Source organism: Sphingobium abikonense NBRC 16140 (assembly GCF_001598335.1).
In the GTDB taxonomy this organism is placed as follows: domain Bacteria; phylum Pseudomonadota; class Alphaproteobacteria; order Sphingomonadales; family Sphingomonadaceae; genus Sphingobium; species Sphingobium abikonense.
Genome location: NZ_BCYT01000002.1, coordinates 225,321 through 280,986 on the forward strand (window position 1 = coordinate 225,321; position 55,666 = coordinate 280,986).

The following is a 55,666-nucleotide window of genomic DNA, read 5'->3' on the forward strand; positions in this document are numbered from 1 at the left end:
CGCCCAATAGACTTTCCGCGCCGTGCGGCTGGAAAAGGCCTTGGCGAAATGCGCGGCGGCGCGGCTCGTGCGCGCCAGCAGCAGCGCGCCCGACGTGTCCTTGTCCAGCCGATGCACCAGCTTCGGGCGGGATTCGGCGTCGAACAGAAGTGCGTCGAGCAATTTGTCGACATGCTCGTCGGTCTTGGTTCCGCCCTGTGTCGCAAGGCCCGGCGGCTTGTTGATAACGATCGCCTGGGCGTCGCGGTGGATCACCATGTCCTGCGCGTAGCTGATTTCATCCGGCGTCAGGTCAACGACCCGGACACGCCTGGGTCGGTCGGCTACATCGGGCCTCTGTTCGGCTGGCGGCACCCGGATCATCTGGCCTTCGCTGATGCGGTCGCCCGGCGCGGCGCGCGCGCCATCGACGCGCAATTGCCCCGTGCGCGACCAGCGTGAAACCAGGTTGAAGCCGACATCGGGCAAATGCCGCTGGAACCAGCGATCCAGCCGGATGCCGTCATCATCCGCCGCGACGCGATATTGCCGCACGTCGAGCGACACGCCTCTTGCAGGATTGGGCTTGGCCGCATTGGGTTTTGCCGCGACCGCCGGCTTGGCGGCCGCGCTGCGGGCAGCGCCCGATTTCGCCGCCGCCGGCGTGCGGGGTTTGAACGCTGGCTTGTCGCCATCGCGGGTGCGCGCGCCCGTCGGCTTGCCGCGCGCCGCGGGCTTGCGGCCGTCCTTGGGATTGCCACCGCGCGCGGGCGGGCCGCTTTTGCCGGGAGGACGCCCCTTCATGCCGCAGCGCTCCGCATCAGCATCAGGCCCAGCCCCAGAGCGCAGACCGCGCCGGCAACCGACGCCAGCGCATATAGCAGCGCCATGGTCGCCTGGCCGCGCTCGATCATCAGCATCGTTTCCAGGCTGAAGGCGGAAAATGTGGTGAAGCCACCCAGCAGGCCGACGCCCAGCAACAGGCGCAGCGATTCGCCGCTCATCGGCCCGGTCGCGCCGCTTTCGCGCGTCAGCCATCCGGCCAGCAGACCCATGGCGAAGCCGCCGATCAGATTGGCGGCGAACGTGCCCCAGGGCCAGGTCGCGCCCGGCGTCAGATGCCCGGCCAGGCGGCCAAGCTGATAGCGCAGCGCCGCGCCAACCGCGCCGCCCCCCATCACGAGAAAGATATTGGTCATGCAGTTCGCCCTATAGCGAATCAGCCACAGGGGAAAGGACGCAATCGGGCCGGGCTGTCCGCCATGGACCCGCAGCACGACACGCGCTCCCCGGTCCTAACCGCCCTGGCCCTGATCCTTCTATCGCCGCCCGCCAAATGCCGGGGTGAACAATTTTCGAAACTGGATGGAGACACTGCGTCCCAAGGGGTCGAGATAGTCCTGCTGATAGCGCAGCGGGGTCATTCCGGTCGCATCGCGCACCTCTCGCCGCTGATTGAACATATTATCTATCCGTAATGAAATGCGTGATCCTTTGAGGAAGGGCATGGACTTCACAAGATTGGGCATCTGCCCCAGATTGGCGAACAGGCGCAGGTTCGCCGTTGCCAGGCTGCCAAATTCCAGCCGCGACGTGCCATTGAGCGCGCCATCGACATGGGTGCCGCTCTCCCAATCCACGCCCAGTCGCGCGCCGATCCCGTTGTTGGAATAGCCGACCCGCGCCTTGATCTCGTGACGCGGCTGCCCGCCCGATGACCCGGTGGCGTCGCCGTTCAGCAGGTCAAGCTCCGGCACGCCGGGCGCGATCAGGATACTCTCCTCCAGATGCCAAGTGTGATAAAGGCTGACGCTCAGCCGTCCGCCGCCATTGCCGCCGCCACGCCCGCGCCCGCCGCCGCCAAAGCCGCGACCTGGCCCTCCGCGATCGCCGCGCGCCTGTCCGCGGTCACTGCTTCCGGCACTTTCGTTCGACCTGTCCCGTTCGCCGTCGCCGCTTTGGCGTTCGCCATTTTGCGACCCGCCGCCCCGAGCGCGGTTGCCGCCAAAGGCCGCGCGCATTTCTTCCAGTTCCTTGGGGCGATCCTCGGGCCGCGATCCGCTCGCGCGCCACGCCTCGATCACTTTCTGGATATGCGATTTGAGCGGCACCGACAGGTCGAAACCCCAGCGCAACTGCTCGCTGCGCGATCGCAAAAAATTGATCGGCCGCGCATCCACCTGGATCAGCGCGCCATCCGCGTCGCGCAGGAAACGTTGCGGGAATGCAGCCTCCAGATCGGGCGTGGGCGTGGGGAAGGCGGCGATGGGATTGCTGGTCCGGCTGTTGAGATAGGTCGCGGTCAGCGTCAGGTTCGGCTTGTCGAACGGCTTGATGCGCGCGTTCAGGCGAAATTGATCGCGCACGCTTTCTTTCAGCGCCGCGTTGCCGCCCGACAATTGCGTCACGAATACGCTCTGCCCGGTGGCATAATCAAACACGGATACATTGGGCGTGGAAATCAGCGGATCGGTGATCTGCGCGCCCGTCGGCGCGGCGCGATCCTGATTGGCGGAGGCGAGTATCTGGACCGCCCTTATCGGTTGCCAGCGCAGGCCATAGCCCAAAGTGGACAAGGTGCCGAAGTCCGAAAGCTGTTGCGCCGCGACGTTCAGGTTGACGCCGATATCGCCGATGCCGCCCATTATGCCCTTGGATCGACTGGTCAATGGCACGTCCACGCTGATCTGCCCGCTGCCGGTTTCCCGGCTGTAGCTGGTGCTGCGCGCGACGCCGGACCGGACCGATCGGCTGTCAAATCCGTTCGCCGACGCGCCGAGGCGTATGGAGGTCATGACATCGCCGGCGGGCATCGCGAACAACGCGCCGCTCACCAGCAGATCGCCGGTCACGGCCTGGCTCTTGGCGCGCGCGGTATCGATGGTGCGGGCGGCGATCAGCCCCGGCGCGAAATCGCCGTAGGGGTTCACCGACGGATCGCCCGCACCCAAGGCGGCCTGTATGGCGTCGGTGTCGATGCCGCGATCGGTCCGGGTGCGGGTGATGGACAGGTCGCCATTGCCGGTAAAGGACCATTGCCATTTCCGGCTGATCTGGCCGTTGAGCGTCACGCCGATATGGCCGGTCGTGCCCCGGATCTGCTGCCCCAGTGCCCCGCCTTGCGCCAAATAGCGATACAGGGTGACGTCCTGCGCGAAGGGGGAGAAGGGCGATCCGGCGGCCAGGCCCAGCGTGGCGGTCGACAGCCCCTGAAGCGAATCATTTTCCGACAGCGCCAATCGCCCGTTGATCGTCGCCGACACGCCCCCCAGCGCCCGCGCCAACGTCGCGTTGGCGGAAAAATTCTCCGTCGCCGGGCTCAGCGTGCGATAGGGGGTCAGGTCAGGGACAGACGCGTTGTTCGCGCCTGCGACGAAATCGGTCAGGGATGGCGCAGCATTGGCGGCATTGGCTGGAGCGGCGGCAATGGAAACGGTCTGACCGACCAGCGCTGATAAAGCAGGGTCGATCTCTTCTCCATCGAGGGCCCCCGTGACATTCCCACCCAGCGCATAGGGGCGACGGGCCGGCGTGGTGATGATATCCCGCTCGCTCTCCAGCAGCCGCGCGGTGCGGCTATATTGCAGGTCCAGCGAAAAGCGGTTGTCGCCCCGGATGCGCAGCAGCCCTGCTTCGACTTCGCCACTGTCCCGGCCGCCCTCGGTTGTCGTTCCCAATTGCACGTCTGCCTTTTCGGACCGGAAACGCTGGCGCAGGACGACGTTGACGACTTTCTGCGTCGGCGCATAGCCATAGGACAAGGCAACCTGCTCGGGCAGTATGTCCACCCGGGCTACGGCTTCTGAGGGGATGTCGCGGATTTCCGAGAAGCTCGAAATCCGCTTGCCGTTCAACAGGATGATCGGCGACCCGTTGGTCTGCGGCTCTAGTTCGGTGATGAGTTCGGCGATCGACGTGACGCCCAGCGCCCTTATATCGGCCGACGACAATTTCTGCTCCGCTTCGATGTCGCCGATCACCGCGCCCCGTTCCGGTTGCCCGGTGACGATGATCTCCTCGCCTTCGTCTGCTTCGTCCTGCGGCGGGGTAGTCTGTTGTTCGACCCCCTGCGCCATCAGGGCGCCGGGCGCGGCGCCGGTCAGCAAAGGCAAAAGGATCAGATATGCGGATCGACGCACGAATACCCCCGGACAAATCGTTGAAGCTTTCATGGCCGGTCTAGGCGACATTTGTCGCAAGATTCTGGCATATGTCGGACAAATTTGTCGCAAAATGTAATGGCTTGGCTGAACACAGGCTTGCGCGGCGCCAAATGAGGCAAGGGGCCGTGCGCGTGCCGCTTGACGAGCGGCCAGGCCCCATGGTGAAAGACCGGACGATCGCGGGAGGCGGCATGAGCGACACCTGGCTATATGACGAGCATCCCGCGATGTTCCGGGCGCATCCGGTGCTGTTCCTGCTGCTGCTCATTTCCGTGGTCGGCATCCTCGCCATCGCTATCTGGTGGCTGATGCACAAGGGCGAGCGATTGGCGCTGTCCGACCGCGACGTGCTGATGGAAAAGGGGCTTTTGTCCAAGCAGCGGACCGAAATCGCGCTGTCGAGCATCCGGTCGGTGCGCATCACCCAGACGCTGGGACAGCGCATCTTTCGCGTCGGCCATGTCGAATTGTTCAGCGCGGGCGACTATGCCGAAATCGCGATCAAGAATATGCCGAACCCCGACCGGATCAGGGCAATCGCTGCGTCGCGGAACGTGGACCTGTTGCCCCAGCGATAGACTATTTCGCGCAGCCCCTTGACTTGCGCGCATATATTTCAACGATAGCGGCATCATGAAGCCGTCAGAGCTTCGACCGTGAGGACGCCATGTCAGGGAACCCTGGCCGCATTTGGGCGGGCAGGGCATTGAAGGGGTGTCGCCATGGTAGGCTTGCGAGTGATGCCGTCCTTGCCGGATCTGACGGCCGAGGAACGCGCGACCGTCCGCCATTCCTGCGGCTTCGCCTGCGTGCGGTGCGGTGTCACCATCTATCGCTATCTGCGCTTGCCCGACAGTCCCGGTGTGACTTTGTTCTGTCCCACCTGCCATGGCCTGGTGGAGGAAGGACGGCTGACGCCCACACAAGTCCATAGCTTTCACGCCAATCCAGTCGTGCGGCAGCGCCATTTCGCGCGCGATCGCCTGCCATTTTCCGCCGAACTGCCGCAATTGATCGTGGGCGGATCGCGGCTGCTGCGCGACACGCCTATCCCGATCACGCTGGACGGCGAACCGATCCTGATGTTCGCGCCGCCTCGCCGCACCAATGGCGCGACCCGCATCAGCGTGCGGCTGGGCAATGCCGATGGCGATGCGATGCAGGTGATCGACGGCAATGAATGGAAGCCATTGGACGGAAGCTGGCACTTCCTGCTGCGTGGCGATCGCTATTCGATGATGGCCGCGCGGGGCGACGGTCTGTGCGTGCTGCGCATCGTGGCGCGCAACCGGATCGCGGTCGAACATTTGCGCACCACCATCCGGGGACGACGGCTGGAAGTCACACCCGACTGGCTCGAGATCGACGGCAAGCGCCATGTCGATCGTATCGGCAGCGGCACCCTCATCGGCCTGGAACTGTGATCGCGCGGGTTACGCCAACGTGACGAAGATTTCCGCTTCGATCAGCCAGGACCCCGCCACGTCGCGCCATTTCGCGCAATAGCTGCCCGATGTGAGGATGCGGCCGTCCGCTGCGGCCGCCCCAGTCCAACGACCTTCTTCCATCGCGATCGGTTCGACCGGGGAAACGGTGATTCGATCCGGCGTGCGCGTGTAGACAAGGCGATCCGATGCCGCAAATTCCCGCTTCCATGCGGCAAGCTGCGCGCGCTTGCCCGCCAGAACCGCGCTATCAGATCCCGTCACCAGCATCACGTCGCGCGCGAGCAAGGGCTCGATCGCTTTCAGATTCGCTTCGGCCAATGCCCGATTGAAGGCGGCGCGCGCCATCCTGATGGCAAGATCGGCAGAGGCGGTCATCGAAGGACGCTGGCCACGCGGCGGCTTATCCGCAGCGAACGCTGGTAATCATCATTGCCTCGTCATAGCTGACGGTCAGCCGATCGGCCCGGAAATCCATCGTCATGGCCATGCCCGGCGCGCCCCAGCGCAGCGTCTTTGCGCCCGATGCCGCCAGCAATTGCGCGCCGACGTCGCCGCTTGCCTTCTGTCCGACGAACCGGTCCAGCCCTGCGTCGCGGCAAGGGCCATCCGTCATCGCGGGCGGCGGCGTTTGGAGACCGGAGCCATTGGCGCCGGCACAGCCCGTCAGGCCGGCGATCATCATTGCCGTCATTTCCCAGCGCATCGCCATGCCTCCTACTCGGTTCGCGTCATTTTCAGCCGCCCGCCCTTGACCGCAAAGGCGAGCCGGCCTTCGACCAGGTCAACCGCGTCGCGGCCAAATTGTTCATACCGCCAGCCTTCCAGGATCGACAGGCCTTCGCGCACGCCCGCCGCCAGCGCATCGATGTCGTCGCTGCGCGCGATCAGGCGGGCAGCCACGTCAATGTCGCGCGACCGGATCTTGAGCAGCAATTTCAGCAGGTCGGCGACCAGCGCGCCATCCTTGCCCAGGCCCGGCCGCTTGGGATCGCGTTCGGGCATTTCGTCGCGGTCCAGCGGCTGAGACACCTTGATCGCGCTCATCAGTCGCGCGCCGATGTCGTTGGTCTTCCAGGTGGCGGACAGGCCGCGCACCTTGCCCAGATCCTCCTGCGCGCGCGGCGGGTGGCTGGCGATATCGGCCAGCGTCTCGTCCTTGACGATGCGCCCGCGCGGCAAATTCTTGTCCTGCGCCTCCATTTCCCGCCAGGCGGCCAGCGCCTTCAGCCGGCCCAGCACATCGGCCTTGCGGCTGGCGATGCGCACGCGTTTCCACGCGTCGGCCGGGTCATTTTCATAATTGGACGGATCGCTGATCCGTTCCATTTCCTGGTCCAGCCAGTCGCCGCGCCCGGTCTTCTTCAATTCTTCCAGCATCTTGGGGAAGATTTTGATGAGATAGGTGACGTCGCCAATCGCATAGTCGATCTGCCGCTTGTCGAGCGGCCGGCGCGCCCAGTCAGTGAAGCGCGCGCCCTTGTCGAGCTGCACGCCCAGCCATGCGTCGACCAGATTGCCATAGCCAATCTGTTCGCCAAGGCCGAGCGCCATCGCCGCGATCTGCGTGTCGAACATCGGATGCGGGGTCTTGCCCGTCAGGTTGTGGACGATTTCAATGTCCTGCCCGCCGGCATGAAAGACCTTGAGCACGTCCTCATTGTTAACCAGCAGGTCGAGCAGCGGCGTCAGGTCGATGCCCGGCGCCTTGGGATCGATCGCCGCGGCCTCATGACTATCGGCGACCTGCACCAGACAAAGGTCGGGCCAATAGCTGTTTTCGCGCATGAACTCCGTGTCGACGGCGACATAGGGGGAATTCGCGATGCGGGCGCAAAAATCGGAAAGCGTCTTGCTCTCGGTAATCAGCGGATGAATTTGCATATGGTCTTCGATCTTATTATGGGCTGGCCCGCGTCCGGCGGGCTGGTCGAAAGGTCGACAAGGCAAGCCCATAGCCGGGCCGCAACAATTTGTCATTTCCGTAAAACGATTCTGAAAGATCAAAACGCCATGCATGCCTATCGCACCCACACCTGCGGCGCCCTGACCATCGCCGATGCCGGCAATGAGGTCCGCGTGTCGGGCTGGGTGCATCGCAAGCGCGACCATGGCGATCTGGTCTTCATCGACCTGCGCGATCATTATGGCATGGTGCAGATCGTGACCGAAGTGGACGGTCCGGTGTTCCAGGTGATCGAGGGGCTGCGCGCCGAAAGCGTCGTCACCGTGACCGGCAAGGTCGTTGCCCGCGCGAAGGAAGCAGTGAACCCCAACCTGCCGACCGGCGAGATCGAGATACGCGCGCTGGACGCGGCCGTCCTGTCCGCTGCCGCCGACCTGCCGCTGCCGGTTGCGGGCGAACAGGATTATCCCGAGGATATTCGCCTGCGCTACCGCTTCCTCGACCTGCGGCGCGAGACGCTGCATGCCAATATCGTCAAGCGCACCAAGATCATTTCCGACATGCGCCGCCGGATGGAAGGCGCGGGCTTCACCGAATATTCGACGCCGATCCTGACCGCCTCCTCGCCCGAGGGCGCGCGCGACTTTCTGGTGCCCAGCCGCATCCATCCCGGCAAATTCTACGCCCTGCCGCAGGCGCCCCAGCAATATAAGCAGCTGCTGATGGTCGCTGGCTTCGACCGCTATTTCCAGATCGCGCCCTGCTTCCGCGACGAAGACCCGCGCGCCGATCGCCTGCCCGGCGAATTCTATCAGCTCGACCTTGAAATGAGCTTCGTCCGCCAAGAAGACGTCTGGAACACGATGGAGCCGGTGATCGCGCAGGTGTTCGAAGCCTTTGCGGACGGCAAGCCCGTGACCCCGGCGGGCAGCTTCCCGCGCATCCCGCACGCCGAGGCGATGCTGAAATATGGCAGCGACAAGCCGGACCTGCGCAACCCCATCATCATCCAGGACGTGACCGATCATTTCGTCGGGTCAGGCTTTGGCATCTTCGCCAGCCTCGTCGATGGCGGCGCGCGCATCCGCGCCATTCCTGCACCGGGCGCAGGCGCGGGCAGCCGCAAATTCTTTGATGACATGAACGTCTGGGCGCGCGGCGAAGGCTATTCGGGCCTTGGCTATATCAACATCAAGGATGGCGTCCCCGGCGGCCCGATCGCCAAGAATCATGGGCCCGAAGCGACCGCGAAGCTAATCGCGGCGCTGGGCCTTGGCCCCAATGACGGCGTCTTCTTCGCCGCCGGCAAGGAAAGCCAGGCCGCCAAGCTCGCCGGACTCGCCCGCATCCGCGTTGGCGAGAGCCTAGACCTCATCGACAAGGACCGGTTCGAACTCTGCTGGATCGTCGATTTCCCCTTCTACGAATATGACGAGGAGACGAAGTCGATCGATTTCGCGCACAACCCCTTCTCGATGCCGCAGGGCGGGCTGGAGGCGCTGGAAAGCCAGGACCCGCTCACCATCAATGCCTATCAATATGACATGGTGTGCAACGGCTATGAGATCGCGTCGGGCTCGATCCGTAACCAGTCGCCCGACCTGATGGTCAAGGCCTTCGAACTGGTCGGCCTCAGCAAGGCGGACGTGGAGGAGCGCTTCGGCGGCCTCTATCGCGCCTTCCAATATGGCGCGCCGCCCCATGGCGGCATGGCGGCCGGTGTCGACCGCATCGTCATGCTGCTGTGCGGCGCACAGAATCTGCGCGAGATCACGCTGTTCCCGATGAACCAGCGCGCCGAAGACTTGCTGATGGGCGCACCCAGCGCGGCCGAGTTCAAGCAACTGCGCGAACTCCACGTCCGCGTGGTGGAGCCGCAGGCGAAGAATTAGGTCGGCCCCGTTCGCCCTGAGTAGCCCCTGAGCTTGCCGAAGGGGTGTATCGAAGGGCATGGTGCGCCCAGTGCTTCGATACGGGCCTTCGACATGCTCAGACCCTACTCAGCACGAACGGATGTTGAGAGGGATATGCGCATGACCATCGACCTGTCCGACCACGAAAAGGGCAAGAAATATAAGGGCGACTATGACGCCGATCTGGCCGCGCTTCAGGAGCGACTGGCCAAGATTCAGGTCGCGCATATCGTCCACGATCGGCGCAGCGTCATCCTGCTGGAAGGATGGGACGCGGCGGGCAAGGGCGGCATCATCAAGCGGATGACCGCCGACTGGGACCCGCGCTATTATCAGGTGCATCCGATCGCCGCGCCGACGGAGGTGGAGCGCGACCATCATTTCCTCTGGCGTTTCTGGACGCGCCTGCCCGCGGGCCGCAACATCGCGATCTTCGACCGCAGCTGGTATGGCCGCGTGCTGGTCGAGCGGGTCGAAGGCTATTGCGACAAGGCAGACTGGAAGCGCGCCTATGACGAGATCAACGCCTTCGAACGGCAGCAGATCGACGCGGGCGCCAACCTCGTCAAACTGTTCGTCCACATTACCCAGGAAACGCAGGACGAACAACTCGCCCAGCGTCTCGACACGCCGTGGAAGCGGTGGAAGACGGGTGCCGACGATTATCGCAATCGGGCGCGGCGCGACGATTATCTGAACGCGATGCACGACATGTTCGGCAAGACGGACCGGAAAGATGCGCCCTGGCATGTCATCGACAATAACCACCGAAAGGCCGGACGCATCGCGGCGCTCACCTATGTCGCCGATCGCCTTGAAAAGCTGGTGCCGATGGACTTCCCCGACGCCGATCCTGCCGTGGTCGAACTTGCGCGCGAGGCGTTCGGCTACCGGAAGACATGACAGGAAAAGACTTAGAAAACAATTGCTTGTAATATAAATGTAACTTTAGCCTAACTGCGCTTTTACGATTGCGGTCTATGGTGTCGGGCATGACCGTTGCCGTGCTGCCCTTTTCCTCGCCCTCTCCGGCATCCTTGCTGGCTCCAGTCGACATCCACTTGGCGGCGAGCGGGCCGTCGGTGCGCCTGGACTGTCCCCTGAGCGAGGCGGTGGATCATTTCCAGCGGGATTCCGCGCTTCGGCTCCTGCCGGTGCTCGACATGGCCGATCGACCCGTTGGCGCGATTTATGAGCGCGACATGCGCCGCATCCTCTTCAATCCCTTCGGCCATGCCCTGCTCCGCAATCCCAGCTTCGGCGGCTGCCTGAATGACCATGTCCGTCCCTGCGCGAGCGCGGATCGGGCGACGGACGTGGAAACGCTCGTCGATCTTTTCGCCGCGCAGGGGGAGGGATGCGAAGGATTGATCGTTACCGATGGCGGGGTATTTGCCGGAGTGCTCGGCGGGTCGCTGCTGCTGCGGCTGACGGCGCAGCGTGATGCGCGCGTCGCCGTCGCGCGAGCGGAACGCATTGAAAAAATCGCGCAGGAAAGCGCCGATTTCCGGACCGATGTCGAACGATTGATCGCGGATCTGGTTATCATGGCCGATCAGTTGGCGACTCTCGCTGGTGAGGCGACAGAGCGGGCGGCGCTGGATGATGCCGACGCGGCCGCGATGGCGGTGGCGGCTGTTCAGACCGCCGACCGGCTGGCGGGCATCTCGACGGGGGGCGCGGACCTTGGCGCAATATTCGCTGCGATGGAGGCCGAAACGCGCGACGCTGGAGAGGCGATAAGGGACGCGGTGGCGCGCAGCCGTTCTGGAGCCGCTCGAAGCGAGGCGTTGGCGCAGGAGGCCGAGGATATCGGCACCGTGGTCGCCATGATCGACACGATCGCGCGGGCCACCAGCATGCTGGCGCTCAATGCCAGTATAGAGGCGGCGCGCGCCGGCGCTGCCGGGGAGGGCTTTGCTGTCGTGGCCAGAGAGGTGCAGTCCCTTGCCGCCCAAACGCGCGATGCGGCCGGGCAGATTTCGGGGAAGATCGACCATTTTCGCGGTGCGATCAGGGAGGTCGCCGCCGGCCACGTTCATATGGACACCGCCATGGCGCGCGTGAAACATCTTTCAGCGGCAGTCTTCGATGCGGTGGCCCGGCAGAGCGCCTTCAGCCTGACCATTTCTGAAAGCGTCGCCGAAGCCGCGCTGTCGAGCGACCATATCCGCACAGGCGCACGGCAGATCAGCGACAATGCGTCGGGCCGGGCACAGGCGGCGCGCCTGATGCGCGATGTCGCCGGGCGGCTTGCGGAGGAGGCGCATCGGCTGGAGGACCGGGCGGGCGGGTTCATCACCGCGATCCGGGCGGCCTGATCGCGACCCACTGGCGCGATCTAGCGAAACCGCTACTCTGCGTCTCCCATAGAAAAAAGGAGAGGCATGTCATGCTCGTCATGTTCGTCGGTACAGACCGCACGCAGACCGCGGTCAATCCCGCGCAGGTCACATTCGTCACCCAGGTCAGCGACGGCACCCGCATCCGCTTTGGCGAGGGGCGCAGCGTTACCGTGACGGAACCGATCGCCGCGGTGCTCGACAGCCTGAACCAGGCGTTGCGACCGCACGACTAGCGAAGGGGAGGGAGGGGCGCTGCCCGCCCTCCCTCAATAATCCTTCGAGTAGCGCAGGTTCGCGGATGACCCTGCGTTGGTGCCCGTCTTCGACAGCAGGCTCAGCGTCTTGGACAGAGCGATTTCCAGTTGGGTCGCGGTGAAGCCCTTGGAGTCAGTAATGACCTCCACATAGATATTGTTGGAGATATGCTGGCCAACCGCCAGACTGGTGCCGCGCCCCGTCGCCTCATCTCCGCCCACGATGCCAATCCGGTCGAGGCCGGTCGCGCCCTGCAGCTTGCCCATCGGGTTGAGGCCACCGCTGCCACCCCGCAAGCCGTTCAGAGCCGCCGCCAGTTGCACCGCCTGGATTGGTGACAGATTGGCGACATTGTCGCCAAAGAGGATGCGAGACAGGATTTCGTCCTGCGGCAACGTCGGCGTGGAAATGAAGCTGATATCGGGCTGCTGCGCGCTGCCCGTGACGCGGATGCCCGCCGTCACCGTATCAATCCGCGTTTCAGCAGTGATTTGGAGCGTTGGGTTCGTCATCGGGCCATTGAAGCTGATCAGGCCCTGTTCCAATTCGAACTGATGGCCCGAGAAGCTGTAGCGGCCGCGGATCACCTCGACCTGGCCGACGACGCGCGGATTGGTCGCCGTTCCGGTGACGCGCATGTTCGTCTTCCATTCGGAATCCAGTCCCATGCCGGTCACGTAGATTTCGTTGTCGGCCCGGACGCGAATGTCCAGCTTCCACGGTTTGGGGGCAGCGGCCGCCTTGCGATCGGCCAGGCGCTGGTCGAGGAGATCAGTCCCTTCGCCCTTGCGCCGCACACCCGTCAGCTGGCGGATTTCCGTGCCACCCTGCCAGGCGACGCGGTAGCGCGTTTCGGGCAGGCGCAGGTCGCCCTTGATCAGGCCGCCATTGGCCGCGCTGTTTGTGATGTTGAGCGTTCCGCTGACGACGCTGGCGATCGCCTCGCTGCGCGCCAGACGGGCGCGGTCCAGCTTGATCGCGATGTTCATCGGGAAACCGCTGTCCGCCGCCAGCCCAACATCGCCGCTCGCCTGCACCGTGCCATCGCCAGCGCGCCCGGAAAAGTCACGAATTTCCAGATGATCGTTCGTGAAGCGGCCATCGAGCCGCATCTGCGTCACGCGGGTGCCGAAGCTCTCATTCTCGTACGTCAGGCTGTTGGCGCGCACCACGCCATTGAGTCGCGGGTCGCTCAGGCGGCCGTTGAAATCGGCCGCGACGGCCAAGCCACCGGTCAACTGCTGATCGGCCAGACCCGCAAAGGAAAACAGCACATCGGCCGGACCCGAATAGCGAATGCCTCCGCCCAACGGCGCATTCTGCAACTGCTCCGTCCAGGATGCGCCGGCCCCCGGAGGCGCCAGCGTGGCCACGAAGCGACCAAGAGTCGTGCCGCCGCGACGGATGAGGCCGCGCATATCGCCGCCTGCCGATGACAGCTTGCCTTCGACGTTCATCGATACCGGGTCCGACACCGCGGTCAGGCTGGACCGGCGGAAATCGTTGATGGCCAGCCGCGTGGTCGCGGTCGGGAAGGCATTGCCGGTCTGGCTGTAATCCAGAGTGCCGGTGGCGCGCCCGCTGATGCCCAGGCCAGGTGCAGCCATATTGGCGATGGCGAGGTCGAAATCCTTGAAGCGCGCCTGCATCGCGGTAGTGCCGCCGAACCGGCCGGCAAGGTCAACCTTTCCCTGCGGCAGCACCAGCGTGACCGGCTCCAGCCTATATCCGCCGCTTTCCGACCGGATGATCGCCGGTTGTGCCAGGCGGAAATCAATATTGGCGGCCTTCCCCTGGAGGGCGACGGCATAAAGATCAGGGCGCAGCGCCACGTTGACCGCGACCGAGAAGGGGACGCCGCTGGAGCCATCGGCGACCAGCTGCGCCTTGCCGCGTCCACCCTGATAATCGAGCTTGGCGCGGGCCTTGCGCACGACATAGTCGCCATAGGCGGCATTGCCGATCTGCGCGTCGGCGCGGATCTGCGGCTGGTCGGCGAGCAGGACCGAGGCATTAACGATGGCGCGGCCGATGATGATGTCGGCCTCACCGGGCAATTTGGCGTTGGTCGCGTTGGCGTTCACGTCCACGCCCTGCACCTTGCCGACCGCTGCCAGACGAACGGCGCCAGTGATGCCGGACCCGTTCATGTCGAGCCGTCCGGTAAAAGGTCCGGCCGCACTTTGCTGGATGCGACCGTTCATATCGACCCCGGCGAAGCGGGCGCGGGTGACGTCGATGGTCAGCGGGCCCTGCGCCGTGCGGATAAGGACATTGGCGAAGAAGGGACCATAGGGGGATCCGCCGGTCGCCTCCAGCCGGTAGCCGGCAGCTTCGCCGTTCAGCTTCGCCACCACATCGGTCAATTGCACGCCGACATTGGGGCGCGCGGCGCGCAGCACCGCCTGCGGCCGGTCCACCGTCCCGCGCACGGTCAGCGCCAACGGGCCATATTGCTTTGAGGAAGCGGTGGCATCGAAGGCGATCTGCCCATCGGTGTCATAGCTGCCGGAGCCGGACTGGATGGTGAAATTGGGCGCCGCACCCTTAAGGCCAGCCAAAGTGAACTTGCCCTCGGGCGTCATGCCGATCCGCCCTGACACCACGGCATTGCCACCCAGAAAATCCCGGACCGATGCGTTGTCCCAGTGCGCCGTGCGCACGCCGAACCGGCCGGACAGGCCAAAGCCGCCCTTGGGTCCTGGCACCAGTTCGACATCGGTGTTCAAATTGACGATGCCAACGCCATCGATCCGATAGTCATTGACGCGGCCTTTGAGGCCGCCGCGATAAATGGCGTTGTCCAGGTCGGCGAGCACGATCGCCGTTGCGTCGACCTTGTCACTGTCGATCTTGAGATTGTCGCTGATCAGCTTGCCTGCGGCATAGGCGAAATCGCCCTTGACCCGCAGATTCTGAAGCAGGCCGCCGGCGGCGGCGTTGAGGCCGGTCACGCGACTTGCGGTGGCGTTCACGGGAATGCGGATGCGATCGGCGTCGATCACCGCGCGGCCGCTGGCCTTCAAATTCTCGATACCGGTCGCGTCGAAGGCAATGCTCCTGGCGGTGATGTCATAGTCGATGAACGGCGTCGCCATCGGCCCATCCAGGACGATGGATGCGCGCACGTCCCGCCCCTTGACCTTTTCCATGATCGCACCGGGCGTCAGCAGCGCGGCATTGATCCGAAGCTCGCCGAATTTACTTTGGGCAAGGTCGACCAGACCTTGAATATCGGCGGTCATGGCCGATGACCGCACCGATCCCTTGAGATTGACCTTGCGCTCATCAAGACCCGCGAACAGGTCCACGTCCAGCTGCGGCGCGGTCAGCCGATCGACAGTGCCGGCAAAGACCAGTCCGGGGCGCAGCGGGCCCCTGGCGGTGAAATTGCCCTCACGCGCCGCCAGCGCGATGTTCGCCAGTTCACCCTTGGGCGACGTCGCGACGATCCGCCCGTCCCACGCCTGCCAGCTACCCTTACCGTCCAGCGTGGCGGTCATGCCATCGGTCAGGCCGGACATGGCGGCGATGACGCCGCCTCTGGGCGCGGTCAGCGTGCCGCTCATGGCCAGGCGGTTTTGGTCGGGCACGGCGTCCAGCTTCGCCTGCAAACGGTCGCCGCTGTCGACCAGTGCGCTGGCCTCCAGCTGGGCACGGCCATCGGCGATATGGGTGACAGCGTCGATCGCGATTTCCCGCTTTTGGCCGATCACCGGCTTGGCGAGCACGAACTTGTCGATCTTCAGCCTGTCCACGTCGATGTCGAGGTCAGGCAGGATCGGCGCGTTGGGATCGCTTTCGGTGACGTTGAATTGCGGGCTGCGCGCCAGCACGACCAAGGGGGTTTCCAGCAGGCTGACGGAAATATGATTATTGACGTAGCGAAAGGGCTTCCACACGACATGGACGCGCGGGGACGCGGCAAATACGCCCTTGGGATCGCGCAGGATAAGGTCATGGATGACCATGTCGCTGTAGATCGACCCGTCGATCCGGCCGACCTCAATCTGCATGCCCGATTCAAGCTGAAGCGCCGCAATCTGCTTGATCAGGAATTTCTTTCCAGGCTGGGTGTTGAGCCCGAGCAGCAGGACGCCGACCAGCAGGATGAAACCGACCAGCATGCCAGCAACGCCAATGGCGATCTTTTGCCACAGCGGCCGCTTTTCGCGCACGACGATGGTTTCCGCAGGCGTCTCAGCCACTTCCGGAGCGAGAGGAGGGGTGTCGTCCTGTGCCATCAGAAAGCCTGCCCAATGCCGATATAGATGGCGAATTTGGATTCACCCGGTTGCCGGTTGATCGGCATGGCGATGTCGGCACGGAACGGGCCGAAATTGGTATAGAAGCGCCCACCCACGCCGACGCCGTAACGCATATCGGAAAATTGGGGGATCGAGCTTTCATAGACTTGGCCAGCATCGACAAAGGCGACGACGCCATAATTGCCGAAGCGATAGCGCCCTTCGACCGCGAATTCATTGACGGACCGCCCGCCGATCGGATCGTTGTTGACGTCCTTGGGCCCAAGTTCCTGATAGCCAAAGCCGCGGACCGATCCGCCGCCGCCGGCATAGACGCGCCGCGATGGCGCCACATCGTCGCGGTCGACGCCGCTGATCGTGCCCAGCCGCGTGCGCGCCGCGATGACCAGGCTGTCGGACACCGGATAGTAGCCCGAAAGATCGAACGTGGCGCGCAGATAGGGCGAGAAATTGCCCTGTAATGACCCTTCCGGTTCGGCGCGCAGATTGGCGCGGAACCCCTTGGTCGGATTGAGCAGGTCATTGGACCGGTCATAGCCGATCTGGAGCGGCAGGCCGCCGATGAAATAGGTGCGCCGCGTCTTTTCCGCCGTGGTCGGGTCGATCACGACCTGTTCGTTGGTCAGCAGGATTTCCGCGCCGTAGCTGTAAGTCCAGCGTTTCTGGAAGATCGGCGTCGATTGCCGCGCCCAGCCGATGTTGATGCCGGCGGTATAGGCTTCATAGGCATCATAATTCTGGTGATTGAGCGTGATGCCGGTCTGGAAGGTCTTGTCCCGCTTGCCGGCGTTGGAGCGGCGAAATGTCGCCGATGCGCCCTGTTCCTGCGTGCCGGCGATCGCCCCAAGAATGAGCGCGCCTTCGGGCGGAAACAGGTTGCGATGCGTCCAGGTGCCTTCAGCGCGAAAGCCCTGGCCCGTCCCGTAGCCCGCTTCACCGGCCAGCGTGCGCGGCGGGCCGGCATCCTGTTCGACATGCAGGTCGACATATTCGGTGCCGTCAGGCCCCGGTTCGCCCGTGCGGACGGGATCCACCGCCACGCTGGAGAATAATCCAGTCGCCACCAGCGCCTTGCGCAGGTCATCGACCTTGCGACTGTCATAGAGTTCGCCGGGCTTGTACCGCTTGATTACTTCCATATGATCCGCGCCGAACGCCTGATCCTCACCACTGGTGGTGATCTTGCGGAAACTGGCGCGCGGGCCGGTTTCCACCGGCAGCGTGTAGGCGCCCGTAACGGTCGCGGGATCAAGCAATATGTCGCGCTGCCCCACTTCGACGAAGGGATAGCCCTTTTCGGGCAGCTTGAGCGCGACATTGGCCTCCGCTCCCTCGACATTGGCGGCAATGATGTAATCGCCGGTTTTGAGCGGCAGGCTGTCACGCACCAGTCCGGGCGGCACCGTTGGCTTGGCGTTGATGACAATGTCGCCGATCTTGTAGCGCTTGCCCGGCGTCACCGACACGACGGCGGTCAATGCCCCATCGCTGCCCTGATCCAGGCTGGCGATCGCCGTCCCGTCATAATAGCCCTGAGAATAGAGCAGGCGCACGGCAAGATCCTGATCCGCTTCGGCGCGCTGCTGCACCATCGTTGCCGTATCGGCTTTCCCATCGCCATCGAACAGAGCCGACTCGGCGCGGAATTCGTCCTCCAGTCCGGTCTTCCCGAAGCCTTCGACCCGGGTCGCGTAGCGGACGTCGGGCAGTTCGGCATTGGGATCGTCCTGCGTCGCTTCATTGGCTGGAACCGTCACGCTACCCAGGGGAGGCAGGGGCTGCGCAAGTTCCTGTTCTTCCGCCGGGTCGACGGCAGGCGGCAGTTCCGCGGGCACGGCGGATTGAGCCGGCATCTGCTGGTCGATCCAACTGTCGATCGAAGGCAGGGGCGCATTGGGATCGCTGCCTTCGATCTTGGGCAAGCGCGCCTCGAACTGCGCATCGGGCAAAATGGGTTCTTCGGTGTCTGTTTGTGAGGCGGGGGCGGTCTGGGCAAGCAGGGGAAGGGGAGATGCGGTCAACAGCAGGAGGCCCAACATGCGCTGGACATGAAATGCCTGTCGTCTCGTCATTGTCGTGCGTCGCCCCTTTTGCGCCACGCCCGTTATGACGTCCGGCAAAGATTACATACGCCCAACAGGTTGCAACGGTTCCGCCTGCGACATGATTCCCGCCACTTTCCATGGGGCTTGCGGGCGGCTACAGGCTTTTCATGACATTTGCGCTCAATATTTCGCGTTCCCTGTCCGGGCAGCCTTGGCGCTGGCGCGGGGCGGGGGCCGACACGCGCGAGCCTGCCTGTCTCCCCGACGATCTGGTCACGCAATTGCTGCTGGCGCGCGGTTGCACCCGCGAGGGGCTGGATGTGCACCGCAATCCGACGATCCGCGGCTTCATGCCCGATCCCAGCCTGTTCCGCGACATGGACGTGGCGGCCGGACGCCTGGCCGATGCGGTGGAGCGTCAGGAAGATGTGCGCATCTTCGGTGATTATGACGTCGATGGCGCAACCAGCGCGGCGTTGTTGATCCGGTTGCTGCGCGACTTGGGGCTGAGCGCGCGTCCCTATATTCCCGACCGGTTGATGGAGGGATATGGCCCATCGGGCGAGGCGCTCGTTCGCCTGGCTGGCGAAGGGGCAAGCCTGATCATCACCGTCGATTGCGGCGCGCAGGCGTTCGAGGCGCTGGCGATGGCCAAGGCCGCCGGCGTCGATGTCGTGGTGGTGGATCACCACAAATGCGCCAGCCAGTTGCCCGAGGCGTTTGCGCTGGTGAACCCCAATAGACTGGACGAACATCCCGAAGCGGCGCTGCACGGACATCTGGCGGCGGTCGGCGTGGCATTCCTGCTGGGCGCGCGCTTGTTGAAGACGCTGGACGACAGGGGCTGGTTTGCGAACCGCAACAAGCCCAATCTGCTCGACTTGCTGGATATCGTTGCACTGGGCACCGTAGCGGATGTGGCGCAGCTGAAGGGGCTTAACCGCGCCTTCGTTGCGCAGGGGCTCAAGGTGATGGGCAAGCGCCGCAATATCGGGCTGGCCGCGTTGATCGACGCCAGCCGGTTGACGCGCGCGCCGTTGTGCCATGACCTTGGCTTTGCGCTCGGCCCGCGCATCAATGCGGGCGGCCGGGTGGGGCAGGCGGATCTGGGCGTCCGGCTGCTGACGACCGAGGACCCCGCGGAAGCGGCGCAGATCGCGGCGCAGCTCGACCAGTATAATGAGGAACGGCGCGCGATCGAATCGACGGTGCAGGAGCAGGCAGAGGCTTTGCTTGCAGCCCAGGGGAACAGAGCCGTCGCAGTGATCGCGGGTGCCGGCTGGCACCCCGGCGTCATCGGCATCGTCGCAGGTCGGATTAAGGAGAAAGCCGGGCAACCCGCGATCGTGATTGCGCTGGACGACGCGGGCGTCGGCAAGGGGTCGGGCCGTTCGATTTCCGGCGTTGACCTGGGCGCGGCGGTGCTGGCCGCAAAGGATAGCGGGTTGCTGGTCGCGGGCGGTGGGCACGCGATGGCGGCGGGGCTGACCGTGGCGGCGGACCGCATCGACGCGCTGGCGGATTATCTGGACGACCGGCTCTCGGCAGCCGTGGCAAAGGCGCGGGACGATCGCGCCCTGCTCATTGACGCGGTCCTTGCGCCCACCGGAGTCAACCCGGACTTTGTTGCGGCGCTCGACCAGGGTGGCCCTTATGGTGCGGGTTGGCCCGCTCCGCTCATTGCGGCCGGCCCGATGCGCGTCATCAAGGCCGACGTGGTGGGCAATGGTCATCTGCGCGCGATTATGGCCGGCGATGATGGCCGTTCGATCAAGACGATCGCGTTTCGGCGCGCGGAAACCGAACTGGGCCAGGCGATCCTTGCCGCGCCGCGTGACCGACGGCTCTGGGTTGCGGGCAAGGCCAAGATTGACGACTGGGGTAGCCGCCCTGCTGCCGAACTCCATTTGGAGGACGCTGCCTGGGCGGATTGAGGCAGATTGCAATTTTCTTGGCGTTTAGGGGTTGACCCTTTTTCCGTCCCCGCCTAATTGCGCCCTCGCTTCGCAGCGCTGCCTGGCAGCACTGCTGAACGGCCCCTTCGTCTAGCGGTTAGGACGCGGCCCTTTCACGGCTGAAACACGGGTTCGATTCCCGTAGGGGTCACCACCTTCATTTTACATGCGGTTGCGGGTTGTCTCCTTTCGGGGAAAGCGGCTTGTTGCTCTCTATGCTTCGCGGCACCTTCCCCGATAGATCGGCTAAAGACTTTTCAATGAAGGCCGGTCCGAAGTGATTGCCGCGAGCATTGCGGTTGCGTCTTGCGCACGCCGATCAGCAACATACCGCTCTAGAGCTGTCATTGATTGATTCCCCTTATGGGTTTACTTTAGAGAAGCCTTCCCGTGCCGCTTGCACAAGGCAGGCTGAAAATGGCAGCTGGGTCCCGGGAACCGCCCGTCGCAACCCTTCCTCTTTCCGTCATTCCCGCGATCCAAAGGGCTGTCAGGGGGCGGTGCGGCAACCCCTTTCGTTAACCTCCCCATTTGCAACGCCGGGGGAAATATCCGCGCGTTCGCAGGAATGACAGGGATATGAAATGGCCATTCCTACCCCAGCCTTTTCAATCCGCCAAAACCGCGGCTGTCCTATGCAAAGTCCCGCCCCTCTTGCAGCCCGCGCCGCCCGCGTCTAAAGGGCGCGCAACTTTCCAACAATCCGGAGTTCCGAGGGCCATGGCCGTCACGCGCACCTTTTCGATCATCAAGCCCGACGCGACCCGTCGCAACCTGACCGGAGCGGTCACCAAGAAGCTGGAAGATGCTGGCCTGCGTGTCGTCGCTTCCAAGCGTATCCGCATGAGCCGCGAACAGGCCGAGGGCTTTTACGCCGTCCACAAGGAACGCCCCTTCTTCGCTGACCTGGTCGCCTTCATGATCTCCGGCCCGGTGGTCGTGCAGGTGCTGGAAGGCGAGGACGCCGTGAAGCGCAACCGCGACATCATGGGCGCCACCAACCCCGCCAACGCCGACGAAGGCACGATCCGGAAGGATTATGCCGAATCGATCGAAGCCAATTCGGTCCATGGGTCGGACAGCGAGGAAAATGCCGCGATCGAAATCGCCTATTTCTTCAAGCCCGAAGAAATCGTCGGCTGATCGACGCCTGGCCCGATCGGGATGAACAGGGGGCTGCCGCAAGGTGGCCCCTTTTTCATGGGCGCGCGGTTATTGGGCGGACCGCCCCGCCGGCATCCTCGCCCAACGCCGATCCAGCGCCTTTTGCGCGCCCGCGACCGTGACGGCATTCACCAGCGATAGACCCCGCAGGCTCAACCGATGCCCCGCCAGCCAGCGGCCGGTAATGCCATAGCCAATGTCGTAGAGCGCCGCGCTCTCATGCGGTTCACCGTCGATAACGAAGCGAGTGATGATCGCCACGGGCAGCTTTTCGTCGCCTACGCTGTCATCGGGCAGCTTCGCCTGCTCGCGCGCGCGCTTCAGGGGATTGGCGAACCAGTCCGCCTCGATGCGCGGCTCGCCGGTGGTATCGACCGGCGTCAGCTCCAGCGCCTTGGGAAACAGGATGGTCTGGCTCTGCACGACTTGGCGGGGGTCGGTCGGGCGCAGGCGAATGCGGTCGCCCTCGACCGAATCGGCGTGCAGCACCAGCCCCGCCGCGCGGACGGACGCCGCCTGGCTTTCCGCCGCCTTTTCGGCGCGCCGGTCCTGCTTGTCCGACCAGTTGATATAGAGCGTCATCGCCGAGATCGTCACCGCCAGCACCGCGATGCCTTCGCCCAGCGTGATCCAGCGCCGCCTGATCGCGGCAGCTTCCTTGGCGCGCGCTTCCTTGGCCGTTTCGTCGGTCGTCTCCGATTCGTCGGTCATCGTCACACCGTCTGCGGCGGGCCTTCGAAACGGTCGATGACCCAATCCTCCGCCTGCGCGCCGCCGATCCATTCCTGCATCCAGGGATGAGCGATGATCGCCTGCATATAGCCTTGGGCGAAACGGGCGACGGGCAACTGATAGGTGATGAAGCGAGTCACGACCGGCGCGAACATGATGTCGGCTGCGCCAAATTCACCGAACAGGAAGTCGCCTTCGCCGCCGTAGCGCGCGCGCGCCTGCGCCCATAACTCCATGATACGCGCTATATCCTGTGCGACGCCATCCGATGGCGGGACGGGATCGTAGATCTGGCGGATGTTCATGCTGTGCTCGCGGCGTAGCGCGGCAAAGCTGCTGTGCATCTCCGCCGCCATCGACCGGGCCATGGCGCGTGGCGCGGGGTTCGCCGGCCAGAACCGGTCGCCGCTGCTCTTTTCATTCAGATATTCGACGATGGCCAGGCTGTCCCACACGACGATGTCGTCGCCATCCCACAATATCGGCACCTTGCCCGACGACGGCGCGAATTCGTCGCCTTCGCGCCGCTTCTCCCATGCCTGGTCATAGAGCGGCACCACCACTTCTTCAAAAGGGAGGCCCGACAATTTGCACGCCAGCCAGCCGCGCAGCGACCAGCTGGAATAGGCCTTGTTGCCGATAAAGAGCTTCATCATGCGCCCTTCTTAGCGCCCTGTCCGGACCCAAGTCGAGCAGGAAGACGGTGGGCAGGTCAGCGACAGGAATGTCAACCATCCTTGACAAGCCGTCTTGAGGCATGTCAATGACACTTTACATTATGTCAAAGGAGCTTTGCCATGACGCCTGTTTCCGATCGGTCACGCCACCCCATCCTGCTCTGGTGCCTCGCCTTCTGCGGCGCGATGATCGTCGCTGGGCTGGTCATCCACAAATTCGACCTGGGTTGGGCCGGGACGCTGGCAGTCATGCTGACGGCGACCGGGATGACCATCCCGATCGTCCGGGCGGCGGAGCGGTCGGCGCGGGTCGAAGGCAATCTGTCGCCTGCAATGCGGCGCTATAATCGCCGGATGGTGGCGGGCAGCCTTTTCTACACGCTGGGTCTGTTCCTGGCGGTCTATGCCTATAAAAACTGGGCCCCGGCCGGCGCGGTGCTGTGGGGTCTAGCCCTGTTGCCGGCCCTTGGCGCCTTGGCGATGGTGTTTGCCATGGCGCGGCTGCTGATTGAGGAGAAGGATGAATATCTGCGCCTCAAACTGGCGCAGTCCGCACTGTTCGGCACCGGGGCCTTGCTGGTTCTCGCGACGGTCTGGGGATTTCTCGAACAATTCCGGCTCGTCCCCCATGTCCCCGCCTGGGCCGCCATTCCCGTTTTCGTCATCGCCATCGGCGTGTCGCGTTGCCTGACCTGGGCGCGGGCATGAAGAACCGGCTCAAGCTGCTGCGGGCCGAGCGCGACTGGAGTCAGGGCGAACTGGCCACCCGGCTCGGCATTTCACGCCAGAGCGTCAACGCGATCGAAACCGGTAAATATGATCCCTCGCTCCCGCTCGCCTTTCGCATCGCCGACTTGTTTGCATTGCGCATTGAGGATATTTTCCTGCGCGACGAAGAAGGAGCGGGGGAATGAGGCTGGTGCGCGCCAGTGCGGCGATCCTGATGTGCCTTGCCGCCCTATGGGGCGCGGCGCATGTCGGCGTGCTGCCGTCGGCGCTGGGCTGGCGCGCCGACGCCGTATCGGCCGGACCCGTCGCCCATGCCCGGCCGCCGCGTTTCCATTGGCGCCTGCCGGTCCTGCGTTGATCGCGTCAGGCGAAGACCAGCCGCTCATCCTCGTTCAGCTTCTGCAGCAGGGCGATCGGCCCGGTGACGTCGGTCCCTGCTGGAAGGTCAGCGATGCTCACGTCCGCCAGGCTCATCCCGCTCTGACAGGCGCTCAATTGGACGCCAAGCGAACGTGCCTCTTCCAGCAAATCCTTGAGCGGCGGGAGTCCTGCCGCCTCATGCCCGGCGTCGCGCGGCGCTGCGACAGGGGAACGGAGCAGAGCGACAGCATCCAGTTGCAGGAATATTCGCGCCGCCCCGCCCAGCGCCGCCTGCGCCGCCGCCAGCATCAGCGCGCCACGAAAACGCTCCGGGTCCGGCGTCGCGACGATGATGGTCAGGGCGCGCATATTTCCATCGCGCACCCCAAGCAGGCCGGATCCTTGGCGACGTCCAGAGTGCGAAAACGCATCGTCAGAAGATCCGCGATCAGCAGCTTGCCCGCCATGTCGGTTCCGAACGGCACAAGCGCACGGATCGTCTCCAGTGCCGCCAGGCTGCCGATCGTGCCGGTCAGCGCGCCGATGACGCCGGTTTCGGCGCAATTGCGTTCCGGCGCGTCCTGCGGATCACCCACCAAGCAACGATAGCAGGGTTTGTCCGCCTCCCATCCCCGATAGGTCGCGATCTGTCCTTCAAACGGGCCAACGGCCGCCGACACCAGCGGGATGCGCAACCGCTGCGCGAAGTTAGCCACGGTCAGGCGGGTCGCGAAATTGTCGCTTCCGTCCAGCACTACATCAGCGTCGCGCAGCATCAATCCGGCATTGTCGGCATTGATCCGCGTGTTGATGGGGATCAGCTTGACGTCGGGGTTGATCCGCGTCACCGCCGCCATCGCCGCTTCGGCTTTAGGCGTGCCTATATCGTCCGTGCCAAACAACACCTGTCGTTGCAGATTGGACAAGGCAACGGCGTCATCGTCGATCACGCGGATCGTGCCGACGCCCGCAGCCGCCAGATACAGGATTGCGGGGCTGCCGATCCCGCCTGCGCCGATCACGGCCACGTCCGCGCCCAGCAGCCGCATCTGTCCAGCGCCCCCAATTTCTCGCAGCACGATATGCCGGGCGTAACGGTCCAGTTTCGCGTCGGTCAGCGTCACGGCGCGTCCGACCAGAGGAAACGCACCTGCGATCGCATCCACTGCGGCTCGGCCGACCCGCTCTTGGGGAAGGATCCGCGCAGCGATCCCAAAATGCGATTGCTGATAAACTGCTCAACCTCGGGACAGTGCGCATTGACCGGGGCGACCTGCAAAGGCTTACCGTCCCCCGAGAGCAGGAACAGCATGTCGATTTCCAGCAGGTTGGACCCCTCAAAGGGCACCGCGCCAGAACATTTCCCCTTGCGGTATTGCCGCGCCACATCCTCGGACCAGCGCGGCGAAATTTTCCGCCCCAGCCATCCTTCGATCACCGGCACCTGGCTCAACTCCTGCGGCATTGGCGGCATCGCGGCCGGTGCGGGCGTCGCCGCCAACATCAGGGAAAGCAGGATGGTCATGGCGTCACACTCCCGTCGAACCAAAGCCGCCCTGTCCGCGGGCGGTATCGTCCAGACTATCGACTTGGGCGAAACTGGCAAGCTGGACCGGCGCGACCACCAGCTGGGCGATCCGGTCGCCGCGCGCGATGGCGAAGGGCTGGTCGCTAAAGTTGATGAGGATGATCTTCACCTCGCCGCGATAATCGGCGTCGATCGTTCCGGGACTATTGGGCAGGCTGATCCCATGTTTGAGCGCCAGGCCCGATCGCGGGCGGGCCTGTATCTCATAGCCTTCGGGTATCGCCATGGCAAAGCCGGTCGCGACGGCATGGCGTCCGCCTGGCGGCAGGATCAGATCCTCGGCCGACACCACGTCCATGCCGGCCGCCTGCGCGGTGGCGTAGGCAGGCAATGGCAAGCCTTCGCCATGCGGCAGGCGCTTGATCCGTATTTCAATCGGCGGAAGGGGAGAGGGCATGGGCAACCTTTGCAATGAGTTTGTCGGCGACGGCGTGCTTGGGCAGGCGCGGCCAGCATTCGATGCCCTGCGCGCTGACAATCTGCACGGCATTGTCCTCGCCGCCCATCACGCTTTTGCCCGGAGCGCCGGACACGTCATTGGCGACGATCCAGTCCGCGCCTTTCTTCGCCAGCTTGGCCTGCGCATGGTCCGCGACCTTTTCCGTCTCGGCGGCAAAACCGATCAGCAGCTTTGGTCTTTGAGCATGATGCCCCAGCGTGGCGAGAATGTCGGGGTTTTCTACCAAGGAAAGGGGGGCAGGCCGGCCTGATCCATCCTTTTTGATCTTCTGCCCGGCAGCGTCGACCACGCGCCAGTCGGCCACGGCGGCGACCATGATCGCGGCATCGACCGGCAAGGCCGCTTCGACGGCGGACAGCATCTCCCGCGCTGTCTCCACGTCGATCCGGGTCACGCCCGCTGGCGTCGGCAATTGCACTGGCCCGGCCACCAGCGTCACGCGGGCACCAGCGCGCGCGGCGGCGGCGGCGATAGCAAAACCCTGTTTGCCCGAAGACCGGTTGGCGATGTAGCGCACCGGGTCGATCGGCTCATGCGTCGGCCCGGCGGTGATCAGGACATGGCGGCCCGCCAGCGATCCGCTATCGGCGGCGAAGTCAGATTGTCCGGCCAGGGGATCGGCAGGCAGGGGCAAAGCGAGCAGGCGCGCGATTTCCGTCACAATGGCTTCCGGTTCGGGCAGGCGGCCCTTGCCAAATTCCCCGCAGGCCATCGCGCCGTCATCCGGCTCCATCACATGCACGCCATCGGCCCGCAGCTGGTGCAGGTTCCGCTGGGTCGCGACATGATGCCACATGCGCACATTCATCGCAGGGACGGCCAGCACCGGCTTGTCGGTGGCGAGCAGCAGTGTGGTCGCCAGATCGTCGGCGAGGCCGTTCGCCATCTTCGCGAGGATATTGGCAGTGGCCGGCGCGACCACCACCAGATCGGCCTGGCGGCTAAGGTGGATATGACCGATCTCGCGCTCTTCCTTCAGGTCGAACATGTCGTCGAACACCTGATCCTCGGTCAGCACGCCAAGGCTGAGCGGCGTCACGAACTGCTTGGCGCTCGTCGTCAGCACCGCCCGCACCGCGATCCCGCGCTTGCGCAACAGCCGCACAAGTTCGAGCGATTTATAGGCAGCGATCCCGCCGGAAATGATGAGGAGGATGCGGTGGGTCATGGTGGTTCGAACATTTGGTCGTGCGAACCGGCCTTGTCCAGACTATTAGAGCATGATGCAAACAAGGGAGGCACCGGATGCGGAAATGGCTGATGCCTTGCGTGGCCCTTCTGCTCCAGGGATGCCAGCCGCCGCCGCCCTTTGTGATAGCGGTAATTGAGACGGGGAAGCTGACCTTTCATATCCGCCAGCGTGGATTGTTCGCAGATCGCATTTTCGGCTGGGACGATTCACATGCCACAGTAAGGCGTTTGACCATTGTAAATGGCAATTTGCCGATCGTTCGTTTTGAACAGTGGCAGGGTGCAATGCAGCCTTGCCTGAGTTCGGACAAGTTCCCGGTTACGTTAGGCGAACGACGATGTGGCTATCGCTGGGTGGGCCGCAACATTCTGCCGACGGGTGAGCAAATTTACAGCGTCTATCTGGATTCCTGCGTCGGCGTCGTTGTGCCGCGCTGTAACATCGGTGGCGAATATTGGGCCGATCGTCCCGTTGGCCGCTTCCGCCTCAATCCCGACGGCTCAGTCGCCAACATCCGGCCCGATTAATCCTCGAACAATCGCAGCGCACACCCCTCCACAGATCATGCCGGTCAGGATCAGGTTGACGAGGAGTGCGTGCCCGAGCCCCAGCGGAAAAGAATAGGCGAATAGGGCCGGGGGCCCGAGAACGACGCCCGATCCCGCCCATAGCAGCCAATTATATTTCTGCGGGACGACTGGCTCTATCCGCATCACCCCTTGCACCATCAGCAGCACGAGAGGCCAGACGGCGAAGAGAGCAAACAAACCAGCGGGGATCACGAGAAATGCGCTCCGCATGACCAACAGCCAAGGATCGCTGAGTATCCGCCAATCCACACCAAAGGGTGATCCGGGATATAGTTTGATGGCAAAACAGAAGCCGGCGATCCAGCACGTCGCAATTGATGCCAGCAGCAGGCGAGAATAAGGATTGTCCCGCCTGTTCGTTGTCACAGCAATTGCGCTTCCCACATCACGCCAGCCCCTGCCGCCGCCGCGATCACCGCCACCAGCGCGTAGCGCCAGCCGCCGCCTACACGGATCAGCTTCACCTCGGTAAGAGGGGGCGGGGGCGGGGCGCCGCCCTTTTCGGGGAAGGCATCCTCGATCCGTTTGATGAGGCCCGGAAGACGCTGGAGCGTACGCCAATTTTCGATCAGTGTGTCGGCCGCCTTGGCCTCTGGCCCCAGTTCGTCGCGCAGCCAGCCTTTCACATAAGGCCCGCTCGTCTCCCACATATTGATGTCGGGATCGAGCGTATGGGCCACGCCCTCCACCATCACCATGGTCTTTTGCAGCAGCAGCAAATGCGGCTGGGTCTGCATGTCGAAATCGCGCGTGATGGCGAACAGGCCGTCCAGCATGCCGCCCACCGACAATTCGCTCGCCGCCTTGCCACGCATCGGTTCGCCCACGGCGCGCAGTGCCGTCGCGAATTCGGCGACATTATGATGGGCGGGGACATATTGCGCCTCGAAATGGATTTCGGCGACGCGTTTGTAATTGCCGGTGATGAGGCCGTAGAGAATTTCCGCCAGCCACATGCGCGCGCGCCGGTCGATCCGGCCCATGATGCCAAAGTCGATCGCGACAATCTCGCCGCTTGCCGTCACGAACAAATTGCCCTGATGCATGTCCGCGTGGAAAAAGCCTTCGGCGATCGCCTGCCGCAGGAAGGCATTGACCAGACGGGCGGCCAGATCCTTCATGTCATGGCCGGCGGCGACCAGCGCGGCGCGATCGGCGATCTTGATGCCGTCGATCCACTCCATCGTCATGACCTTGCCGCTCGTGCGGTCCCAGTCGATGGCGGGGATGCGATAGCCCGGCATCGCCTCCATCGCCTCGGCCAGCTCGGACGCCGAAGCCGCCTCGCGCCGCAGGTCCAGTTCGCGCGCGGTCCAGCGCTTCAGGTTGGCGATGACCAGGCGCGGGCGCAGACGCGCGACTTCGCCGCCCAGCTGTTCGATATGGGCCGCGGCCCATTCATAGGTCTGGATGTCGCGGTTGAACTGATCGATGACGCCGGGGCGGATCACCTTGACCGCAACGTCCCGCCCGTCGGTGGTGAGCGCGCGATGCACCTGCGCGATCGATGCCGCACCCACCGGCGTTTCGTCGAACCGTCTGTAAAGCGCTTCGATCGGCCGGCCGAAACTTTGCTCGATCTGGGCGCGGATCGTGTCGAACGGCACAGGGGGCAGGGCGTCCTGCAAGCGTAGCAGATCATTGGCCGCTTCCTCGCCGACTAGGTCGGGCCGCGTTGCAAGTGTCTGGCCCAGCTTGATCGCCGCGGGGCCGATCGCCTGAAACGCATCGGCATAGCGCGGCTGCTTGGGCACGCGCGCGCCCAGCCGGGCGATCCGCACCAGACGGCGCACGGGCGCAGGCGTCAGCGGATCGCGCTCGATCCCGCGCAGCGCGCCATGCCGTGCCAATATGCGCCCCCATTTCAGGAGCCGCCAGATATGGGTGATGTGGGACGTCATGCGTGGGTCAGATCTTCCACCCGCTATGGATGGCCACCAGTCCGCCCATGATCGGCTCGACCTTGGTATTCACGAAACCCGCGTCGCGGATCATGCCTTCAAATTGGGGCATGGGCGGGAAGCGGCGGATCGATTCGATCAGATAGCGGTAGCTGTCGGCATCATTGGCGAACAGCTTGCCCAATTGCGGCACCAGCTTGTGCGAATAGACGTCATAGACGTCCGAAAAGCCCGGCCAGCTCGTGGTGGAAAATTCCAGGCAAAAAAAACGCCCGCCAAATTTCAGCACGCGATGCGCCTCTGCCAGCGCCTGATCGATATGGGTGACGTTGCGGATGCCAAAGGCGATCGTGTAGGCGTCGAAGGTGCGGTCGCCAAAAGTCAGCTCTTCGGCATTCTGCTCAGACCAGATCAGCCCTTCATAACCCTTTTTCTGCGCCCGCTCGACGCCGACCGCCAGCATTTCGGGATTGATGTCCGACACGGTCACCTGCGCGCCACGGCGGTGCATGCGGAACGCGATGTCGCCCGTGCCGCCGGCCATGTCGAGTATCTCTTCGCCCGCACGCGGCTTTACGCGGCGGACGAACTGGTCTTTCCACAGCCGATGCGCGCCGCCCGACATGGCGTCGTTCATCAGGTCATATTTGGCCGCGACATTGGAAAAGACGGCGCGGACCATGCCCGCTTTTTCGGCGGCATCGACGTCGCGATAGCCGAAGGATGCTGTTTCGCTCATGACCTCCGCTCTAGCGGCTGTTTTGGCGCCATGCCAGCGCGAAGGCAGCAGCGGCCGGAACGTTTCGCCTGCGTCATCCATTCCCTCGTCCGACCGACCGACAAGGGGGAATGTCGATATGCGCCGACCCGTCCGCTTCACCGTCGCGCTTGCCGCGCTGCTTTGCATGGCGCAGGCCGCGCCGCCGCCTAGCCCCCAGCAAATTTACGGTCCCTTATTCGAAGCGGTGCAGGGCGGGCGGGTGTTTGAAGACGGCAAGACCTTCGTCGATGCCGCGCCCAAAGGCGACCCCGCCGCCATTGTCGAGGCCTATCGGCGGGAACAGCCAAAGGGCGCGGCCTTGCGCCAGTTCGTTCTGCGCCATTTCACCGTGCCGGGCGAGGGGGGGGAACGGCCGGCTCCATCGCTGCGCGACCATATCCGGGCGCTCTGGCCGCAACTCACGCGGCCCGCGCTCAATCCGCCTGCCGGTTCGTCGGCGCTGTCCCTGCCCGCGCCCTATGTCGTGCCGGGCGGTCGCTTTCGCGAAATCTATTATTGGGACAGCTATTTCACGATGCTCGGCCTCAAGGCGGATGGGCAGCAATCGCTGATCGATTCGATGCTCACCGATTTTGAAAGCCTGATCGCCCGCTACGGCTTCATCCCCAACGGCACCCGCACTTACTATCTGGGGCGATCGCAGCCGCCTTTTTTGTCGCTGATGGTCGATCTGGCCAGTGATCCTACCGATCCCCGCCATCTGGCCGCGTTGCGCGCCGAACATGCCTTCTGGATACGCGGTAGCGATCACGCCATCCGGGCAGGCGCGTCGCTGCGCGTGGTGCGCATGCCCGACGGCGCGCTGCTCAACCGCTATTGGGATGATCGGCCCGGACCGCGCGATGAAAGCTGGGCCGAGGATGTCGCGACCGCGCGGGAAAGCAACAGGGCCAAGGGCGACGTCTATCGCGACCTGCGCGCCGGTGCGGAAAGCGGCTGGGATTTTTCGTCTCGCTGGCTTGCCGACTCCAAACGCCTGTCCACGATCCGCACCACGCACATCGTGCCCGTCGATCTCAACAGCCTGCTCTGGCGGCTGGAGCGTGCGATTGCCGGCCGATGCGCGACAGCGGGCGATGCCGGCTGCGCGCGTGAGTTCCATCAGCTGGCTGCAAGGCGCAAGGCCGCCATCGACCGTTGGCTCTGGCAGGCAGACGCAGGGCATTATGCGGACTGGGACATGGACAGCCATGGACCCACGCCCATTTTGTCGGCAGCGACGCTCTTTCCGTTGTTCGTAGGCCTGTCCAGCAAAGCCCAGGCCGATGCCGTTGCCCGGATCACGCGCGATCAGCTTGTCGGGGAGGGCGGCTTGCGCACGACCCGGCTCGCGACAGGGCAGCAGTGGGACAGCCCCAATGGCTGGGCGCCGCTTCAATGGGTGGCGATCGACGGGCTGGCGCGTACAGGCCATCTGCCCCTCGCCAGGGACATTGCGCGCCGCTGGATATCGACGGTCGACTCGGCCTTCCGCCAAAGCGGCAAGATGCTGGAAAAATATGATGTGGAAGAACGCAAGCCCGGCGGCGGCGGCGAATATCCGCTGCAGGACGGCTTTGGCTGGACCAACGGCGTGACTGCAGCGCTGATCGATCGCTGGCCGGACCTTGATCCCGATGCCCCTGTTGCGGCGGGGGAATAGCCCCTACATGACGGCCCATGCCTGAACTTCCCGAAGTCGAAACCACTGTGGCGGGCCTGCGCTCGGTCTTGCTCGGCAGCCGGCTCATGCGAGTCGAACCGCGCCGCGCCGACCTGCGCTTTCCCATTCCGCCGGACCTGCGCCAGCGGATGACGGGCGCGACGGTTACGGGTCTGTCCCGGCGGGCCAAATATGGCCTGATTGAAACCGACCGGGGCGACATGATGATCTTCCACCTTGGCATGTCGGGGCGTTGGCGTATCGACCCGGCGGAGATTGGCGCACACGACCATCTGCTCGTCGAAACCGATCAGGGGCGGCTCCTGTCCCTCAACGACCCGCGCCGGTTCGGATCGCTTAATTTGGTGCGGGCCGACGCCTGGTCCGGCTATGCGCCCTTTACCCGCATGGGGCCGGAGCCTTTAGGGCATGAATTCTCGCCCGCGATGCTGGCCACAGCCCTGAAAGGCAAGGCGACCTCGATCAAGGCGGCGCTGCTGGACCAGCGCATCGTGGCTGGATTGGGCAATATCTATGTCTGTGAGGCGCTCAACATGTCGGGCATCGCCCCGACCCGCCCGGCCGGGCGAATCAGCGGTGCGCGCCTGGCGCTGCTGGTGGACGCGATTCGCACCGTGCTGACGGCCGCCATCACCGCTGGCGGATCGACTCTGCGCGACTATGCCCGGCCAGATGGCGAATTGGGCTATTTTTCCAAGCAATGGCGCGTCTATGGCCGGGAGGGGCAGCCCTGCCCGTGCGGTGGCACCGTGCGACGGCGCGTCGATGGCGGGCGATCGACATTCTATTGCCCCACATGCCAGAAATAGCCGACCGCGAATCCGTTGACGCCCGCCCCGATACTCTGTAAGGGGCGCACCTTCACGAGGCATGTCGGCATTTTTCGGCGGGCCTCTTCCCGAGATTTGACGAGAACCGAGGAATAGAATGGCCAATACGCCGCAAGCCAAGAAGCGCATCCGTCGCAACGAGCGTCGCGCCGCAATCAATGGCGCCCGCATCAGCCGGATCCGCACCCTGGTGAAGAAGGTGGAAGCCGCCATCGTCGCTGGCGACAAGGATGCCGCCACGACCGCGCTGCAGACCGTTCAGCCTGAACTGGCGCGCGGCGTCGCGCGCGGCGTGCTGCACAAGAACACCGCCGCACGCAAGTTCGGCCGCCTGACCAAGGCCGTCAGCGCGATCGCCTGACACCCCCGCAAGGGAATGACGAACCTAAGTGCCCGCTCCGGATTGCCGGAGCGGGCCTTTCGTTTTTGCGTCACATCTTTGTCATCAGCCAGACACACGGGAATCCCGCGATTCGGCCGGGAACGCCAAGATTGTGACCAAATAAATAACTGAAAAACTGTGGTAAAATGGCAAGTTGGCCTTTTCCGCGGCTTTGCCGAGTCAACGGCTTTATTTCATTTTTTTGAAGTGTCTCGGCCTTGATCCTGCGGATCGCGCCTGTCTATTTTGCTCCTCCGGCCGCCGCTCGAATCGTTTTTCAGGCGGTCGTTATTAGGTCAGACGATGCAGGGTGATCGGAAAGCCAGTGGCTTTTCCGGATAGCTACGCTTGTGTCGTTCAGGCCGATTTGGGGGGTCGCTTCAGGTATGAACGTCAGGGCAGCTTTGGTGGAACGTCAGGCAACGGACAGTGAAAATGGCGCCGGCCTGGATTCCGCCTGGAGCGCGATCCGGACGGGCCTACGCCGTGATCTTGGCGCGCGTCTGTTCGACCAGTGGCTAAAGCCTGCGCGGCTTGGCGACTATTGCCCCGAATCGCAGACGCTCGACCTGCTGGTCGCCACTGACTTCAGCGCGAATTTCGTGTCGGGCCAGTTTGGCGATCGCCTGCGCATGGCATGGCGCAGCGCCGGAGTCGGTGTGCGCGAGGTGCGGGTGCGCCGCGCGCCTGACGCTGCCGGACCGCGCCTGCTGGAAATCGCGTCCTTGCCGGAAGCCGACTCCTGCGTCGTCGAGGAAATGGTTGTCGCGTCCAACTTCCAGCCGCGCCACAGGCTCGACGATTTCGTCGTAGGCGACACCAACCGCCTGGCCTGGTCTGCGGCGCAGGCGATGGCGGGCGAAGCGCAGCCGCGTTTTACGCCGCTGTTCATTCATGGCGGTACGGGGCAGGGCAAGACCCATTTGCTGCACGGCATCGCAGCGGCGTTCTCGGCGCATTCGCCCAAGGCCCCGGTCCTCTATATGTCGGCCGAACGCTTCATGATGGAATTTGTGAACGCGATGCGCGCCAATGAGACGATGGCGTTCAAGGCGCGGCTGCGGGCCGCGCGCCTGTTGCTGATCGACGATATCCAGTTCATCGCGGGCAAAGGATCGACGCAGGAGGAATTTCTCCACACGATCAACGACCTGATCGACAGTGGCGCGCGCATCGTCGTCACCGCGGATCGCGCGCCCCAGATGCTCGAAGCGATCGACGCGCGCATTCTCTCGCGACTGGCCGGTGGGCTGGTCGCGGACATTCGCGCCGCCGGCCTCGACCTTCGCCTCGCCATCCTTCAATCAAAGCGCGCTCTGGCCGGCGACACGACCGTCCCAGACATGGTGATCGATTTCCTCGCCCGCTCGATCCGGTCGAATGTGCGCGAACTGGAAGGCGCCTTCAACAAGCTGGTCGCTTATGGCCAGTTGACCGGACGCGCGATTGATCTGGATTTCGCCCAGCAGATGCTGGCCGATGCTGTCCGCGCCAATGCCCGCCGCATCACCGTGGATGAAATCCAGAAGGCCTGCGCTGCGCATTTCAAGATCGATCCGGCGGAAATGCGCTCCAAGCGCCGCGCGCGCGCCGTCGCCCGTCCGCGTCAAGTGGCCATGTATCTCGCCAAGAAGATGACGCCGCGATCGCTGCCCGAGATCGGCCGCATCTTCGGCGGACGTGACCACAGCACCGTGATCCATGCCGTGCGCACGATCGAGGCGCTGCGTGAAACCAGTCCCGACATGGACGCCGACATCCGCGCGTTGCAGCGCCAGCTGGAGGGGTAAGCCCCCTCTGGCGCGTGGCGCCCGATCGGCTAGGCTGGCGGACATGATTCGCCAGCTTGTCCTTATCCTCTCCGCCTTCCTGTCGATCGTCCCGGCATCGGCGCAGACTTCTTCGTCATCCGCCCCCGATCCGGCCGATGTTCGCGTGCTGATGCAGACGGAGCAGGGGCCGATCGTGCTCGCGGTGCATAGCGGCAAGGCCCCCATCACCGCCGCCAATTTCCTGAAATATGTCGATCAGAAGCGTCTCGATGGCACGGCCTTCTACCGTGGCGTTGGCGCTGCCGATTATGGCTTCGTGCAGGGCGGCGCGCAAAATGACCCCAAACGCATCCTGCCGCCGATCGCGCATGAACCGACCAGCCAGACGGGCCTGGTCCATGATGACGGGGCGCTTTCCATGGCGCGTTATGCGCCGGGCAGCGCGACTGGCGACTTTTTCGTCGTGCTGGGGCGGATGCCGTCCATGGACGCCAATCCCGACGCAGCCGGCGATAATCAGGGATTTGCGGTTTTCGCCCATGTGGTGGAGGGGCTGGATGTGATCAAGGCGATCCTCGCCGCGCCCAAATCGCCGACCAAGGGTGAAGGCGTCATGAAGGGCCAGATGCTCGAAACACCCGTCAGGATCATCAGCGTGCGCCGCGCGCCCTGACAAACGCCCGTCAGTCCGCTGCGCGCCGCTGGTCCAGGATGCGGGCAACGCCCATGTCGGCGGTGACATTGCCGACAGTGCGGAAGATGTCGGGCACCGTTTCCACCGCGAGCAAAAGCGGCAGCGCCTCCACCGGCACGCCCATGGCAAGGCAGATGGGCCCCGTGGTCGTGAAGAAGGTGATCTGGCTGGGAAGCCCCACGGCGGCCAGGCTGACCACCGCCGCCACCAGCACGCCCAGGACCAGCTGCGTCGCGCCCAGATCGACGCCATTCATGGCAGCGACATAGAGGGCGACGCCCAGATTGGCGGGCGGGCTGGTGATCCGAAAGAGGGAAATCGCCAGCGGCAGGACGATGGACCGGCTCGTTTCCCGCACCGCCAGCGCGCCATCGCTTGCCTGGATCATAGCAGGCAGCGACGCGATCGAGCTTTGCGTCGAAAAGGCGATGGCCTGCGCTGGAAAGGCGGCGCGGGCAAACCGGCCGACGCCGATCCGGCCGAGCAGGACCGTCATCGGATAGACGAGCAATGTCACCAGCAGGCACAAGGCCACGATGAACAGGATATAGTGGAGCAGAGCGCCCGCCGTCGCGAGGCCCGACCGCGCGCCCGCGACCAGCGCGAGCGCGAATACGCCCAAGGGCGCGAGCCACAAGACCCAGTTCACCACCACGAGCAGTGCGTCGGCCAGCGCCTGAAAAAAGCCGACCAGCTGCGCGCGCCTGTCTGCCGCGATCCGCGTCACCGCAAAGCCGAAGATCAGCGCGAACAGTACGATGGCGACCACTTGCCCATCGGCTGCCGATTTGAGCGGGTTGACGGGAATGAAACCGAGCAGCCATTCCGCCGAGGGCCGCACGTCCGGGACCTCGCTGACCGGTCCTGCGCCCGCCAGCGCGCCCACCGCGCCTTCCGGCACCGGCCAGAGCGTCAGCAGGAGCGGCCCGGCAAGCGCTGCGACGCTTGCCGCCCCGACCAGCAGGATCGCGAACAAGCCGATTGCGCGCGCGGCGAGGCCATTATTCCGCGCTGTCGTCGCTGCCTGCGCGATGCCCGTAACCAATAGGGCAAAGATCAGCGGGATGAGCGGCATCTGCAATCCGCCAAGCCACGCCTTGCCGATCGGCTGCACCACGTCGACGATCGTCCTGTCCCAGGCGCCGCCCCATTCGGCGATGGCAATGCCGCAGATCAGCCCGAAGACCAGGGCAATGAGGATGCGGACGGTCAACGTCATGGGTTCAGCTCTTTCCGGTCAGGGCTTGCACAGACAGGCAAACGGATCGGATGCGGGCAAGCCGCCAGCTGGTTCTCACTCGCCAAAGCTGCGCGGGGCGGGATCGATGACGGTGAAATTGCCCGCGCCGACCTCCGAGACTTCCAGAGCGCGTTCGGCAACGCCCGTGCGGGTGAAGCGGAAGGCGCCGTCGATACCGGAAAATCCTCCCGCGTCGCGCAGCCGAGCGGCGGGGAAGGGCGCGCCGGCTTTCCACTGCTGGGCGATCCGCACGGTCAGCAACACCGCGTCATAGCCGAGCGACGACAGGCGAAATGGCGCCGACCCGTACCGGGCGCGATATTTGGCGACGAGCTGGCGATAGAGGCCATCCGAGACGCTGGCGAACCAGGCGCCGCGCAGCGCGGGATTGCTGGCAAGCGATGGTTCCGCATTCCACAATTCGGTGCCCAGCAACCGGGCGCTGCCGCCGCCATTTTTGCGCAGGATCGGCGCGATCTGCAACGCGACGCGCCCGGAATCGGCGATCAGCAACGCGTCATAGCTGGAGGACGCTTGCAATGCCTTGACCGCTGCGGCGATCGACCCTGCCGATCGGTCGAATGTCTGCATCGACACGACGGTCCCGCCGGCCTGCTCGACCGCACGCAGCATCGCATTGCCCGCCCGTTCGCCATAGGTGCCGCGCGGCACCAGCGCGCCGAACTGGCTCAGCCCCTTGGCGCGCGCGAAATCGACCACTCGCTCGATCGACTGGTTGGGGTTGTAGCCCATGATATAGACGCCGTTGCCCGCGACGCTGCTGTCGTTGGAAAAGCTTATGACCGGCACATTCGCCCGCGCCGCGATTGGCCCCACGACCCGCGCATCTTCCGCCAGCAACGGTCCCAGGATCAGCCGGTTGCCATCGGCCAGCGCCTTGTTCACGGCGGCCGCTGCGCCCATTGCCGTATCATAGGTGGTGATGCGCACCTTGTCGGTCTTGGTATCGAGCAGCGCCAGCGTCGTGGCGTTGGCGATCGACTGGCCTACCCCGGCATTGGCCCCGCTCATCGGCACCAGCAGCGCGACGCGGTGGCGAGCCGTGTCGGTGGGCAGGCCCTGGACGACTTCGGGCGTGGTCGGTCGCGTAGGCGCGTTGGGTGTGCTGGGGGCCGGTGCCTTGGGCACGATTGACTGACAGGCGGCCAGGAACAGGGCCGCGCCCATGAAGGCGACGCGCGCACCGCGCTTCATTGAAGCGAAGATGTTCGCTTGCCGGGGGGCATCCGTCTCTGTCATCTGGCGTCCTTATGGAAACTGAACTTTCTGGGCTGGAGCCCGGGCTTTACATCGTCGCGGGGCCGATCGGCAACCTTGGAGACCTGACCCCGCGCGCGGCCGAGATATTACGGCGGGCCGACGTGGTCGCGGTCGAAGATACGCGGGTCAGCGCCCGCCTGCTGCGCCATGCCGGATCGGACCGCCCGATGCTGCCTTATCATGATCACAGTGCGGATCATGTCCGCCAGCGGCTGGTCGATCGCATGGCAAGCGAATCAGTGGCGTTGCTTTCGGACGCGGGCACGCCACTCATTTCCGATCCTGGCTACAAGCTTGTGCGTGATGCTCGCGCGGCAGGGCGCAAGGTGACGACGCTGCCCGGCCCCAGCGCCGCGATCGCGGCGCTCACGCTCTCGGGGCTGCCGAGCGACCGCTTCCTTTTCATGGGCTTCCTGCCGGCCAAGGCCAAGGCGCGGGGCGATGCGCTGGGCGAAGTGGCGGCGCTGCGCGCGACGTTGGTCTTCTATGAAAGCGGGCCGCGCCTGTCCGACAGCCTGTCGGCAATGGCCGCGCATCTGGGCGATCGGGATGCCGCCGTCAGCCGGGAGATCAGCAAGGCGTTCGAGGAAACGGCGACGGGCACGCTGACTGCCCTGTCGCAGCGCTACGCCGATACGCCGCCCAAGGGTGAGATCGTTGTCATCGTCGGGCCGCCCGGCGAAGCGCCCCCGGCCAGTACGGAGGATGCCGACGCCGCCTTGCTGGAGGCAATGACGCGCCTGCCCGTGTCGAAAGCCGCTGGTGAGGTCGCCAGGAAGCTGGGGCTTGACCGCCGGACTCTCTATGACCGGGCGATGGACCTTAAGGGATGAGCCGCGCCCAGGCGGATCAGCGCGGACGGCAGGGCGAGCGCATCGCCGCCTGGTGGCTGCGGCTCAAGGGGTGGCAGATTGTCGGCCGCCGGATGCGCACGCGCGCAGGTGAAGTCGACATAGTGGCGCGGCGCGGCGCGATGCTCGCCTTTGTCGAGGTGAAGGCGCGGGCGAGTGTAGCGGAGCTAGACCTGGCGATCGACGAACGCCGCCTGGCGCGGGTTGCGGCGGCGGCCGAAATCCTCTGGCATGATCTGGCGAAGCCGGGGGACGATATGCGAATAGACGTCATCCTTCTTGCGCCGGGCCGCCCGCCGCGCCATCTGGCCAATGTCTGGCATGGGGGGTGACGGCGGCCTGCCGCGCCCTGTCCTTGTGAGTGGAAGGTGTTTGGAATGACGCAATTCAACCCCCTGACCGTCGCGGTGCAGATGGATCCGATGGAAAGGATCAACATCGCCGGCGATTCGACCTTCCACATCATGCTGGCTGGGCAGGCGCGCGGGCATAAGCTGTATCATTACCTCGCGCCCGACCTCACCTATCGCGACGGTCGGGTGCTGGCGAAGGCGCGGCCGGTGCGGGTGCAGAAAGTGCAGGGCGATCATTTCGCGCTGGGCGAATGGGAGATGCTGGACCTAGGCCGCGACGTCGACGTGGTGCTGATGCGGCAGGACCCGCCCTTCGACCTGAGCTACATTACCGCCACCCATTTGCTGGAGCGGGTGCAGGCCGAAACGCTGGTGGTCAACGATCCCGGCAGCGTGCGCGATGCGCCCGAAAAGCTGTTCGTACTCGATTATGCGCGCTTCATGCCGCCCACCATGATCACCCGCGACCTGGCCGAGGTCAAAAGCTTCTTGGCGGAACATGGCGAGATCGTGGTCAAGCCGCTATACGGCAATGGCGGCGTCGCGGTGTTCCATGTCGGCGCGAACGGGGCGAACCTGTCCTCGCTGGTCGAGCTGTTCAAGGAAAAATGGGTCGAACCCTTCATGGTGCAGGCCTTCATCCCCGGCGTCGCGGAAGGGGACAAGCGCATCGTGCTGGTCGATGGCGAGGTGATGGGCGCGGTCAACCGCATACCGGGCAAGGGCGAAATTAGGTCGAACCTGGCTGTTGGCGGATCGGCGGCCAAGACAGAACTTACCGACAAGGAACGGGAAATCTGCGCGGCCCTGGGGCCGGAGCTCAAGGCGCGCGGGCTGCTGTTTGTGGGCATCGACGTGATCGGGGGCGAATGGCTGACGGAAATCAACGTCACCTCGCCCACCGGCATCGTGTCGATCGAGGCGTTCGACGGCACGGACACCGGCGGGATGATCTGGGACGCGATCGACGCGCGGCTGGCGGCGCGGGCGGCGGACTGAACGGACTGGCGCTTGGCGCGTTGAGCCGCGGTGATCCCTTTTCCAGACCATGAGCCGCTGACATGACCGACTGGGTTCTGCGCCTGATCGACGCGGGCGGCTATTGGGGCATCGGCTTCCTCATGGTGCTGGAAAATGTCTTTCCGCCCATCCCGTCCGAACTCATCATGGGGATTGGCGGCATTCGCGTCGGGCAGGGGCGGATGGCGATGGAATGGCTGCTGCTGGCCGGGACGCTGGGCACCACGATCGGCAATTATTTCTGGTATCTGGTCGGGCATATGCTGGGGTTCGAGCGGTTGAAGCCGCTGGTCGATCGCTATGGCCGCTGGGCGACGCTGGAGTGGCGCGATGTCGAGGCACTGGATCGCCTGTTCGGCAAATATGGGCAGATCGTCGTCTTCGTGTTCCGCTTCCTGCCGGCGTTCCGCACGATGATATCGCTGCCCGCCGGTCTGTTTCGCATGGGGCATATCCGTTTCCTGCTGTGGACGGCGGGCGGAGCACTGATCTGGAACATCATCCTTGCCTATGCCGGCTTTGCGCTGGGGCGGCATTTCCAGGATATCGACCGCTATCTGGGTCCGGCGGCGAGCGTGTGCGTGGTCGGTGCCGTGATCTTCTATCTCTGGCGTCTGGCGACCTGGCGGCCGCGCGGCTGAAGGGTCAGGCGCGGGGATGGGCGTTGCGGTAGATGTCGAGCAGATGGGCGGCGTCGACCTGCGTATAGATTTGCGTGGACGACAGGCTGGCATGCCCGAGCAGTTCCTGCAGGCTGCGCAAATCCGCGCCGCGACCAAGCAGATGCGTGGCGAAGCTGTGGCGCAGGGCGTGGGGCGTGGTGCGCTCTGACAGGCCTAGGCGGCCGCGTGCCCCCTGCACGGCGCGACGGATCAGCGCAGGGGAGAGCGGGCCGCCGCGTGCGCCGCGAAACAGCGGGGCGTCGCGCTCCAGCGGATAGGGGCAGGCGGCGACATAGGTTTCGATGGCGGCGCGCAATTGCGGCAGCAGGGGCACGAGCCGGGTCTTGCCGCGCTTGCCGGTGACGCGCAGCGTGTCGCCCAGCGGCCAGACTGCGCCGGTCAGTCCCATTGCCTCACCAATGCGCAGGCCCGCGCCGTAGAGCAGCAGCAGCACGGCCCAGTCGCGGGCGCCGATCCAGTTTTCGCGGGCGGTTTCGGCGATGTCGGCGGCCAGCGCCATGGCTTCGTCGGGGGAGACGGGGCGGGGAAGGCCGCGCTTGACCCTTGGTCCCTTGAGCCGGGGAGGCCTCGCATCCTCGCCGCCGATGAAGGTGAGGAAACCCCGGACCGCCGAAAGCTCGCGCGCGGCGGAGAGATTGCCGATGCCATCGTGGCGCCGGCTGGTGAGGAAGGCGCGCAGATCGGCCTGCTCCAGGCTCGCCAGCATGGCCTGCGTCACCGCCTCGCCGCGATGCTGTTCCAAGAAGGCGACCAGCCTTTCAGCGGTGGCCTGATAGGCGCGGACGGTGTGGACCGACCGGCGGCGGTCGAGGGCGAGATGGGCGCGCCAGCATTCGATGAGGGCGGAGGAAGCGGACATGGGCCGCGCCAGGATAGGGGAGGCGGGGCGGGAAGGAAATCGCCAATCGCGTGCCCCACCAAAAGCGAAAAGGGCAGCGCCCTGACGGCGCCGCCCCTTCTTTGCCCCGGCCGAAAAGGCCGGATCGGCGCGTTCGCGAAGGAGGCACGCCCCCCCGCGCGAACGCCTGACCGATTACTTCAGCTCGACGGTCGCGCCGGCTTCTTCCAGCTGCTTCTTGAGCTTTTCGGCTTCTTCCTTGTTCACGCCTTCCTTGACGGCCTTGGGCGCGCCTTCGACCAGCGCCTTGGCTTCGGTCAGACCGAGGCCCGTGATGGCGCGGACTTCCTTGATGACGTTGATCTTCTTGCCACCGTCGCCGGTCAGGATGACGTCGAATTCGTCCTTCACTTCTTCAGCGGCAGCGGCCGGGGCGCCACCGGCGGGGCCAGCGACAGCGACGGCGGCGGCGGCCGAAACGCCCCACTTTTCTTCCAGAGCCTTGGACAGCTCGGCGGCTTCGAGGACGGTGAGGGCCGAAAGCTGGTCGACCAGAGCGTTGATGTCTGCCATGTGTTTAGTTCCTTGTTTGGGGCGATATGCCCCGTCAGATTTGGGTCAAAAAATCGGAGGGCGAACGGCTCAGGCCGCTTCCTTCTCCGCATAGGCGTTGAAGACACGCGCGAGCTGCGCGGCCGGCGCCTGGGTGACGGTTGCGAGCTTGGTAGCGGGCGCGACGATAAGGCCGACCAGCTTTGCACGCAGTTCATCCAGCGACGGCATCGATGCGAGCGCCTTGACGCCCTCTGCATCGAGCAGCACTTCGCCCATCGCGCCGCCAACGATCTCAAGCTTGTCGTTGGTCTTGGCGAAATCGATCGCAACCTTGGCGGCGGCGACCGGATCGACCGAGGTGGCCAGGCCGACCGGACCGGTGAGCATGTCGCTCAGCGCGGTATAGTCGGTGCCATCAAGGGCGATGCGGGCGAGGCGGTTCTTCGTAACCTTGTAGGACGCACCGGCGTCGCGCATCTTCTGGCGCAGGACGGTCGACTGGGCGACGGTCATGCCGAGGTTGCGGGTCACGACGACCACGCCAACTTCTGCCAGCTCTGCGTTCAGCGCGGAAACGACCTCAGCTTTCTGATTACGATCCATGCCATTACTCCACTTCATGTCCCGCGCAGCGCCGGTGAAGGCCCGCGCCAGGACGGCTCAAAACCCGCACGCCGGGTAGGCGCACGGGGCACAAAGTCCGAAGGGGAGAGATCAACCGGCCTGGAACCCCAAAAGGAACAGGCAGTCCCGAATCGGGCGAGCGCCCGTCCGGTAAAGAGCTTTTCCCCGTCTAGGCCGGGCATTAAGAAGGGCATATTCCCTTCACCGACTGTCTCGGACGGAAGGCCGACGGCATCTCTGCCACGGCCTGCGGGTGCGCCCTTAGCGAAAGCGGCCGGTGATGTCACGCCAAATCTGGCGCTGGGGCGGATATGGCTGCGCGCGTGTAAGAGCGGGCGGCGGAATTTCTCCTACGAAGTTCACAGTGTCGTCGGGGGGCCACCGACGCAAAACATGGAAAACCCAGAAGCGACGCGACGCGCAAGCGACCATGAGGCGACCACGAAGCGACACCTGTAAGGGGAGGGAAGTTCGGACGCACGGGGCGGGGAAAAGCGGGCGAGGCAGCGGGCTGGTCCATCGACAAGGATAGACCAGAGAAAATCCTATTAGGGAAGGGAATAGGGCGCTGGAGCCGGTAAATATTTGGGTCGGACACCGCCATTAGGTTTTGGATGTGTGACACCGGATAGCCGTGAAAGGCAGCCATTGCACCTAGAGTGCATTTACGCGGCAGCAGGCATGCCGGGAGGCGATACTATCCTGACGCCCCTGACCTGAAAGGTCGATGACAGCAACGCTCCTTATGCCCCCGCGGCCTCTCAAACCCAGAATGGAGCAGCCTATGACCGAAATATGGACTCACATCGTCGCGGATTTCGCCAATATCGGATCGCCCGCCGCGCTGGCCGCCTTCGGTCAGGTGGTGCTGATCGACATCATGCTGGCGGCGGATAATGCGATCGTGGTGGGCGCGCTGGCAGCTGGACTGCCGCCCGCTTCGCGCCGCAAGGTGATCGCCATCGGCGTGATCGCGGCGCTGGTGCTGCGGATCGCCTTTGCGCTCGTGGTGACGCAGCTGATGCAGCTGGTGGGACTGGTCTTCGCCGGCGGCCTCTTGCTGGTCTGGGTCGCGTGGAAGATGTGGCGCGAGTTGCGCTCGGACGGCGAGGCGGAAGACGCCGGAGATGTCGCCGGCCCCACCGCGCCAAAGGGCTTTGCTCAGGCGGCCTGGGCCGTAGCGGTCGCGGACGTGTCGATGAGCCTGGACAATGTGCTGGCGGTCGCGGGCGCGGCGCGCGAGCATCCGGGAATCTTGGTCGTCGGACTGGTCCTGTCTGTCGCGCTGATGGGCGTTGCGGCCAACCTGCTGGCCCGCGTCATCGAACGATATCGCGCGATTGCCTATATCGGCTTGCTGGTGATCCTCTATGTCGCGGGCAAGATGATCTACGAAGGCATTGTCGATCCCGCCACGGGGATCGCGGCGCTATTTTGATGTCGGTCAGGCCATGACCCGATCGGGACTCCGGGTCATGGCCTGCCCCCCTGCCGTCAGGCGACGAAGGGGAAAGCGAGCGCGATCATTCCCGCCAAGGTCATGACGATGCAGACGGCGGCGGCCGGTAGCAGCGTGAAGCGCTGATGATCGGCAAGGTCGATGCCCGCCAGGCTGACGAGCAGATAGGTCGAGGGCACCAGCGGCGAAAGCAGATGCACCGGCTGCCCCATGAGCGAAGCGCGCGCGATCGCCATGGGTTCGACGCCATAATGCGCGCCCGCCTCCGCCAGGATCGGCAGCATGCCGAAATAAAAGGCGTCATTGGAGATGAAGAAGGTGAAGGGCATGGACAGCAGCGCGGTGATCGGCGCCATATAGGGACCGAGCGCAGGCGGGATGAAGCCGACCACTTCCTTGCTCATCGCTTCCACCATGCCGGTGCCGCCCAGGATGCCGGTAAAGATGCCCGCGGCAAAAATCAGCGAAACGACCGACAGCACATTGCCGGCATGCGCCGCGATCCGTTCCTTCTGCTGCGCGACGCGGGGATAATTGACCACCATCGCGATCGCAAAGGCGATCATCATGAGCACCGATAAGGGCAGGATGCCCCAGACGAGCAGGCCAAGCAGCGCGACGACCAACGCGGCATTGATCCAGCGCAGATGCGGGCGGCGCGCTTCGGGATATTGCGACACGCCCAGTTCGGCGATGTCGACGGGTTCCCGCTGCGGCACATGGACATGCCCCAGGCGGCGCCTTTCCTTGATGCCGAACCAGAAAGCGAGGCCCAGCAGAAAGGCCAGGCCCGCGATCATGCCGGGAATGAGCGGCAGGAACAGATCGGCGGCATCCAGCTTGAGCGCGCTTGCCGCGCGAGCGGTCGGCCCGCCCCATGGCGTCAGGTTCATGATCCCGCTCGCCACCATCAGCAGGCAGACGAGGTAGATGCGCTTCATGTCGAAGCGTTTGTAGAGCGGCAACAGAGCGGCGATGGTGATGATGTAGGTGGTGGAGCCGTCGCCATCGAGGCTGACGATGGCGCACAGCACCACGCTGCCCAGCAGGATGAGCAGCGGATCCCCATGGACGATCCGCACCAGCCGCCCGACCAGCGGGTCGAACAGGCCCGTGTCGGTCATCGTCGAGAAAAAGAGGATCGCAAACAGCAGCATGACGCCGGTGGGGGCGAGGTTTTTGATCCCGTCGATCATCATGTCGCCCAGGCCCGCCGCCTGACCGGCAATCACCCCGAAAATGGAGGGAATGAGGATCAGGGCAACGAGCGGCGTCATCCGCTTGGTCATGATCAGCGTCATGAAGGTGGCGACCATCAGGAAGCCGAGCAGGGCAAGGTTCATTGCTGCATCCTTGGAAGGGACAAGAGGAGGATCAGAAGGTGACGCCGACGCGGGCGCTGACGGTCTGGCCGTCGTCGCTGCCGGTGAAGTCCCCGGCGCGATTATGGGTACGCCAATGGATTCCGTTCAGCTGAAGCCGGGTGAAGCTGTTGAGATACCAGTTGACGCCCAGCGTCGCGGCCCAGCCATCGCCGCCCAGCGCCAAGTCGGTATAATCCAGATTTTCGTACCGCGCCGTCAGCTCGATCGCGCCGGGACCACCATCGAAAGTGGGGCTGAGCACATTGGGCTGGCCAAAGCTGCCGAGGCGCGGGTTGTAGGGCGGCAATTCGCCGGTCAGGAAAAAGCCGGTGGACAGGCTCCACGCCTTGCTTTCGAAGTCCGGCCGGTCGCCGGTCAGCCGCGCCACGCGCCGGCCCGCTTCGCCCATCACCCACAGGCTGCCGGCATAGCCGCCCAGTTCCAGACCATAGCCGGTCGTCGATCGACCGCCGAGCAATTCGCCGGTCGACACCCGCACGGCACCGTTGAAGCGGCCGCCGATGACGGTGCTGCGCGTCAGGGTGGTCGCTGCCGACGACAGCGCCTCGTCAAAGCCCCAGGCGCCGACATGGAGCAGGGACCGGTCGGTCTTGATCGGGTTCCAGTGTGCGCGGGCGGCCACGGTGCGGCTGTCATTGGTCGCCTGCTGACCATCGATCCGATCGCCGGTCACGCTGACCGAGGCATGCCAGTCCGGGCCGAACAGCCTGCCCATGATCCCGATTCCATAGAAGCCGCGCTGTGGAATGATGGCGGTCGATACGGTGCTGCGTTCGAGGAATGGCGTCGAATCCGATCCGGTGCTGCCTTCAAAGGCGCGATCGTTGAACAAATGGCCGGCGCGCACGTCATAGTCGACCTTGCTGCCCAGGCGATTGCGCCAACCAAGGAAGGCGGTGACGATATCGACCTCATTTTCCGAAAAATCGCTTTCGAACTGATAGAAGAAATGCGGGCCGACGCCGCCTTCCAGCCCCAGGCGCAATGCCCGCATGCCGGTCGTCGTGGTATTGCGGCCCTTGTAACGCGACCCGTAGGTCGAGCTGACATCGACCAGGATGCGGCCGCGCGGCTTGTAGGTGAAGACGCCATCGGCAGACCGGAAAACCGGCAGGCCCGCGCCCCATTCGGTCGTGACCCCGGCCGGGTTGGCGGCGACGGCGCGGGCCTGCGCCACGTCAAGGTCGGCGGGGCCGGGCGGCACGATCTGCGGCGCGAACGGGGTGATGACCAGCGGCGGTGCCGATTGCTGTTGTGCGACCTGCTGATCGGGCGTTGTTGAAGGCTGCGCGGCGGTCGCGGCCGTGACGGCTGGCGGGGTTTGCCCCTCCAGCCGGTCGAGCCGGGCCTTGAGGGTGGCGATTTCAGCCGCCTGCGCCTTGACGAGCGCCGCCAGCTCTTGCGCACTGGGCGTTTGCGCCAAGGCGGGGGTCGCGGCGCTGAGCGCCAAGGCGGCGCAGCCGGCCCGTAGCGGAATAGCAGGCATTTTATCTGGCTCCAGAGGCTAAGGTCTCGCGCCACTGGCGCAGAAAGCGCTGTTGTTTGAGGCGGTCGAGATTGACGAGAAGCTGAGGCCCCACGCGCACGGGGCGCGCCTGCGCGGCAGGAAGCCGGCGCGCGCGGATGTCGGTGCGCACCGGCCAGAGGCTGTGCCGGGCAAGCAGGGACTGGCCCTGACGCGACAGCAGGAAATCAAGAAACAGCTTGGCCCCGGCGGGATGCCGCGCCTCGCGCGCGATGAACGCGATGCGCGAGAGAATGATGGTATAATCCTGCGGGAAGACGACGCCGATCCGCGGGTCGCGCCGCGCCCGCTCCAACGCATAGGAACCGATCACATTGTAGGCGATGGCCAACCGGCCCTCGGCCACGCGGCGCAGCATCGGTTCGGTCGTGGTGGCGAGCACCGGCCGGGTGGCTGCCATCGCTTCGACAAGCGACTGGGTATCGCGCGTGATGGCGTAATCCTGTGTCAGGTACAGATAGCCGGTGTTGGACCGCGCCGGATCAAAGGTCGCGACCTTGCCCATGAGCGCACGGCGATCCCGGCGCAGCATCGTTTCCAGCGCGGCATGGCTGCGCGGCGGATTGGGCACGGCTTTCTTGTTATAGACATAGGCGATGGGTTCAGCGGTGATGCCATATCCCATATTCTTCCACACCGCCGACGCGGGGAGCGCGGGCTTTTCGGGGCTTGCATAGGCCTGCGCAAAGCCATCGTTGATGAGCTTTACCTGCTGGTCCATCGCCGAGGACCAGACCAGGTCCGCCGATGCCTTGCGCGCCCGCGTTTCGGCGACGAAGCGCCGATACATCTCGTTGGAGCCAAGGTCGGTATAGCGGACGGTGACGCCGGGATAGCGCCGCTGGAACGCGACGATGACCGGCGCCATTTCCGACGTGTCGGCATTGGCGTAGACGATGACCTGCCGCTCGGCGCGCGCCGCCGCGATCAGCTGGTCATAGGAGCGCGGATAGCCCGTCGGCCGCTCCGCCACGGCGGTGGTGGCCGGCGCAACCAGACTTGCCAACAGCGCCATGATCCGAATAACCCGTTGCATCATCCACTCCTTGCTTCGTCCGCTTCTGTCGCCGGATTAAGATGCAGGGGTTCGTTACGAAGCCAAGCTGTCATCAACCTTTCATCAGCAGGTGCCCCATTCGCATTTTGATGATCGAGGACGACGCTGCCCTGGCCCGCAGCATTTCGGCGTTGTTGCGCGCGAGCGGCCATGCCGTCGATCATGTCCCGACCGGGGAGGATGCGCTCGCCATCGTGGGCAGCGAACCCTATGCGCTGATCATCCTGGATGTGGGCCTGCCGGGCATGGACGGATTTGCCGTGCTGGCCGATCTGCGCCGCCGCGGGGAAAGGGTGCCGGTCCTGATGCTGACGGCGCGGGACGCGCTGGATGACCGCGTGCGCGGGCTGGACCTGGGGGCGGACGATTATCTGCGCAAGCCGTTTGATCCCGAAGAACTGGAAGCGCGCGTGCGCGCGCTGGGGCGCCGTCGCGGCGGGGACCCGACGCCGCAGATCCGTGTCGGGTCGCTGACCATCAACCGGTCGACCGGCGCGGTCGCGGTGGGGGAACGGCCGATCGACCTGCGCCGCCGGGAACTGGCGGTGCTCGAAGCGCTCGCCACGCGTGCAGGGCAGGTGGTGCCGCGCGAAATGCTGATCGGAGAAGTGTTCGGTTTTGACGAGCCGGTCGGCGGCAACGCGATCGAGGTGCATGTGACGCGCGTGCGCGGCAAGCTGGCGCCCGATGGACCGACGATCCGGACCGTGCGCGGCGTCGGCTATATGCTCGATGCGGGGTAAAGGCGGCCCCAGAGCGCACGCGATCGCCCTGCGCACCCGTTTGCTGGCGGCGATGCTGGGGCCGTTGCTGGGCGCGGCGGCGATCATCGGGATAGGCGGAGCGACGCTGATTTCCGATGTCGTTCGCCGAACCAACGACCGCGTGCTGCGGGGCGCGCTGGGGGCGATCGCCGAAACGGTTCAGGTGGAACGGGGCGAAGTGACGCTTGACCTGCCGCCGGCCGCTTTTGGCATGCTGGAAAATAGCGAGCGCGACAATGTTTATTACCGTATCGCGGTGGGGCCGGACCTGCTGAACGGCTATGCCGACCTGCCCGCGCCGGACCCGGCGACGCTGGCGATCGATCAGCCCCGCTTTCGCTTTGCGCGCTTTCGCGATCAGGACATACGCATCGCGGAAGTCAAACGCATGCTGCCGCGCATCGAACGGCCGGTCATCGTGCAGGTCGCCGAAACGCTCGACAACCGCACCATGCTCATTCGCCGGCTCATCATTGCGCTGTTGATCGGCGAAGTGGTGCTCGTTGGCGTCGCCGTCCTGCTGCTCCGTCCGGCGCTGGGATGGAGCCTGCGCCCGCTGGCCCGGTTACGCCGCACCGTCGAGGCGCGCGATGCCAATTTGCGGCCTGATTTCTCGCCGCTTGACGCCGGGCCTCTGCCCAATGAACTGGAGCTGCTGGCTACCGCGTTCGACCATCTGCTGGCACAGCTGGACCGGGCGACCAGCGGCGTCCGGCGCTTCACCGCCGACGCCTCCCACCAGATGCGCACGCCCCTCGCCATTCTCAAGGTGCAGATCGAATTGGCACGCCGGGGTTCGGCAGGCGCGATTGATGAGATTGCAGAGGCGGTCCAACGGCTAGAGCGTCTGGTAACGCAATTGCTGGCGCTGGCGCGTGCCGAAGAGGGCGGCATCGCTCCGCCGTTCGAAGAGGTCGACCTTCAAGAAGTGAGCAAGGCCGTTATCAGCCGGCTCATCAATCAGGCGATCCAGGCGCGAATTGAACTTCATTTCGAAGCGGTCGAAGGCGAACGTTTTTTGGTGCGGGCACATCGCACGCTGGTGTTCGAGATCATCGCCAACCTGATCGACAACGGCGTGCGGTATAATCGGCCAGGCGGGAATGTAACGGTCCGGCTTGATCGTGACGACCATCACATTCTATTGTCGGTCCGCGATGATGGACCTGGTATCCCGCCTGCCTATCATAAATCGGTGTTCGAACGATTCTTTCGCGGGGACAGCGCCGACCATGCGGATGGTAGCGGCCTTGGCCTGGCGATTGTCCAATCCGCAGCGTCGCGTATGGGCGCCAGCATCTGGATCGAGACCCTCGACCCCGGGGTGGCAATCATAATCCGCTTTCCGCTTTTCCAACAGGCGACGTCCGACGAGCGGGCGGCCACCGACGCCTGAAAGTCAGGGAGGTGCGTCGAACACGGTTCGTCCCTCGCATCGTTCAGATAGAGGAAATGGGGAATTAAACAAAAAATCCGCCAAGCCGTCAGACCTGGCGGATTTTTCGATGGTGGGCGTGGCAAGGATTGAACTTGCGACCCCTGCGATGTCAACACAGTGCTCTACCACTGAGCTACACGCCCGCCGTGGAGGGGGCCAATAGCCGGGGGCGTGCGCCCGCGCAAGCGGTTATTTCGCGCCCGGACACATTCTTCTGGACAGGGAAGGGGGGGGGCATATGTTGCGATGCAAACAGGGGGACGCCACTTCATCATGATGCCATCGCCATCTTCGCCGATCCAGACGGCGCCGCGTCTGCCATTCTATCGCCAGCTCTATGTTCAGGTTCTGGTCGCGATCGCACTGGGCGTGGCAATCGGCCATTTCTTTCCCGATGCCGGCGTCCAGCTCAAGCCGCTGGGCGAAGCCTTCATCAAGCTGGTGAAGATGATCATCGCGCCGGTCATCTTCCTGACCATCGTCACCGGCATCGCCGGCATGAAGGAACTGGGCGCGATCGGCCGGGTGGCGGCAAAGGCATTTGGCTATTTCCTGACCTTTTCGACGCTGGCGCTGATCGTCGGACTGATTGTCGCCAATGTCGTGCAACCGGGCGCTGGACTCAACATCGATCCGGCCACGCTCGACGCCGGGAAGGTCGCCGACTATGCGCATCAGGCGCATGAGCGCACGCTGACCGGCTTCCTGATGAGCATCATCCCGGCAACCATGGTGTCGGCCGTGGCGGACGGCAACATATTGCAAGTGCTGTTCGTCGCCATCCTGTTCGGCATTGCGCTCACCATGATCGGCGACAAGGCCGCGCCGCTGATGGCGGTGCTGGAATCGGCGAGCCATGCCGTGTTCAAGCTGGTGGGCTTCCTGATGAAGGCCGCGCCGATCGGGGCGTTCGGGGCAATGGCCTTCACCATCGGCGAATATGGCGTGGGCACGCTCGCCAATCTCGCGGGGCTGGTCGCGACATTCTATCTGACGTCCCTGCTGTTCGTGCTGGTGGTGCTTGGGGCGGTGTGCTGGGCGGTGGGGTTCAATATCCTGCACCTTATCCGCTATCTGAAGGCGGAACTGCTGCTGGTGCTCGGCACATCCTCGTCCGAAGCGGCGCTGCCCAGCCTGATCGAGAAGATGGAGCGGGCGGGATGTCGCAAGTCAGTCGTCGGACTGGTGGTGCCAACCGGCTACAGCTTCAACCTGGATGGCACCAATATCTACATGACGCTGGCCGCCCTGTTCATCGCCCAGGCCTGCAATGTGCATATCAGCCTGGAGGAGCAGATATTGCTGCTGCTGGTCGCGATGATTTCGTCCAAGGGCGCGGCCGGGGTGACGGGTGCGGGCTTCATCACGCTCGCTGCGACGCTGTCGATCGTGCCGTCCGTGCCGGTCGCGGGCATGACCCTGATTCTGGGCGTCGACCGGTTCATGAGCGAGTGCCGCAGCCTCACCAATTTCGTGGGCAATGCGGTGGCGACGGTCGTGGTGTCGGTATGGGAAAAGGGGCTGGATCGCGAGCGCTTCGCCGCAGCGATGGCCGGCATCCCGCTCGACCCGACGCCCGACATGCAGGAAGTCGTGCCCGATTGATGCGGGTCAGCTCAGGCCCGAAAGGCTTTCGCTGCCGAACATGCGCTCAACCTCCAGCACCAGATCGCGCAGGTGGAACGGCTTGGACAGCACCTTGGCCTGGGGCACCGCCTTGCCGGCCTTGAGGGTGACGGCGGCAAAGCCGGTGATGAACATGATGCGCATGTCCGGCGCGACCTGCGCTGCATGCTGTGCCAGTTCGATGCCGTCCATTTCGGGCATGACGATATCCGTCAGCAGCAGATCGAACCGGTCGGAATCGATATAGGGCACGGCTTGCGTGCCGGTCGCCACGGCGATGACCTCATATCCCGATCGTTCCAGAGCACGGGCAAGATAGACGCGCATGCTCTCATCATCTTCGGCCAGTAGAATGCGAATCATTGCCCCCAACTTCGGTCCGTCCGGCGCAGCGCCGGCGTGCACGCCCCCGACAGGGTGGCGCGAAGCCCGCTTATATGCGACAAGGTGTAAATATTATCCAGCCGGGTAACCAATTTCGCGGATCGGATGAAAGGAGCCGCCTTGAACGAAGACGTGCTGCCAGTTCCGTCCGTGCGTAACACCGCCTTCGACCGTTTCGGTCCGGACCTGCCAGACCGTCCCGTCATTCTTTCCGTTCCCCATGCGGGCCGCGATTATCCCGATTCCCTGATGGCCACCGCCCGCGTGCGCCCCGCCATGCTGCGGCGATTGGAAGACCGCTGGGTGGATTTGCTCGCCCGCCCGCTGATCGCGCGGGGCTTTACCGTGCTGGTGGCCCGCGCACCGCGTGCGTTGATCGATCTCAACCGGCATGAGCGGGAGGTCGACCCGGCGATGATCGCCGACCCGCCGCACGATGCCGCCTGGCACAGCAGCGCGAAATTGCGCGGCGGCCTGGGCCTGTTTCCTCGGCGGATGCCTGGCGCCAGCGACCTGTGGCTGCGCCCCATGCCGTGGGCGGAGGCGCGGCGGCGGATCGAGACTGCCCATCGGCCCTATCATGCGGCGCTTGCGCATTTGATGACGGCGACCCGGGATGCGCATGGCCATGCCATCCTGATCGACCTTCATTCCATGCCGCCGCTGCCGCCGCCGGGCGCAGGGCAGACGCCGCCGGGCATCGTGCTGGGGGACCGTTTCGGCCGCAGCGCGTCGAGCCAGCTGATCGCGCTCGCCGCCGACATCGCGCATAGTCATGGGGTAGGGGTGGCGCAAAATTCCCCCTATGCCGGCGACTATCTGCTGGAACGGCATGGACGACCCGGCCGGGGGCTGCATGCCTTGCAGGTGGAAATCGATCGGCAACTCTATCTCGATGGCGCGCTGGACGAGCCGGGTCCCGGCGTGGCGCGGATGCAGGCGCTGATCACGGACGTGGCCGAGGCGCTGGCGGTGGAGCTGCCGCGCGCGGGCTATGCAATGGCGGCGGAATAGCGCCGTCGCGGATCACGCGCAGCGCGCCGGCGACGCTCAAATGATGCGAATCGAAATAGAGCGGCTTGCCGTCCGCCTCTATCGCGCAGGGGCCTGACGCGCATAGCGCCGCCAGCGGACTGATCAATGATACGTCGCGCCCCCGCCAGCGATCGAACAGGGCGCGCAGATGCGGCGTGCGCGCTTCCACCCAGGCGCGACTGACTCCGCGCGCCTCGTTCAGCTGCCCGGCGCGCGCGAGATGGGCAAGGTGGCGGGGAACGTCGAAAGGCTGGGGCGGGACCGGGCCGATCAGCACGACCTGCCGCCCTTCGCGCCGGATCGCGGCGATGGTCCGGTCGAGCTTGGCGACGAAGCCCGGTGCGTCGAAATCGCCATTGGCCCAGAAGGCGATCAGATAGACGCGGCGGATTGCCGGATCGGCGCGCAATGCGGCAAAGGCGGTGCGGTTGGCGGCGGCGCAGCGCGGGTCCCTGCCGTCATAGCCCAGGACCGGCGCGCAGCTGGAGGTGGTGCGCTGGATCAGGGCGCGGCCCTGTGCCTTCGCCTTCAATGACAGAGCGTAGGCCAGTTCCACGCCATGGCTGTCGCCCCAGAGCATCGCGTCGGGAGCCACCTGTGCGCCCAAGATGCAGGGACGCGCGCCACGCATATAGCTGTCATGGCATTGTTTGCGCGTCGGGCTGAAATCATTTCGTCCAGCGATTTGCGCCAGCACCGGCGCGGAGAAGCGGGACGGCCATCCGCCCATCGCCATCAGTCCGCCCGATGCCAAGCACAGCAGGAGCATGGCGGCGGCGGTGAAGCGGAATATCCCCTTGTCGGACACGCGCGATCGATCGCGAAACGGCCGCTCGACATGGCGCCAGGATAGATAGGCGAGGGCAATGGCGGCAGCGATTACGCCCAAGCGCGGTGCTCCCGCCAGCGGCGCGTCGGTCGCATATTCGGCAAAGACGATCAGCGGCCAGTGCCAGAGATAAAGCGAGTAGGAGAGAAGGCCGATGCCGACGAGGAGCGGTCGGCCGAGAAGCCGTCCGACGCTGGTGCCGGGCGCGGCATGGAGTAGGGCCGCGGCTCCGAGCACGGGCGGCAGGGCGGCAAGGCCGGGAAAGACGGTGGTGCGATCATAGAGGGCGACCGGCAGGGCGATCGCCAGCAGGCCGGCGCAGGCGAGCATTTCGGCCACCGCGCGGCGGCGAATCGTCGGAACCGCGCCGATCGCCAGCAACGCCCCGGCGAATAATTCCCAGGCTCGGGTCGGCAGCAGATAGAAGGTGAAGCCGCTGGTATCCCGCTGCATCAGGATGGCGAGCGCCAGCGACAGGGCGGCAAGCGTCGCCAGTGCGGCGGTGCGCCAGCGCGGCGCATAGCGGGCAAGCAGCATCAGCAGCAGCGGAAAGCCGATATAATATTGCTCCTCCACCGCAAGCGACCAGGTGTGGAGCAGCGGCTTCACGTCCGCGCCGCCCGCGAAATAGCCGGTGTCGGTGAAGAACCACAGATTGGAGGCGAAGAGCGTCGCGGCCAGCGCCGATCGGGGCACCCCCTCCAGATCGCCGGGGAAATAGAGCCAGGCGGCGATGGTGAGGGTGGCGAGGATCATCAGCGCCAGCGCGGGGATGATCCGTCGGAAGCGGCGCTCATAGAAACGGATCAGCGAAAATTGATCACGATCAATGTCGCGGGCAAGGATGCCGGTGATGAGATAGCCCGAAATGACGAAGAAGATGTCGACGCCGACATAGCCGCCGGAAAAGCCGGGCACATGGGCGTGGAA

54 protein-coding genes and 2 tRNA genes (2 of these 56 only partly in view) are annotated in these 55,666 nt (G+C 64.7%); 27 read left to right on the forward strand and 29 right to left on the reverse strand.

All coding sequences use genetic code 11. The features are described from left to right. From SAB01S_RS03170 to SAB01S_RS03180, 3 genes are all read right to left on the reverse strand, one after another. Positions 1-783, reverse strand: the 5' portion of a protein-coding gene (locus SAB01S_RS03170) for an RluA family pseudouridine synthase (protein WP_062731666.1). Its footprint begins 558 nt before the window's first position; only the first 783 of its 1,341 coding nucleotides appear in the window; its start codon is at positions 781-783; the stop codon falls past the left edge of the window. Then, positions 780-1,178, reverse strand: a complete 399-nt coding sequence (crcB, locus tag SAB01S_RS03175; RefSeq protein WP_062731667.1) for a fluoride efflux transporter CrcB — start codon at positions 1,176-1,178, stop codon at positions 780-782. Before crcB ends, SAB01S_RS03170 begins: the two co-directional genes overlap by 4 nt. Before the next feature lie 120 nt (positions 1,179-1,298). Beyond that, positions 1,299-4,118 (reverse strand): TonB-dependent receptor, encoded by a 2,820-nt coding sequence (locus tag SAB01S_RS03180; protein ID WP_062731668.1) that lies wholly within the window; start codon positions 4,116-4,118, stop codon positions 1,299-1,301. Positions 4,119-4,333: 215 nt separating this feature from the next. On the opposite strand from SAB01S_RS03180, the gene SAB01S_RS03185 reads away from it, so the two are divergent. Next, the gene (locus SAB01S_RS03185; protein WP_062731780.1) at positions 4,334-4,720 is read left to right on the forward strand and encodes a PH domain-containing protein; all 387 of its coding nucleotides are present in this window, start codon (positions 4,334-4,336) and stop codon (positions 4,718-4,720) included. Positions 4,721-4,864: 144 nt separating this feature from the next. After that, complete coding sequence (locus SAB01S_RS03190; protein ID WP_062731669.1) at positions 4,865-5,566, forward strand: hypothetical protein; 702 nt, start codon at positions 4,865-4,867, stop codon at positions 5,564-5,566. A 9-nt stretch (positions 5,567-5,575) separates the two neighbouring features. On the opposite strand, the gene SAB01S_RS03195 is transcribed toward SAB01S_RS03190, so the two are convergent. The 3 genes from SAB01S_RS03195 to rnd are packed head-to-tail and all read right to left on the reverse strand — an operon-like array spanning position 5,576 to position 7,471. Then, a complete protein-coding gene (locus SAB01S_RS03195) occupies positions 5,576-5,965 on the reverse strand; it encodes a nuclear transport factor 2 family protein (RefSeq protein ID WP_062731670.1) in 390 nt (129 codons plus the stop codon). Between the two features lie 25 nt (positions 5,966-5,990). Further along, complete coding sequence (locus SAB01S_RS03200) at positions 5,991-6,293, reverse strand: I78 family peptidase inhibitor (RefSeq protein ID WP_439646653.1); 303 nt, start codon at positions 6,291-6,293, stop codon at positions 5,991-5,993. 11 nt (positions 6,294-6,304) lie between these two features. Beyond that, the gene (gene rnd / locus SAB01S_RS03205) at positions 6,305-7,471 is read right to left on the reverse strand and encodes a ribonuclease D (protein ID WP_062731783.1); all 1,167 of its coding nucleotides are present in this window, start codon (positions 7,469-7,471) and stop codon (positions 6,305-6,307) included. A gap of 129 nt (positions 7,472-7,600) precedes the next feature. Here rnd and aspS point away from each other — a divergent pair, with 129 nt between their 5' ends. The 4 genes from aspS (at position 7,601) to SAB01S_RS03225 (ending at position 11,984) form a co-directional block, all read left to right on the forward strand. Next, positions 7,601-9,385, forward strand: coding sequence for an aspartate--tRNA ligase (gene aspS / locus SAB01S_RS03210; RefSeq protein ID WP_062731671.1), 1,785 nt, complete (start codon positions 7,601-7,603; stop codon positions 9,383-9,385). 141 nt (positions 9,386-9,526) lie between these two features. After that, the gene (locus SAB01S_RS03215; RefSeq protein ID WP_062731785.1) at positions 9,527-10,309 is read left to right on the forward strand and encodes a polyphosphate kinase 2 family protein; all 783 of its coding nucleotides are present in this window, start codon (positions 9,527-9,529) and stop codon (positions 10,307-10,309) included. Positions 10,310-10,398: 89 nt separating this feature from the next. After that, positions 10,399-11,727 carry a methyl-accepting chemotaxis protein gene (locus tag SAB01S_RS03220; protein WP_062731786.1) on the forward strand — a complete coding sequence of 443 codons (1,329 nt, stop codon included), beginning with the start codon at positions 10,399-10,401 and terminating at the stop codon, positions 11,725-11,727. A 71-nt stretch (positions 11,728-11,798) separates the two neighbouring features. Next, positions 11,799-11,984, forward strand: a complete 186-nt coding sequence (locus SAB01S_RS03225; RefSeq protein WP_062731672.1) for a hypothetical protein — start codon at positions 11,799-11,801, stop codon at positions 11,982-11,984. 33 nt (positions 11,985-12,017) lie between these two features. Here the strand turns inward: SAB01S_RS03225 and SAB01S_RS03230 are convergent, their stop codons facing one another. Together SAB01S_RS03230 and SAB01S_RS03235 are read right to left on the reverse strand one after the other, a co-directional pair. Beyond that, on the reverse strand, positions 12,018-16,250 hold the full coding sequence (locus tag SAB01S_RS03230; protein ID WP_062731673.1) for a translocation/assembly module TamB domain-containing protein: 4,233 nt from the start codon (positions 16,248-16,250) through the stop codon (positions 12,018-12,020). Continuing rightward, positions 16,250-18,346, reverse strand: coding sequence for an autotransporter assembly complex protein TamA (locus SAB01S_RS03235; RefSeq protein WP_062731674.1), 2,097 nt, complete (start codon positions 18,344-18,346; stop codon positions 16,250-16,252). The genes SAB01S_RS03230 and SAB01S_RS03235 overlap by 1 nt, the downstream gene beginning before the upstream one ends. Before the next feature lie 140 nt (positions 18,347-18,486). Here SAB01S_RS03235 and recJ point away from each other — a divergent pair, with 140 nt between their 5' ends. From recJ to ndk, 3 genes are all read left to right on the forward strand, one after another. Beyond that, a complete protein-coding gene (recJ, locus tag SAB01S_RS03240) occupies positions 18,487-20,253 on the forward strand; it encodes a single-stranded-DNA-specific exonuclease RecJ (protein WP_062731788.1) in 1,767 nt (588 codons plus the stop codon). Positions 20,254-20,353: 100 nt separating this feature from the next. Next, positions 20,354-20,428, forward strand: a tRNA-Glu gene (locus SAB01S_RS03245). 566 nt (positions 20,429-20,994) lie between these two features. Then, positions 20,995-21,417 carry a nucleoside-diphosphate kinase gene (ndk, locus tag SAB01S_RS03250; protein ID WP_021228840.1) on the forward strand — a complete coding sequence of 141 codons (423 nt, stop codon included), beginning with the start codon at positions 20,995-20,997 and terminating at the stop codon, positions 21,415-21,417. Between the two features lie 69 nt (positions 21,418-21,486). Here ndk and SAB01S_RS03255 read toward each other — a convergent pair whose 3' ends face one another. Both SAB01S_RS03255 and SAB01S_RS03260 read right to left on the reverse strand, forming a co-directional pair. Then, the gene (locus SAB01S_RS03255; RefSeq protein ID WP_062731675.1) at positions 21,487-22,149 is read right to left on the reverse strand and encodes a hypothetical protein; all 663 of its coding nucleotides are present in this window, start codon (positions 22,147-22,149) and stop codon (positions 21,487-21,489) included. Between the two features lie 2 nt (positions 22,150-22,151). Further along, on the reverse strand, positions 22,152-22,826 hold the full coding sequence (locus tag SAB01S_RS03260) for a glutathione S-transferase family protein (RefSeq protein ID WP_174525605.1): 675 nt from the start codon (positions 22,824-22,826) through the stop codon (positions 22,152-22,154). Between the two features lie 141 nt (positions 22,827-22,967). Here SAB01S_RS03260 and SAB01S_RS03265 point away from each other — a divergent pair, with 141 nt between their 5' ends. The 3 genes from SAB01S_RS03265 to SAB01S_RS18365 are packed head-to-tail and all read left to right on the forward strand — an operon-like array spanning position 22,968 to position 23,934. Next, positions 22,968-23,555, forward strand: a complete 588-nt coding sequence (locus SAB01S_RS03265; protein WP_062731676.1) for a hypothetical protein — start codon at positions 22,968-22,970, stop codon at positions 23,553-23,555. Then, positions 23,552-23,761: a helix-turn-helix transcriptional regulator gene (locus SAB01S_RS03270; RefSeq protein WP_062731677.1), complete on the forward strand. Its 210-nt coding sequence runs from the start codon at positions 23,552-23,554 to the stop codon at positions 23,759-23,761. The genes SAB01S_RS03265 and SAB01S_RS03270 overlap by 4 nt, the downstream gene beginning before the upstream one ends. Continuing rightward, positions 23,758-23,934 (forward strand): hypothetical protein, encoded by a 177-nt coding sequence (locus SAB01S_RS18365; protein WP_157078258.1) that lies wholly within the window; start codon positions 23,758-23,760, stop codon positions 23,932-23,934. The genes SAB01S_RS03270 and SAB01S_RS18365 overlap by 4 nt, the downstream gene beginning before the upstream one ends. A gap of 5 nt (positions 23,935-23,939) precedes the next feature. Here the strand turns inward: SAB01S_RS18365 and SAB01S_RS03275 are convergent, their stop codons facing one another. From SAB01S_RS03275 to coaBC, 5 genes are read right to left on the reverse strand one after another with little or no spacing between them, the layout of a single operon-like run. Further along, entirely contained in the window at positions 23,940-24,305 is a 366-nt protein-coding gene (locus tag SAB01S_RS03275; RefSeq protein WP_062731678.1) for a DsrE family protein, read from the reverse strand. Next, the gene (locus SAB01S_RS03280; RefSeq protein WP_062731679.1) at positions 24,293-25,060 is read right to left on the reverse strand and encodes a HesA/MoeB/ThiF family protein; all 768 of its coding nucleotides are present in this window, start codon (positions 25,058-25,060) and stop codon (positions 24,293-24,295) included. Before SAB01S_RS03280 ends, SAB01S_RS03275 begins: the two co-directional genes overlap by 13 nt. Beyond that, positions 25,057-25,461, reverse strand: coding sequence for a hypothetical protein (locus tag SAB01S_RS03285; protein WP_062731680.1), 405 nt, complete (start codon positions 25,459-25,461; stop codon positions 25,057-25,059). Before SAB01S_RS03285 ends, SAB01S_RS03280 begins: the two co-directional genes overlap by 4 nt. Before the next feature lie 4 nt (positions 25,462-25,465). Beyond that, positions 25,466-25,921 carry a dUTP diphosphatase gene (gene dut / locus SAB01S_RS03290; RefSeq protein WP_062731681.1) on the reverse strand — a complete coding sequence of 152 codons (456 nt, stop codon included), beginning with the start codon at positions 25,919-25,921 and terminating at the stop codon, positions 25,466-25,468. Then, positions 25,896-27,152: a bifunctional phosphopantothenoylcysteine decarboxylase/phosphopantothenate--cysteine ligase CoaBC gene (coaBC, locus tag SAB01S_RS03295; RefSeq protein WP_062731682.1), complete on the reverse strand. Its 1,257-nt coding sequence runs from the start codon at positions 27,150-27,152 to the stop codon at positions 25,896-25,898. The genes dut and coaBC overlap by 26 nt, the downstream gene beginning before the upstream one ends. Positions 27,153-27,229: 77 nt before the next feature. Here coaBC and SAB01S_RS03300 point away from each other — a divergent pair, with 77 nt between their 5' ends. Continuing rightward, positions 27,230-27,703, forward strand: a complete 474-nt coding sequence (locus SAB01S_RS03300) for a hypothetical protein (protein WP_062731683.1) — start codon at positions 27,230-27,232, stop codon at positions 27,701-27,703. On the opposite strand, the gene SAB01S_RS18370 is transcribed toward SAB01S_RS03300, so the two are convergent. The 3 genes from SAB01S_RS18370 to SAB01S_RS03315 are packed head-to-tail and all read right to left on the reverse strand — an operon-like array spanning position 27,677 to position 30,406. Further along, the gene (locus SAB01S_RS18370) at positions 27,677-28,150 is read right to left on the reverse strand and encodes a hypothetical protein (protein WP_157078259.1); all 474 of its coding nucleotides are present in this window, start codon (positions 28,148-28,150) and stop codon (positions 27,677-27,679) included. The genes SAB01S_RS03300 and SAB01S_RS18370 overlap by 27 nt on opposite strands. Continuing rightward, positions 28,129-29,667: a 2-polyprenylphenol 6-hydroxylase gene (ubiB, locus tag SAB01S_RS03310; protein ID WP_062731685.1), complete on the reverse strand. Its 1,539-nt coding sequence runs from the start codon at positions 29,665-29,667 to the stop codon at positions 28,129-28,131. The genes SAB01S_RS18370 and ubiB overlap by 22 nt, the downstream gene beginning before the upstream one ends. 7 nt (positions 29,668-29,674) lie before the next feature. Beyond that, a complete protein-coding gene (locus SAB01S_RS03315; protein ID WP_062731792.1) occupies positions 29,675-30,406 on the reverse strand; it encodes a class I SAM-dependent methyltransferase in 732 nt (243 codons plus the stop codon). 118 nt (positions 30,407-30,524) lie between these two features. On the opposite strand from SAB01S_RS03315, the gene treF reads away from it, so the two are divergent. From treF to SAB01S_RS03340, 5 genes are all read left to right on the forward strand, one after another. Then, on the forward strand, positions 30,525-32,090 hold the full coding sequence (gene treF / locus SAB01S_RS03320) for an alpha,alpha-trehalase TreF (protein ID WP_062731686.1): 1,566 nt from the start codon (positions 30,525-30,527) through the stop codon (positions 32,088-32,090). 17 nt (positions 32,091-32,107) lie between these two features. After that, the gene (mutM, locus tag SAB01S_RS03325) at positions 32,108-32,920 is read left to right on the forward strand and encodes a bifunctional DNA-formamidopyrimidine glycosylase/DNA-(apurinic or apyrimidinic site) lyase (protein ID WP_062731687.1); all 813 of its coding nucleotides are present in this window, start codon (positions 32,108-32,110) and stop codon (positions 32,918-32,920) included. Positions 32,921-33,038: 118 nt separating this feature from the next. After that, positions 33,039-33,302: a 30S ribosomal protein S20 gene (gene rpsT / locus SAB01S_RS03330; protein ID WP_009820781.1), complete on the forward strand. Its 264-nt coding sequence runs from the start codon at positions 33,039-33,041 to the stop codon at positions 33,300-33,302. A gap of 407 nt (positions 33,303-33,709) precedes the next feature. Then, on the forward strand, positions 33,710-35,113 hold the full coding sequence (gene dnaA, locus SAB01S_RS03335) for a chromosomal replication initiator protein DnaA (RefSeq protein WP_062731688.1): 1,404 nt from the start codon (positions 33,710-33,712) through the stop codon (positions 35,111-35,113). A 43-nt stretch (positions 35,114-35,156) separates the two neighbouring features. Next, positions 35,157-35,768, forward strand: coding sequence for a peptidylprolyl isomerase (locus SAB01S_RS03340; RefSeq protein WP_062731689.1), 612 nt, complete (start codon positions 35,157-35,159; stop codon positions 35,766-35,768). Positions 35,769-35,778: 10 nt separating this feature from the next. On the opposite strand, the gene SAB01S_RS03345 is transcribed toward SAB01S_RS03340, so the two are convergent. Both SAB01S_RS03345 and SAB01S_RS03350 read right to left on the reverse strand, forming a co-directional pair. Next, a complete protein-coding gene (locus SAB01S_RS03345; RefSeq protein ID WP_062731690.1) occupies positions 35,779-37,008 on the reverse strand; it encodes a dicarboxylate/amino acid:cation symporter in 1,230 nt (409 codons plus the stop codon). A gap of 75 nt (positions 37,009-37,083) precedes the next feature. Next, positions 37,084-38,289 carry a penicillin-binding protein activator gene (locus tag SAB01S_RS03350; RefSeq protein WP_062731691.1) on the reverse strand — a complete coding sequence of 402 codons (1,206 nt, stop codon included), beginning with the start codon at positions 38,287-38,289 and terminating at the stop codon, positions 37,084-37,086. 11 nt (positions 38,290-38,300) lie between these two features. Between SAB01S_RS03350 and rsmI the strand changes: the two genes are divergently transcribed. From rsmI to SAB01S_RS03370, 4 genes are all read left to right on the forward strand, one after another. Beyond that, entirely contained in the window at positions 38,301-39,143 is an 843-nt protein-coding gene (rsmI, locus tag SAB01S_RS03355; protein WP_062731692.1) for a 16S rRNA (cytidine(1402)-2'-O)-methyltransferase, read from the forward strand. Further along, on the forward strand, positions 39,140-39,493 hold the full coding sequence (locus SAB01S_RS03360; protein WP_062731693.1) for a YraN family protein: 354 nt from the start codon (positions 39,140-39,142) through the stop codon (positions 39,491-39,493). Before rsmI ends, SAB01S_RS03360 begins: the two co-directional genes overlap by 4 nt. Positions 39,494-39,538: 45 nt before the next feature. After that, positions 39,539-40,513, forward strand: a complete 975-nt coding sequence (gshB, locus tag SAB01S_RS03365) for a glutathione synthase (RefSeq protein WP_062731694.1) — start codon at positions 39,539-39,541, stop codon at positions 40,511-40,513. Positions 40,514-40,575: 62 nt separating this feature from the next. Then, a complete protein-coding gene (locus SAB01S_RS03370; protein ID WP_021228816.1) occupies positions 40,576-41,175 on the forward strand; it encodes a DedA family protein in 600 nt (199 codons plus the stop codon). Between the two features lie 4 nt (positions 41,176-41,179). Here the strand turns inward: SAB01S_RS03370 and SAB01S_RS03375 are convergent, their stop codons facing one another. The 3 genes from SAB01S_RS03375 to rplJ form a co-directional block, all read right to left on the reverse strand. Further along, the gene (locus SAB01S_RS03375; protein ID WP_062731695.1) at positions 41,180-42,076 is read right to left on the reverse strand and encodes a tyrosine recombinase XerC; all 897 of its coding nucleotides are present in this window, start codon (positions 42,074-42,076) and stop codon (positions 41,180-41,182) included. A gap of 174 nt (positions 42,077-42,250) precedes the next feature. Next, on the reverse strand, positions 42,251-42,628 hold the full coding sequence (rplL, locus tag SAB01S_RS03380) for a 50S ribosomal protein L7/L12 (protein ID WP_021228814.1): 378 nt from the start codon (positions 42,626-42,628) through the stop codon (positions 42,251-42,253). A gap of 69 nt (positions 42,629-42,697) precedes the next feature. Continuing rightward, positions 42,698-43,213: a 50S ribosomal protein L10 gene (rplJ, locus tag SAB01S_RS03385; protein WP_021228813.1), complete on the reverse strand. Its 516-nt coding sequence runs from the start codon at positions 43,211-43,213 to the stop codon at positions 42,698-42,700. A gap of 805 nt (positions 43,214-44,018) precedes the next feature. On the opposite strand from rplJ, the gene SAB01S_RS03390 reads away from it, so the two are divergent. Further along, positions 44,019-44,672, forward strand: coding sequence for a YjbE family putative metal transport protein (locus SAB01S_RS03390; protein WP_062731696.1), 654 nt, complete (start codon positions 44,019-44,021; stop codon positions 44,670-44,672). Positions 44,673-44,728: 56 nt separating this feature from the next. On the opposite strand, the gene SAB01S_RS03395 is transcribed toward SAB01S_RS03390, so the two are convergent. Genes SAB01S_RS03395 through SAB01S_RS03405 form a run of 3 tightly spaced genes read right to left on the reverse strand, consistent with a single transcriptional unit; the run spans position 44,729 to position 48,639 of the window. Beyond that, positions 44,729-46,036 (reverse strand): CitMHS family transporter, encoded by a 1,308-nt coding sequence (locus SAB01S_RS03395; RefSeq protein ID WP_062731697.1) that lies wholly within the window; start codon positions 46,034-46,036, stop codon positions 44,729-44,731. Between the two features lie 31 nt (positions 46,037-46,067). Next, complete coding sequence (locus SAB01S_RS03400; RefSeq protein ID WP_062731698.1) at positions 46,068-47,564, reverse strand: OprO/OprP family phosphate-selective porin; 1,497 nt, start codon at positions 47,562-47,564, stop codon at positions 46,068-46,070. A 1-nt stretch (position 47,565) separates the two neighbouring features. After that, the gene (locus tag SAB01S_RS03405; RefSeq protein WP_062731794.1) at positions 47,566-48,639 is read right to left on the reverse strand and encodes an ABC transporter substrate-binding protein; all 1,074 of its coding nucleotides are present in this window, start codon (positions 48,637-48,639) and stop codon (positions 47,566-47,568) included. Positions 48,640-48,749: 110 nt separating this feature from the next. Here SAB01S_RS03405 and SAB01S_RS03410 point away from each other — a divergent pair, with 110 nt between their 5' ends. Together SAB01S_RS03410 and SAB01S_RS03415 are read left to right on the forward strand one after the other, a co-directional pair. Further along, positions 48,750-49,403, forward strand: a complete 654-nt coding sequence (locus SAB01S_RS03410) for a response regulator transcription factor (protein WP_062731699.1) — start codon at positions 48,750-48,752, stop codon at positions 49,401-49,403. Continuing rightward, positions 49,393-50,820 carry a sensor histidine kinase gene (locus SAB01S_RS03415; RefSeq protein WP_062731700.1) on the forward strand — a complete coding sequence of 476 codons (1,428 nt, stop codon included), beginning with the start codon at positions 49,393-49,395 and terminating at the stop codon, positions 50,818-50,820. Before SAB01S_RS03410 ends, SAB01S_RS03415 begins: the two co-directional genes overlap by 11 nt. Before the next feature lie 110 nt (positions 50,821-50,930). On the opposite strand, the gene SAB01S_RS03420 is transcribed toward SAB01S_RS03415, so the two are convergent. Beyond that, positions 50,931-51,005 (reverse strand) — tRNA-Val (locus SAB01S_RS03420). A 130-nt stretch (positions 51,006-51,135) separates the two neighbouring features. Between SAB01S_RS03420 and SAB01S_RS03425 the strand changes: the two genes are divergently transcribed. Beyond that, positions 51,136-52,467, forward strand: a complete 1,332-nt coding sequence (locus SAB01S_RS03425) for a dicarboxylate/amino acid:cation symporter (RefSeq protein WP_062731795.1) — start codon at positions 51,136-51,138, stop codon at positions 52,465-52,467. Positions 52,468-52,473: 6 nt separating this feature from the next. Here SAB01S_RS03425 and cpdR read toward each other — a convergent pair whose 3' ends face one another. After that, entirely contained in the window at positions 52,474-52,851 is a 378-nt protein-coding gene (gene cpdR / locus SAB01S_RS03430; protein ID WP_021228743.1) for a cell cycle two-component system response regulator CpdR, read from the reverse strand. Between the two features lie 141 nt (positions 52,852-52,992). On the opposite strand from cpdR, the gene SAB01S_RS03435 reads away from it, so the two are divergent. After that, the gene (locus SAB01S_RS03435; RefSeq protein WP_439646647.1) at positions 52,993-53,886 is read left to right on the forward strand and encodes an N-formylglutamate amidohydrolase; all 894 of its coding nucleotides are present in this window, start codon (positions 52,993-52,995) and stop codon (positions 53,884-53,886) included. Here SAB01S_RS03435 and SAB01S_RS03440 read toward each other — a convergent pair. Then, positions 53,819-55,666, reverse strand: partial view of an acyltransferase family protein gene (locus tag SAB01S_RS03440; protein WP_062731702.1) — the 3' portion only. The gene runs 81 nt beyond the window's last position; only the last 1,848 of its 1,929 coding nucleotides appear in the window; the start codon falls outside the window, past its right edge; its stop codon occupies positions 53,819-53,821. The two genes, SAB01S_RS03435 and SAB01S_RS03440, sit on opposite strands and share 68 nt — an antisense overlap.

Coding starts and splice junctions, on each gene's coding strand:
- ubiB (WP_062731685.1), bottom strand. CDS start 29,667: ATGACGTCCCACATCACCCATATCTGGCGGCTCCTGAAATGGGGGCGC.
- SAB01S_RS03405 (WP_062731794.1), bottom strand. CDS start 48,639: ATGCAACGGGTTATTCGGATCATGGCGCTGTTGGCAAGTCTGGTTGCG.
- SAB01S_RS03215 (WP_062731785.1), top strand. CDS start 9,527: ATGACCATCGACCTGTCCGACCACGAAAAGGGCAAGAAATATAAGGGC.
- gshB (WP_062731694.1), top strand. CDS start 39,539: ATGACGCAATTCAACCCCCTGACCGTCGCGGTGCAGATGGATCCGATG.
- treF (WP_062731686.1), top strand. CDS start 30,525: ATGCGCCGACCCGTCCGCTTCACCGTCGCGCTTGCCGCGCTGCTTTGC.
- rpsT (WP_009820781.1), top strand. CDS start 33,039: ATGGCCAATACGCCGCAAGCCAAGAAGCGCATCCGTCGCAACGAGCGT.
- SAB01S_RS03235 (WP_062731674.1), bottom strand. CDS start 18,346: ATGACGAGACGACAGGCATTTCATGTCCAGCGCATGTTGGGCCTCCTG.
- SAB01S_RS03370 (WP_021228816.1), top strand. CDS start 40,576: ATGACCGACTGGGTTCTGCGCCTGATCGACGCGGGCGGCTATTGGGGC.
- SAB01S_RS03225 (WP_062731672.1), top strand. CDS start 11,799: ATGCTCGTCATGTTCGTCGGTACAGACCGCACGCAGACCGCGGTCAAT.
- SAB01S_RS03285 (WP_062731680.1), bottom strand. CDS start 25,461: ATGACCATCCTGCTTTCCCTGATGTTGGCGGCGACGCCCGCACCGGCC.
- dnaA (WP_062731688.1), top strand. CDS start 33,710: ATGAACGTCAGGGCAGCTTTGGTGGAACGTCAGGCAACGGACAGTGAA.
- SAB01S_RS03425 (WP_062731795.1), top strand. CDS start 51,136: ATGATGCCATCGCCATCTTCGCCGATCCAGACGGCGCCGCGTCTGCCA.
- SAB01S_RS03255 (WP_062731675.1), bottom strand. CDS start 22,149: ATGACCGACGAATCGGAGACGACCGACGAAACGGCCAAGGAAGCGCGC.
- crcB (WP_062731667.1), bottom strand. CDS start 1,178: ATGACCAATATCTTTCTCGTGATGGGGGGCGGCGCGGTTGGCGCGGCG.
- SAB01S_RS03400 (WP_062731698.1), bottom strand. CDS start 47,564: ATGCCTGCTATTCCGCTACGGGCCGGCTGCGCCGCCTTGGCGCTCAGC.
- SAB01S_RS03350 (WP_062731691.1), bottom strand. CDS start 38,289: ATGACAGAGACGGATGCCCCCCGGCAAGCGAACATCTTCGCTTCAATG.
- SAB01S_RS03360 (WP_062731693.1), top strand. CDS start 39,140: ATGAGCCGCGCCCAGGCGGATCAGCGCGGACGGCAGGGCGAGCGCATC.
- SAB01S_RS03300 (WP_062731683.1), top strand. CDS start 27,230: ATGCGGAAATGGCTGATGCCTTGCGTGGCCCTTCTGCTCCAGGGATGC.
- SAB01S_RS03230 (WP_062731673.1), bottom strand. CDS start 16,250: ATGGCACAGGACGACACCCCTCCTCTCGCTCCGGAAGTGGCTGAGACG.
- SAB01S_RS03415 (WP_062731700.1), top strand. CDS start 49,393: ATGCGGGGTAAAGGCGGCCCCAGAGCGCACGCGATCGCCCTGCGCACC.
- rplJ (WP_021228813.1), bottom strand. CDS start 43,213: ATGGATCGTAATCAGAAAGCTGAGGTCGTTTCCGCGCTGAACGCAGAG.
- recJ (WP_062731788.1), top strand. CDS start 18,487: ATGACATTTGCGCTCAATATTTCGCGTTCCCTGTCCGGGCAGCCTTGG.
- mutM (WP_062731687.1), top strand. CDS start 32,108: ATGCCTGAACTTCCCGAAGTCGAAACCACTGTGGCGGGCCTGCGCTCG.
- SAB01S_RS03315 (WP_062731792.1), bottom strand. CDS start 30,406: ATGAGCGAAACAGCATCCTTCGGCTATCGCGACGTCGATGCCGCCGAA.
- SAB01S_RS03220 (WP_062731786.1), top strand. CDS start 10,399: ATGACCGTTGCCGTGCTGCCCTTTTCCTCGCCCTCTCCGGCATCCTTG.
- cpdR (WP_021228743.1), bottom strand. CDS start 52,851: ATGATTCGCATTCTACTGGCCGAAGATGATGAGAGCATGCGCGTCTAT.
- SAB01S_RS03345 (WP_062731690.1), bottom strand. CDS start 37,008: ATGACGTTGACCGTCCGCATCCTCATTGCCCTGGTCTTCGGGCTGATC.
- SAB01S_RS03200 (WP_439646653.1), bottom strand. CDS start 6,293: ATGCGCTGGGAAATGACGGCAATGATGATCGCCGGCCTGACGGGCTGT.
- ndk (WP_021228840.1), top strand. CDS start 20,995: ATGGCCGTCACGCGCACCTTTTCGATCATCAAGCCCGACGCGACCCGT.
- SAB01S_RS03410 (WP_062731699.1), top strand. CDS start 48,750: ATGATCGAGGACGACGCTGCCCTGGCCCGCAGCATTTCGGCGTTGTTG.
- SAB01S_RS03375 (WP_062731695.1), bottom strand. CDS start 42,076: ATGTCCGCTTCCTCCGCCCTCATCGAATGCTGGCGCGCCCATCTCGCC.
- SAB01S_RS03185 (WP_062731780.1), top strand. CDS start 4,334: ATGAGCGACACCTGGCTATATGACGAGCATCCCGCGATGTTCCGGGCG.
- coaBC (WP_062731682.1), bottom strand. CDS start 27,152: ATGACCCACCGCATCCTCCTCATCATTTCCGGCGGGATCGCTGCCTAT.
- rplL (WP_021228814.1), bottom strand. CDS start 42,628: ATGGCAGACATCAACGCTCTGGTCGACCAGCTTTCGGCCCTCACCGTC.
- SAB01S_RS03340 (WP_062731689.1), top strand. CDS start 35,157: ATGATTCGCCAGCTTGTCCTTATCCTCTCCGCCTTCCTGTCGATCGTC.
- SAB01S_RS03275 (WP_062731678.1), bottom strand. CDS start 24,305: ATGCGCGCCCTGACCATCATCGTCGCGACGCCGGACCCGGAGCGTTTT.
- dut (WP_062731681.1), bottom strand. CDS start 25,921: ATGCCCTCTCCCCTTCCGCCGATTGAAATACGGATCAAGCGCCTGCCG.
- SAB01S_RS03195 (WP_062731670.1), bottom strand. CDS start 5,965: ATGACCGCCTCTGCCGATCTTGCCATCAGGATGGCGCGCGCCGCCTTC.
- SAB01S_RS18365 (WP_157078258.1), top strand. CDS start 23,758: ATGAGGCTGGTGCGCGCCAGTGCGGCGATCCTGATGTGCCTTGCCGCC.
- SAB01S_RS03265 (WP_062731676.1), top strand. CDS start 22,968: ATGACGCCTGTTTCCGATCGGTCACGCCACCCCATCCTGCTCTGGTGC.
- SAB01S_RS03260 (WP_174525605.1), bottom strand. CDS start 22,826: ATGATGAAGCTCTTTATCGGCAACAAGGCCTATTCCAGCTGGTCGCTG.
- SAB01S_RS03270 (WP_062731677.1), top strand. CDS start 23,552: ATGAAGAACCGGCTCAAGCTGCTGCGGGCCGAGCGCGACTGGAGTCAG.
- aspS (WP_062731671.1), top strand. CDS start 7,601: ATGCATGCCTATCGCACCCACACCTGCGGCGCCCTGACCATCGCCGAT.
- SAB01S_RS03390 (WP_062731696.1), top strand. CDS start 44,019: ATGACCGAAATATGGACTCACATCGTCGCGGATTTCGCCAATATCGGA.
- SAB01S_RS03190 (WP_062731669.1), top strand. CDS start 4,865: ATGGTAGGCTTGCGAGTGATGCCGTCCTTGCCGGATCTGACGGCCGAG.
- SAB01S_RS03395 (WP_062731697.1), bottom strand. CDS start 46,036: ATGAACCTTGCCCTGCTCGGCTTCCTGATGGTCGCCACCTTCATGACG.
- rsmI (WP_062731692.1), top strand. CDS start 38,301: ATGGAAACTGAACTTTCTGGGCTGGAGCCCGGGCTTTACATCGTCGCG.
- rnd (WP_062731783.1), bottom strand. CDS start 7,471: ATGCAAATTCATCCGCTGATTACCGAGAGCAAGACGCTTTCCGATTTT.